Origin of the sequence: Natrialba chahannaoensis JCM 10990 (genome assembly GCF_000337135.1) — an archaeon.
Classification (GTDB): domain Archaea; phylum Halobacteriota; class Halobacteria; order Halobacteriales; family Natrialbaceae; genus Natrialba; species Natrialba chahannaoensis.
In genome coordinates this window covers 1-57,671 of sequence record NZ_AOIN01000098.1, presented here as the reverse complement: position 1 = coordinate 57,671, position 57,671 = coordinate 1, and the positions used below count along the sequence as shown (strand labels likewise).

49 protein-coding genes and 3 pseudogenes are annotated in these 57,671 nt (G+C 60.3%); 27 read left to right on the top strand and 25 right to left on the bottom strand.

What is annotated here, in order from left to right; translation table 11 throughout:
• Nucleotides 1-741 precede the first annotated feature (741 nt).
• The gene (locus C482_RS18690) at nucleotides 742-936 is read left to right on the top strand and encodes a hypothetical protein (RefSeq protein ID WP_006169375.1); all 195 of its coding nucleotides are present in this window, start codon (nucleotides 742-744) and stop codon (nucleotides 934-936) included.
• A gap of 461 nt (nucleotides 937-1,397) precedes the next feature.
• On the opposite strand, the gene C482_RS18680 is transcribed toward C482_RS18690, so the two are convergent.
• The 4 genes from C482_RS18680 to C482_RS18665 form a co-directional block, all read right to left on the bottom strand.
• On the bottom strand, nucleotides 1,398-3,917 hold the full coding sequence (locus C482_RS18680; protein ID WP_006169373.1) for a methyl-accepting chemotaxis protein: 2,520 nt from the start codon (nucleotides 3,915-3,917) through the stop codon (nucleotides 1,398-1,400).
• Nucleotides 3,914-5,188: an ABC transporter substrate-binding protein gene (locus tag C482_RS18675; RefSeq protein ID WP_006169372.1), complete on the bottom strand. Its 1,275-nt coding sequence runs from the start codon at nucleotides 5,186-5,188 to the stop codon at nucleotides 3,914-3,916. The genes C482_RS18680 and C482_RS18675 overlap by 4 nt, the downstream gene beginning before the upstream one ends.
• Before the next feature lie 194 nt (nucleotides 5,189-5,382).
• Nucleotides 5,383-5,769, bottom strand: a complete 387-nt coding sequence (locus tag C482_RS18670; protein WP_006169371.1) for a hypothetical protein — start codon at nucleotides 5,767-5,769, stop codon at nucleotides 5,383-5,385.
• Between the two features lie 23 nt (nucleotides 5,770-5,792).
• The gene (locus tag C482_RS18665; RefSeq protein WP_006169370.1) at nucleotides 5,793-6,662 is read right to left on the bottom strand and encodes a GNAT family N-acetyltransferase; all 870 of its coding nucleotides are present in this window, start codon (nucleotides 6,660-6,662) and stop codon (nucleotides 5,793-5,795) included.
• 248 nt (nucleotides 6,663-6,910) lie between these two features.
• Here C482_RS18665 and C482_RS21395 point away from each other — a divergent pair.
• From C482_RS21395 to C482_RS18635, 7 genes and pseudogenes are all read left to right on the top strand, one after another.
• Nucleotides 6,911-7,015 (top strand): annotated as a pseudogene (locus tag C482_RS21395) (IS1595 family transposase); the annotation flags it as partial.
• A gap of 470 nt (nucleotides 7,016-7,485) precedes the next feature.
• A complete protein-coding gene (locus C482_RS18660; protein ID WP_049896985.1) occupies nucleotides 7,486-8,859 on the top strand; it encodes a diaminobutyrate--2-oxoglutarate transaminase in 1,374 nt (457 codons plus the stop codon).
• Nucleotides 8,856-10,343 (top strand): pyridoxal phosphate-dependent decarboxylase family protein, encoded by a 1,488-nt coding sequence (locus C482_RS18655; RefSeq protein WP_006169368.1) that lies wholly within the window; start codon nucleotides 8,856-8,858, stop codon nucleotides 10,341-10,343. The genes C482_RS18660 and C482_RS18655 overlap by 4 nt, the downstream gene beginning before the upstream one ends.
• Nucleotides 10,344-10,399: 56 nt before the next feature.
• Nucleotides 10,400-12,160, top strand: a complete 1,761-nt coding sequence (locus C482_RS18650; protein WP_049896997.1) for an IucA/IucC family protein — start codon at nucleotides 10,400-10,402, stop codon at nucleotides 12,158-12,160.
• Nucleotides 12,157-12,795 (top strand): GNAT family N-acetyltransferase, encoded by a 639-nt coding sequence (locus tag C482_RS18645; RefSeq protein WP_006169366.1) that lies wholly within the window; start codon nucleotides 12,157-12,159, stop codon nucleotides 12,793-12,795. The genes C482_RS18650 and C482_RS18645 overlap by 4 nt, the downstream gene beginning before the upstream one ends.
• On the top strand, nucleotides 12,788-14,182 hold the full coding sequence (locus C482_RS18640; RefSeq protein ID WP_006169365.1) for a lysine N(6)-hydroxylase/L-ornithine N(5)-oxygenase family protein: 1,395 nt from the start codon (nucleotides 12,788-12,790) through the stop codon (nucleotides 14,180-14,182). Before C482_RS18645 ends, C482_RS18640 begins: the two co-directional genes overlap by 8 nt.
• A gap of 2 nt (nucleotides 14,183-14,184) precedes the next feature.
• The gene (locus tag C482_RS18635) at nucleotides 14,185-16,026 is read left to right on the top strand and encodes an IucA/IucC family protein (protein WP_006169364.1); all 1,842 of its coding nucleotides are present in this window, start codon (nucleotides 14,185-14,187) and stop codon (nucleotides 16,024-16,026) included.
• Between the two features lie 237 nt (nucleotides 16,027-16,263).
• Here the strand turns inward: C482_RS18635 and C482_RS18630 are convergent, their stop codons facing one another.
• From C482_RS18630 to C482_RS18620, 3 genes are all read right to left on the bottom strand, one after another.
• Nucleotides 16,264-17,178: a metallophosphoesterase gene (locus C482_RS18630; RefSeq protein ID WP_006169363.1), complete on the bottom strand. Its 915-nt coding sequence runs from the start codon at nucleotides 17,176-17,178 to the stop codon at nucleotides 16,264-16,266.
• A gap of 325 nt (nucleotides 17,179-17,503) precedes the next feature.
• The gene (locus C482_RS18625; RefSeq protein ID WP_006169362.1) at nucleotides 17,504-17,854 is read right to left on the bottom strand and encodes a DUF1801 domain-containing protein; all 351 of its coding nucleotides are present in this window, start codon (nucleotides 17,852-17,854) and stop codon (nucleotides 17,504-17,506) included.
• Nucleotides 17,851-18,288, bottom strand: a complete 438-nt coding sequence (locus C482_RS18620) for a VOC family protein (RefSeq protein WP_083858651.1) — start codon at nucleotides 18,286-18,288, stop codon at nucleotides 17,851-17,853. The genes C482_RS18625 and C482_RS18620 overlap by 4 nt, the downstream gene beginning before the upstream one ends.
• A 415-nt stretch (nucleotides 18,289-18,703) precedes the next feature.
• Between C482_RS18620 and C482_RS18615 the strand changes: the two genes are divergently transcribed.
• From C482_RS18615 to C482_RS18605, 3 genes are all read left to right on the top strand, one after another.
• Nucleotides 18,704-19,726: a Cdc6/Cdc18 family protein gene (locus C482_RS18615; RefSeq protein ID WP_006169360.1), complete on the top strand. Its 1,023-nt coding sequence runs from the start codon at nucleotides 18,704-18,706 to the stop codon at nucleotides 19,724-19,726.
• A 417-nt stretch (nucleotides 19,727-20,143) separates the two neighbouring features.
• On the top strand, nucleotides 20,144-20,608 hold the full coding sequence (locus tag C482_RS18610) for a response regulator (protein ID WP_049896995.1): 465 nt from the start codon (nucleotides 20,144-20,146) through the stop codon (nucleotides 20,606-20,608).
• Between the two features lie 53 nt (nucleotides 20,609-20,661).
• Nucleotides 20,662-22,458 (top strand): bacterio-opsin activator domain-containing protein, encoded by a 1,797-nt coding sequence (locus C482_RS18605; protein ID WP_241431958.1) that lies wholly within the window; start codon nucleotides 20,662-20,664, stop codon nucleotides 22,456-22,458.
• 1 nt (nucleotide 22,459) lies between these two features.
• On the opposite strand, the pseudogene C482_RS22535 reads toward C482_RS18605, so the two are convergent.
• The 3 genes and pseudogenes from C482_RS22535 to C482_RS18595 form a co-directional block, all read right to left on the bottom strand.
• Nucleotides 22,460-22,571, bottom strand: a pseudogene (locus C482_RS22535) (LLM class flavin-dependent oxidoreductase); the annotation flags it as partial.
• Between the two features lie 174 nt (nucleotides 22,572-22,745).
• A complete protein-coding gene (locus C482_RS18600; RefSeq protein ID WP_049896989.1) occupies nucleotides 22,746-23,345 on the bottom strand; it encodes an HdeD family acid-resistance protein in 600 nt (199 codons plus the stop codon).
• Nucleotides 23,346-23,715: 370 nt separating this feature from the next.
• Nucleotides 23,716-24,012, bottom strand: a complete 297-nt coding sequence (locus tag C482_RS18595) for a hypothetical protein (RefSeq protein ID WP_394295548.1) — start codon at nucleotides 24,010-24,012, stop codon at nucleotides 23,716-23,718.
• Between the two features lie 551 nt (nucleotides 24,013-24,563).
• Here C482_RS18595 and C482_RS18590 point away from each other — a divergent pair.
• Entirely contained in the window at nucleotides 24,564-25,514 is a 951-nt protein-coding gene (locus C482_RS18590; RefSeq protein ID WP_049896983.1) for an IS5/IS1182 family transposase, read from the top strand.
• A gap of 113 nt (nucleotides 25,515-25,627) precedes the next feature.
• Here the strand turns inward: C482_RS18590 and C482_RS18585 are convergent, their stop codons facing one another.
• A complete protein-coding gene (locus C482_RS18585) occupies nucleotides 25,628-26,107 on the bottom strand; it encodes a nuclear transport factor 2 family protein (protein ID WP_006169354.1) in 480 nt (159 codons plus the stop codon).
• A 311-nt stretch (nucleotides 26,108-26,418) separates the two neighbouring features.
• The gene (arcS, locus tag C482_RS18580) at nucleotides 26,419-28,239 is read right to left on the bottom strand and encodes an archaeosine synthase subunit alpha (RefSeq protein WP_006169353.1); all 1,821 of its coding nucleotides are present in this window, start codon (nucleotides 28,237-28,239) and stop codon (nucleotides 26,419-26,421) included.
• A 112-nt stretch (nucleotides 28,240-28,351) separates the two neighbouring features.
• On the opposite strand from arcS, the gene C482_RS18575 reads away from it, so the two are divergent.
• Nucleotides 28,352-29,269 (top strand): DMT family transporter, encoded by a 918-nt coding sequence (locus C482_RS18575; protein WP_006169352.1) that lies wholly within the window; start codon nucleotides 28,352-28,354, stop codon nucleotides 29,267-29,269.
• A gap of 29 nt (nucleotides 29,270-29,298) precedes the next feature.
• Here C482_RS18575 and C482_RS18570 read toward each other — a convergent pair whose 3' ends face one another.
• Entirely contained in the window at nucleotides 29,299-29,655 is a 357-nt protein-coding gene (locus tag C482_RS18570; protein ID WP_006169351.1) for a TRAM domain-containing protein, read from the bottom strand.
• A 224-nt stretch (nucleotides 29,656-29,879) separates the two neighbouring features.
• Here C482_RS18570 and C482_RS18565 point away from each other — a divergent pair, with 224 nt between their 5' ends.
• Nucleotides 29,880-30,503: a nitrous oxide reductase accessory protein NosL gene (locus C482_RS18565; RefSeq protein ID WP_006169350.1), complete on the top strand. Its 624-nt coding sequence runs from the start codon at nucleotides 29,880-29,882 to the stop codon at nucleotides 30,501-30,503.
• A 62-nt stretch (nucleotides 30,504-30,565) separates the two neighbouring features.
• Here C482_RS18565 and C482_RS18560 read toward each other — a convergent pair whose 3' ends face one another.
• From C482_RS18560 to tgtA, 4 genes are all read right to left on the bottom strand, one after another.
• A complete protein-coding gene (locus tag C482_RS18560) occupies nucleotides 30,566-31,540 on the bottom strand; it encodes an ABC transporter permease (protein ID WP_006169349.1) in 975 nt (324 codons plus the stop codon).
• A complete protein-coding gene (locus C482_RS18555) occupies nucleotides 31,537-32,448 on the bottom strand; it encodes an ABC transporter ATP-binding protein (RefSeq protein ID WP_006169348.1) in 912 nt (303 codons plus the stop codon). The genes C482_RS18560 and C482_RS18555 overlap by 4 nt, the downstream gene beginning before the upstream one ends.
• The gene (locus C482_RS18550) at nucleotides 32,441-34,396 is read right to left on the bottom strand and encodes a NosD domain-containing protein (protein ID WP_006169347.1); all 1,956 of its coding nucleotides are present in this window, start codon (nucleotides 34,394-34,396) and stop codon (nucleotides 32,441-32,443) included. The genes C482_RS18555 and C482_RS18550 overlap by 8 nt, the downstream gene beginning before the upstream one ends.
• A gap of 189 nt (nucleotides 34,397-34,585) precedes the next feature.
• Nucleotides 34,586-36,061, bottom strand: a complete 1,476-nt coding sequence (tgtA, locus tag C482_RS18545) for a tRNA guanosine(15) transglycosylase TgtA (RefSeq protein ID WP_006169346.1) — start codon at nucleotides 36,059-36,061, stop codon at nucleotides 34,586-34,588.
• A gap of 293 nt (nucleotides 36,062-36,354) precedes the next feature.
• Between tgtA and C482_RS21585 the strand changes: the two genes are divergently transcribed.
• The 3 genes from C482_RS21585 to C482_RS18530 all read left to right on the top strand — a co-directional run bounded on the left by C482_RS21585 (nucleotide 36,355) and on the right by C482_RS18530 (nucleotide 41,186).
• Nucleotides 36,355-38,418, top strand: coding sequence for a hypothetical protein (locus C482_RS21585; RefSeq protein WP_006169345.1), 2,064 nt, complete (start codon nucleotides 36,355-36,357; stop codon nucleotides 38,416-38,418).
• A gap of 635 nt (nucleotides 38,419-39,053) precedes the next feature.
• Complete coding sequence (locus tag C482_RS18535; RefSeq protein ID WP_006169344.1) at nucleotides 39,054-40,448, top strand: hypothetical protein; 1,395 nt, start codon at nucleotides 39,054-39,056, stop codon at nucleotides 40,446-40,448.
• Between the two features lie 243 nt (nucleotides 40,449-40,691).
• Nucleotides 40,692-41,186, top strand: coding sequence for a hypothetical protein (locus C482_RS18530; RefSeq protein WP_006169343.1), 495 nt, complete (start codon nucleotides 40,692-40,694; stop codon nucleotides 41,184-41,186).
• 164 nt (nucleotides 41,187-41,350) lie between these two features.
• Here C482_RS18530 and C482_RS18525 read toward each other — a convergent pair whose 3' ends face one another.
• Nucleotides 41,351-41,977, bottom strand: a complete 627-nt coding sequence (locus C482_RS18525) for an NUDIX hydrolase (RefSeq protein ID WP_006169342.1) — start codon at nucleotides 41,975-41,977, stop codon at nucleotides 41,351-41,353.
• Between the two features lie 188 nt (nucleotides 41,978-42,165).
• Between C482_RS18525 and C482_RS18520 the strand changes: the two genes are divergently transcribed.
• Both C482_RS18520 and C482_RS18515 read left to right on the top strand, forming a co-directional pair.
• Nucleotides 42,166-42,441 (top strand): PadR family transcriptional regulator, encoded by a 276-nt coding sequence (locus C482_RS18520; RefSeq protein WP_006169341.1) that lies wholly within the window; start codon nucleotides 42,166-42,168, stop codon nucleotides 42,439-42,441.
• A gap of 166 nt (nucleotides 42,442-42,607) precedes the next feature.
• Nucleotides 42,608-43,534, top strand: coding sequence for a hypothetical protein (locus C482_RS18515; RefSeq protein WP_006169340.1), 927 nt, complete (start codon nucleotides 42,608-42,610; stop codon nucleotides 43,532-43,534).
• A 47-nt stretch (nucleotides 43,535-43,581) separates the two neighbouring features.
• Here C482_RS18515 and C482_RS18510 read toward each other — a convergent pair whose 3' ends face one another.
• Entirely contained in the window at nucleotides 43,582-43,890 is a 309-nt protein-coding gene (locus tag C482_RS18510) for a hypothetical protein (RefSeq protein WP_049896980.1), read from the bottom strand.
• Nucleotides 43,891-44,005: 115 nt separating this feature from the next.
• On the opposite strand from C482_RS18510, the gene C482_RS18505 reads away from it, so the two are divergent.
• The 3 genes from C482_RS18505 to C482_RS18495 all read left to right on the top strand — a co-directional run bounded on the left by C482_RS18505 (nucleotide 44,006) and on the right by C482_RS18495 (nucleotide 45,684).
• A complete protein-coding gene (locus C482_RS18505; protein ID WP_006169338.1) occupies nucleotides 44,006-44,293 on the top strand; it encodes a ubiquitin-like small modifier protein 1 in 288 nt (95 codons plus the stop codon).
• 157 nt (nucleotides 44,294-44,450) lie between these two features.
• A complete protein-coding gene (locus tag C482_RS18500) occupies nucleotides 44,451-45,377 on the top strand; it encodes an AzlC family ABC transporter permease (RefSeq protein WP_006169337.1) in 927 nt (308 codons plus the stop codon).
• Nucleotides 45,367-45,684: an AzlD family protein gene (locus tag C482_RS18495; RefSeq protein ID WP_006169336.1), complete on the top strand. Its 318-nt coding sequence runs from the start codon at nucleotides 45,367-45,369 to the stop codon at nucleotides 45,682-45,684. The genes C482_RS18500 and C482_RS18495 overlap by 11 nt, the downstream gene beginning before the upstream one ends.
• 22 nt (nucleotides 45,685-45,706) lie before the next feature.
• On the opposite strand, the gene C482_RS18490 is transcribed toward C482_RS18495, so the two are convergent.
• Together C482_RS18490 and C482_RS18485 are read right to left on the bottom strand one after the other, a co-directional pair.
• Nucleotides 45,707-47,368, bottom strand: coding sequence for an ABC transporter permease (locus C482_RS18490; RefSeq protein WP_006169335.1), 1,662 nt, complete (start codon nucleotides 47,366-47,368; stop codon nucleotides 45,707-45,709).
• A pseudogene (locus tag C482_RS18485) lies at nucleotides 47,369-48,249 on the bottom strand (ABC transporter ATP-binding protein).
• A 133-nt stretch (nucleotides 48,250-48,382) separates the two neighbouring features.
• On the opposite strand from C482_RS18485, the gene C482_RS18480 reads away from it, so the two are divergent.
• The gene (locus tag C482_RS18480) at nucleotides 48,383-48,727 is read left to right on the top strand and encodes a hypothetical protein (RefSeq protein ID WP_006169332.1); all 345 of its coding nucleotides are present in this window, start codon (nucleotides 48,383-48,385) and stop codon (nucleotides 48,725-48,727) included.
• Nucleotides 48,728-49,090: a hypothetical protein gene (locus C482_RS18475; protein WP_006169331.1), complete on the top strand. Its 363-nt coding sequence runs from the start codon at nucleotides 48,728-48,730 to the stop codon at nucleotides 49,088-49,090. It abuts the gene before it with no gap.
• A gap of 132 nt (nucleotides 49,091-49,222) precedes the next feature.
• Here the strand turns inward: C482_RS18475 and C482_RS18470 are convergent, their stop codons facing one another.
• The 4 genes from C482_RS18470 to C482_RS18455 all read right to left on the bottom strand — a co-directional run bounded on the left by C482_RS18470 (nucleotide 49,223) and on the right by C482_RS18455 (nucleotide 52,889).
• Entirely contained in the window at nucleotides 49,223-49,627 is a 405-nt protein-coding gene (locus C482_RS18470) for a carboxymuconolactone decarboxylase family protein (protein WP_049896988.1), read from the bottom strand.
• 148 nt (nucleotides 49,628-49,775) lie between these two features.
• A complete protein-coding gene (locus tag C482_RS18465) occupies nucleotides 49,776-50,426 on the bottom strand; it encodes a metal-dependent hydrolase (RefSeq protein ID WP_049896979.1) in 651 nt (216 codons plus the stop codon).
• Nucleotides 50,427-50,569: 143 nt separating this feature from the next.
• Entirely contained in the window at nucleotides 50,570-52,498 is a 1,929-nt protein-coding gene (locus C482_RS18460; RefSeq protein WP_006169328.1) for an aldehyde ferredoxin oxidoreductase family protein, read from the bottom strand.
• Nucleotides 52,499-52,700: 202 nt separating this feature from the next.
• Nucleotides 52,701-52,889, bottom strand: a complete 189-nt coding sequence (locus tag C482_RS18455) for a DUF1328 family protein (RefSeq protein ID WP_006169327.1) — start codon at nucleotides 52,887-52,889, stop codon at nucleotides 52,701-52,703.
• Nucleotides 52,890-53,167: 278 nt separating this feature from the next.
• Between C482_RS18455 and C482_RS18450 the strand changes: the two genes are divergently transcribed.
• The 3 genes from C482_RS18450 (at nucleotide 53,168) to C482_RS18440 (ending at nucleotide 57,504) form a co-directional block, all read left to right on the top strand.
• The gene (locus tag C482_RS18450; RefSeq protein ID WP_006169326.1) at nucleotides 53,168-53,614 is read left to right on the top strand and encodes an acyl-CoA thioesterase; all 447 of its coding nucleotides are present in this window, start codon (nucleotides 53,168-53,170) and stop codon (nucleotides 53,612-53,614) included.
• A gap of 409 nt (nucleotides 53,615-54,023) precedes the next feature.
• The gene (locus C482_RS18445; protein WP_006169325.1) at nucleotides 54,024-56,474 is read left to right on the top strand and encodes a ribonucleoside-diphosphate reductase subunit alpha; all 2,451 of its coding nucleotides are present in this window, start codon (nucleotides 54,024-54,026) and stop codon (nucleotides 56,472-56,474) included.
• Between the two features lie 37 nt (nucleotides 56,475-56,511).
• The gene (locus C482_RS18440; protein WP_006169324.1) at nucleotides 56,512-57,504 is read left to right on the top strand and encodes a ribonucleotide-diphosphate reductase subunit beta; all 993 of its coding nucleotides are present in this window, start codon (nucleotides 56,512-56,514) and stop codon (nucleotides 57,502-57,504) included.
• Nucleotides 57,505-57,671 lie beyond the last annotated feature (167 nt).

The following is a 57,671-nucleotide window of genomic DNA, read 5'->3' as shown; positions in this document are numbered from 1 at the left end:
AATATTTTGCAATCAGCAGTGTACTCATGGGGCATGAGCCACACTGCTGGCAACTTGACCGAGTTCGTAGCCGATGATCCAGAAGGGCAACGAAGCGGTTCCGCTGGGGGATGCTCCTAACGAGCTGGCCACCGATGTCGAAGTGGACGCTGTCGAAGAGGTCCGTGACGTTCGCGATCAGCTATGATACTCTTTCTCGGTACAGACGTTTCGCATCTTGGATGGTACAGAAGATGTATTTAAGAACCACCAGAGCCGGTAACCATGGCTACAGGCATCAACAGAACGATTAACCCGAACCCCAGTGTTGCAAGGATTCGGCGTTCTTGCTCCCCATATGGATCTGGATCGCTGGTGCTCCAACGAACCGGTTGGTCGGAATCTCGCGGTTGGTTTCGGAGCCGCTGGGTTGCCCAGATGACGTAACTGAACAGCGAGACAACAACGCAAGCCCACGAGCAGATTCCTACAATTACAATGGGGTGAGATAGCGGTAGCTCCACCGTGTCTGACGACTGCGCTACGACTGCGAAGAGTGCGAAAAAACAGAGTAGAAGGAACCCCATCCCTACAGCAGCTATCGCACCAAACACTTGTCCAAGAGTGTCGAGACCGAGACGAGATCTCAATTGCTCACCCTCCTCGTCGGATGATAGTCGTTCGCTCATGCTATGTTGCTAATACCAAACTCCAGATAATCACATCGAATTGTATATTAGACTAAGAAAATTAACGAGACCTATGTCACAAGCACCATCGCTGTTTCAAAACCCGTTCTTTCGCTGGGGAATAGCCGCTTTTGATGCTGCCATCATCGCAGGGATAGGACTGTTCCTCGTCGAAGATGAAACGCTTCAGCTAGGAATATATGCTGTTGCTGTTGCCGCCCTCATAATCACGCCGATAGTATTGAAACGGGCAGCCTCGGTCGAGTAGCCGCACGTTGGTGCGGCATTGATTTGCCCTTTTGACCACCAATCGATTATAGATTCACCTGTTGGGTGTGCACGCGTAGTGAGCGGCTAACTCACCGAGCCCGCTGTGAAACGACCATGTTGTTGTGCTACACGAAGCTTGATCTCCGCGATGTCCTGCTGGGTGATTATCCGTACATCAACTTTCGCCACCGGCCCGATACCGGGACACCGCTGCAGAACAAACTCGGCGGTGAACAGCGGGTCACGCTCACCCGAGGAACCGCCCCACATCGTCCACGAGTACTGCGGAAACCGGTACATGTGTAGACGATCACGACAGACAACCCGCGTCGAAAATCGTAGTATCTGTATCGCCGACTCTCAGAGGTGAAGAGCGTCGAGAGCAAGAGCAGACCAACAACAGGTACCTGGCAAGTCTGCACCCGAGACGTAAACGGATAGGGATGGGGTTGGGAGTGATTAGCGGTGTGTTGACGAACTGGGTGCCCAATCAGTGTCGTCGTCTCTCGTTTCCGGCTCGCTTGGCTCGCCATTGGTCCGGTTCTGCTCAGCAATCTGCGCTCGTTTGGTGCGATCGACAGCCGTCTCGAACCGATCAAGCGTCTGCGACAGCGCAGCGGCCTGGTCTGCAAGCGAGTCGACGCTGTCGGTAACCTCGGTGAGCGACGCTGTCTGTTCCTCTGCTGCAGCCGAGACGTTGCTGGCCTCTGCGGCCGACTCCTCGCTGCTGGTCGCAACCTCGTCGACGGCAGTGACGACCTCCTCGGTCGAGGACGCCTGAGCGTCCGTCGCCGCGGAAATTTCCTTGACGCCATCGTTGGTGTCCTCGGCGAACGTGGCGATTTCGGTGAGTGACTCGACCGCCGGCTGTACCGCTTCGGTACCCTCTTCGACCCGGTCGCTCGTCTCCTCGACGACGCTGACCGATTCGTCGGTTTTTCCGCGGATCTCTTCGATCCGGTCGTCGATCTCGGCGGCTGCTTCCTTTGCGTCCGCAGAGAGCGCCTTGATCTCCTGGGCCACCATATCGAAGCCACCCGCCTCGCCACCCTCACCCGCTCGCGTCGCCTCAATACTTGCGTTCAGCGCGAGCAGGTTCGTCTGATCTGCAACGTCCGAAATGGCGTCGACGAGTTCGGTGATCTCTTCGACCTCGTTCTCGAGCGACCGGATCGTCTCGACGGCGTGATCCGCCTTCGTTTCGACCTCGTTCATCTCCTCGATTGCGGCAGTCGCGGCCTCGCGGCCCTCGCGACTGGACTCGACGGTGCGCTCGGCAACCGTCGCGACCTCCGTCGCCGTAGACGCGATCTCCTCGGTCGTCGCAGAGAGATCGGACATCTCGGCATCAACCGTCTGCAACTGGTTGCTCTGTCGCGCCGAGGCGTCCGAAATCTCCTGGACGGAGTCAGCAACCTGCTCACTCGCGCGCTGGACTTCGGTACTCGAAGCGCTGACCTGCTCGCTCGCCGCGGCGACATCCGTCGCGAACTGCTTGACATCGTCGACGGTCGACTCGAGTTCCTCGAGCATCGCGTTGAACTCGGCACCGATCTCCTGCATCTGTTCGTTGTCGGTGTCGACGTCGGCGCGGACGGTGAGGTCCCCGTCTGCGGCGGCGCGCATCGTCTGGCTGTACTGGTCTGCTGTCCACTGGAGTTCCTCGGTTATCTCGGCCATCCGTTCACGCTCGGCTTCAGCCTCCTCTTGTGCCGCTTCGGCATCGGCTTTCGCCTCCTCAGCCGCTTCCTGTGCGGCTTCTGCGTCTGCTTGTGCGTCGCGGGCTTCGGTGATCCGCGTCTCGAGTGCGGCGCTCATTTCGTCGAACGACTGGTAGAGCTGGCCGACCTCGTCGATGCGGCTCGTCGAGAGGTCGACATCGAGGTCGCCGGCTTCCATGCGTTCGGCGCGGTTGCGGAGATCTTCAAGCGGTGTGACGGTCTGGCGGGCAAGGAAGAAGCCGCCGGCCAGCAGGGACAGAAGTCCGGTGCCAATCACGGAGAGCAGGGTCCAGCCGACTGCATTGCTCGCGGCGAACGCCTGTGCTGCTGGGACGGTGGTAACCGCGACCCAGTCGTTGTCGGCGGTTGCCCCGTAGCCGATGACGAGGCCGGCGTCGTCGTCGCGTTCGAAGGCCGTTCCTTCGCGGACGAGACCGAGCGATTCGACGATTTCCTCGTTTGGATCGCCGGCGAGTTCGTCGCTTGCGAGCACGGTGTCGCCGTCGGTGTTGAGGATCATCGTCTCCTGGTCCTCGTGGAGCTGTCGGAGCCCATCTACGCGGTAGTCGATCGTGCCGACGACGACGGTGATTCGCGCTTCGTCACCCTCGATCGGGCTGGCAAACGCGATCACCTGATCGTCGAGCGACGTAGACTCGTAGGCTGTCGGCGAGTACCAGACGTCGTTCGCAGCCGTCAGGTCGACGCCGGGTTCGATCTCCGTCCACGGCTCGTCGACGGCGGTGAGTGATTCGCCGCGCAGTTCGCCGTTGGTGCTGGTCAACACCGCATCGTCGTTCGTATCGACGATATGGATTGCCCGAACGTCGACCGGGAGTTTTGCCTGCTCTTCAACGACGTACGCCTCGGCGCTCTCTGCGTTACTGCCCACGAGCTCCGACGCTGAAGAGAGCGACCGCGTGTGTGATTCCATCGCGATCGTCCACTCGTTGATCGAGTCTGCGTGCATGTCGACTGTCGCGGTGAGTTGCTGCTCGGCGTCGGATTCGACCGTCCGCTCGGCGTTGACGTAGCCGGTCGCCCCGACGGCGGAGATAATGACGAGGATGAGGAGGATCGAGATGACGAACTTCGCACGGTAGCTCCCTCGAATCATTGTGGGAACCGCTGATCGAATCCGTCGTCTGACGCCGCTGTCTTCGGATATTGAACGTGGCCCGTTGGCGTTGGCCGATCCGTTCTCGTCCGCTGTGCTGTCGCTCGTTGGCGTGTCGTCGCCCGACACGTCGGCCGTCATTGTGCCACCCCCTCAGGCTCGTGCTCTGACAATGACTGGACGCTGTCGTCAGTGAACCTGAAGTACTCGTAGGTGATCGACCCGCCGTCGCCGCTCTCGTCGAACTCGACCTCGCCGGAGGCTCCACGGTACCGAACCGGTTCACCAGCCGCGGCGAGTTCGAGGCCGTCGGTGAGTTCACCGGGGAGGACCTCGGTGCCGTCGCCGGTCGTCACCTCGATCATCTGTGATCGAATCGCCAGGCCGTCGTTCTCGCCAGCGGCGGCGTTCGCGAGCAGGATCGTCGCGGCCGCATCGTAGGAATTCGCCGTGAACACCGCCGGATCGGTTCCGTACTCGTTGTGATACATCTGATCGAACGCGTCCTGTCCAGGTCCAGAAGAGACTGGTGCAGTACCGTAGACATCCGAGATCGTGGCATCGACGCCCTGGGGAATCGAGTCGTCCTGCAGGCCGTCGCTGACGAATACGACTTCGTCGCCGGCAGGGCCGTTGTAGTAGTCCGTCAACAGGTCTACGCCGTTCTCCATGTACCCGACGAGGAACAGGATATCCGGCTCGTCCGAGAGCGCCTCTGCGATCGGCTCGGCAAAGGAGTTACTGTCCCCTGCAAACGACACCTGACGCTGAACCTCACCGTCGAACGACGCCGAAAACGCACCCGAGAGCTGCCGTCCGTAGTCGCCAGCCGTGTACAGCGTCGCCGCAGTTTCTGCGTCGTGCTCCGAGACGGCGAGTTGCGCTGCAACGACTGCCTGCATCGAGTCGTCCGGTGCAGTCCGAAACGAGAACCCACGGTCGTTGAGAATACCAACCGTCGGTGAGGTGCTCGCAGGCGAACACGTGACGACCTCGGCTGGGATCGTCGCTTGCTGGGTCATCTGCAGCGTCACGCCTGACGCCGCCGCACCCACGACCGCCGGATAGCCATCGTCAATCAGGTCCGCCACCGCGTTGACCGCCGCTGTCGGTGTCGTTTCCGAGTCGACACCCTCGTACTCGACTGACACGTCGAGATCCGACTCCTCGAGTTCGGCGATCGGCAACGTCGTCGCGTTCTCGAGTGCCTCCCCAACTGCTCCGAGGCCACCCGAAAACGGCAGGACGCCACCGTAGCGAAGCGTTCGATCTGATAGTGCTGGTCGAGTGTCGTCGCTGTTGTCTCCAATGATTGCATCAGTCAGACAGCCGGCAGTTGCAGCGACAGTGCCACTAGCCACCGTCGACAGTATCTTTCGGCGTCCAATCCCCCGCTGTTTGTTCATCGCCATCCCCTGGGGACACTCGTGTTCTTCCCTCTCATGCCATCCATAACTATATGTCCTACTTTCAGAGTTTCAACGTTGTGGCCATGTCACAAGCCATTGACTTCTTTCCCGTTTGAAACTCTATCCAGGGTTTTCCGTCAAAATACATTATGGGAATATGTAAAATAGCTTTTAACTCATACCGTATCTAACCATGTTTACATATCTTGCAACCGAATGCCGTCGTCAACGAGTCGTGCGTTTCGCTCCCGATCGATGTGGTCCGTGAGGTCGTCGTGTTCGTACAACTGGGCGACGACATCCGCGTACAACGTGCGCCAGACAATCGCGTAGATTGGTGACTGCCCCCAGGCTCGAAGCTCCGGCACTAAATCGTCGTAGGTCTCGCAGCGCGCTTCGAACCGGTCGATCACGTCGAGAATCTGGGCGGCCGCCTCCCGGTCGTCTTCGGCCGAGTCGATAATCTCGTTCACCTGTGCTTCCCAGCCGCCGACGGCTCGCTGCATATCGGCCGCAGCAACGTCATCGTCGGCCGGTAATCGTTCCAGCAACGGTTTCGGAACGCCCAGTTCGATCTTCTCCATACTTCGGTGTCTGTCAGCAACCCTCAAGAAACTGTAGGCCACGCCGCGAATAATACCTCGTCGACGTACTCACCGTCGATCTGGTAGTGCTCCACTCGCTCTCCCTCCCGATCCCACTCCGAGAGGAACGCAACCGCCTCCTCATTCGTCGCCGGCACCCCCTGTACCAGCTTTCGGTAACCCGCCTCCCCTGCCCACTCGAGTCCGTACTCGAGTAACGCCTGACCGATGCCCTGCCGACGGTTGTCGGGGTCGACGCCAACGGTCACCTCGGCTGTGTGCGAGCGGGACTCGAGTGCGGGGGTGTCGAGGTGGAGCCAGCCGACGAGTGATCGATCGTCGTGGCCGTCGGCTTCACCGCTGGTGGTGTCTGCGTCGTCGTCATCGTCGAGCACGGCGACGAAGCAGACCCGGGACGCTGCGCCGTCTTCGGTGCCGTTGACGCGAACCAGTGCTGGAGCGCGTTCGAGTCGCGTCGCGAGGTCGGCAGCGACGACGTAACTGCCGTCGGCCGCGACGGCGCGCATCGTCTCGAGAAGGGCTGTGCGGTCGCGTTCCTGCGCGCGCCGGATTCGAAGTCGTCCCGCGTCGGTCTCGCGTTCTGTCGGCGCTCCGGGGAGTGAGACGTGGAGGGTGCCCTCACGTTCTGTAAGCCATCCCTCGGCTACCAGGGAGTCGAGACACGCCTCCAGCTGGGTCGGCGATAGCGTTGTCTCCTGCGTGTATCGGCCGGACCGCGCTGGCTTCGAGTGGGTCGGTCCCGCGTTGACTCGAACCGATTGCAGCACCTCCGCACGTGTTGCCGTTCCGTGTCGCTCGACGAACTCGTAGACCGCACGCTGGTGGTCGTCGTCGGACTCGCCGTCGAACGACGGAGTCGTGTTCTCGTGCATACCTGCTGACCCATCGAGTGGGCGTATGAGTGTGCGGGTTGCAGACGAAACCCCGCGATCTTGATTCCTGCCATCGTGATGGCAGTGCAGTGTGAGTGGCGATTTCTGATCGCTACGGCTGGTGTTCGTCCAGTGACGGCGGTACCGCTACGTCGGTCGGCCCTCCCCCGAGATCAGCACAGGTACTCGAGACGCCGAGCAGACAGTGTAGGTCCAGATTTTTCGGACGGCCTTCTGTAGGCATTCGACGGCGAATACTCGTCCACGGCGACGGCGAATACGCGGCTGAAGATGTCTACGTCAATACCTGCGAGAGCCACTGATCGCTGCTGCGACCGTGGTTCTCGACATCTTGAGACACCTCAAAGGATAAACTTACACAGTATCTCCAGGCCTTCTATAGTAGCCACTGAAAGTCAGTGCACACCCAATCGCATGAAGGCTATGCGATTGGTGTGTAAACAGTTTCAGTTGTTACTATAGCTTTGACGAGAATTACTGCGGAAACCAGGCAAAGAACCGCTTAAACAGGCTATCAAAGCTCTGCTGTGAGGGAGATAAAATGTGAGAAACGGATTCTTAGTGCGGCATTCGAATGGCTTTCGAGGTGAAAATAAACACATTCCAGAATGATATAATAGTATTCGAAATAAAATTCTATAGATATTGTATAAGTAGAGGGTGATCCCCTTCCTATTCTTTAGGGCAGCCTAAAATCCAGAAGATTTATTTCTTTTAGGCTGGCCTAAATCAATATGCGATCTGTAACCGGCCGAAGACGAACCGTACGTGAGACAATTTCGATCGCCACAGAGGACGCCCTATGAGATATCTAGATCAAGAGAATCAAACGATTCTCACACAGCAGGCTGAGCGGGAATCCAATGCCCGGACGTATCCGCGATACCTCCCTCTTGCCATCCGTGAGGCGAAGGGAGTCACTGTGACCGACATGAGTGGGAACGAGTATTACGACTGCCTTGCGGGTGCTGGCACGCTCGCACTCGGCCACAACCACCCACAGGTGATCGCGGCAATAGAAGACGCTCTTGACGCCGATCGCCCACTCCACACGCTTGATATCTCGACGCCCGCGAAGGAGCGATTCGTGGATTCGCTGTTCGAGAGTCTCCCCGACGAATTCAGTGATCAGGCCAAGATCCAGTTCTGCAGTCCCGCGGGGACGGACGCTGTCGAAGCCGCGCTCAAACTCGTCAAGACTGCCACGGGAAACCGGAGTGTCCTCGCGTTCCAGGGCGGATACCACGGAATGACAAACGGTGCACTCTCGTTGATGGGTGACACCGACGCCAAGGAGTCAATCCCAGGGCTGATGAGCGATGTCCACCACCTCCCGTTTCCCTACGACTATCGATGTCCCTTCGGGGTCGGCGGGACCGAGGGTCATCGAATTGCAAGCGACTACGTCGAGAATCTGCTCACCGACGGCGAGAGCGGCGTCACCGACCCTGCTGGGATGATACTCGAACCCGTCCAGGGCGAAGGCGGTACGATTCCAGCACCTGACGGATGGCTCCAAGAGATACGCCGGATAACTCGCAAGCACGATATCCCACTGATTCTCGACGAGATTCAGGCAGGACTCGGCCGTACCGGCGAACTGTATGCTTTCGAGCACGCGGACATCGTTCCGGATGTTCTCACTCTCTCGAAAGCGATTGGCGGTGGGTTGCCGCTCGCAGCCGTCGTATACGACGAGAACCTCGACGTGTGGGAACCGGGGACACACGCGGGCACTTTCCGCGGAAATCAACTGGCCATGGTTGCTGGCGAGGTGACTATCGACTACATACTCGAACACGACTTGGACGACCACGCGACCGAGGTCGGTTCCCGGCTCCGTGACCACTTGGAGACGACTGCCGAACAGTTCGACGCAGTCGGTGAAGTCCGCGGTCGCGGACTGATGCAGGGTGTCGAGTTCGTTAACTCGGCCGCGGACTGGCAGGGCGCAGGACCACACGCACCAGACGGCGAGTTCGCGGAGGCGGTTCAGGCCGCGTGTTTCGACCGCGGACTGATTATCGAACTCGGAGGCCGCGACAGTGCGACCGCACGGTTCCTCCCGCCGCTCGTCGTCTCAGAGGGGCAGGTCGACGACATCGCGGCGATTTTCCACGAGGCTGTCGCTGCCGTCGCCGGCACGGACACCGACCCCGCCGAGGTGGCTGTATGAGTATCGAGGAGCTGTTCATCGGCTCGGAGGCAGGGAACGCCGCCTACCGGGCAGCGATGGAGCAGGCAACCGACGCTGTCGTCGACAGTGTCACTGACACGGAAACCCCCTACTCTGGGCGTTCACCGACAGAATTGGCCGGACAACTGACCGAACCAGTTATCCCGGAGGAGGGCATGCAGCTCAACGCAACAATTGAGGATGTCGCCAAGACGGTCCTCGCACACTCAGTCAGGACAGCACACCCGCGGTGTGCTGCCCACCTCCAGTGTCCGCCGATCATTCCCGGCCTCGCCGCAGAGGCGATGCTCACCGCGACGAACCAGTCCCTTGACTCCTTCGACCAGGCACCGGCGGCGACGGTCCTCGAACAGCGGGTCGTCGACGCTCTCTGCGACCTGTTTGGCCTCCCGGACGGGGCAGACGGTATCTTCACCAGCGGCGGGACGCAGTCGAATTTCCAAGCACTCCTGCTCGCCCGCGACTGGTACTGCGCACAGGAGTTCGGTCGCGATGTCCAGGCTGAGGGCCTTCCAACCGAGGCGTCGTCGCTACGTATTGTTTGCTCGGAAGCGGCGCACTTCACGGCCACCCAGGCCGTTCACTACCTCGGACTCGGTGAGGACGCGGTTGTCACCGTCCCCACGGACGACGCACACCGGATTGATACGGACGCGCTCGACGCCACGCTTGCGGACCTCGACCGCCGTGACTGCGACCCGTTCGCGCTCGTGGGCACCGCTGGGACAACCGACTTCGGGAGCATCGACCCGCTCACTGATCTCGCCGACCGTGCTTTCGACCACGGCCTCTGGTTGCACGTTGACGCGGCCTACGGCGGCGCGCTCGCGCTCAGTGACGAATACGACGACCGCCTCGTGGGAATCGACCGCGCGGACTCGGTCGCCGTCGACTTCCACAAGCTGTTCTACCAGCCAATCAGCTGTGGCGCGCTCCTGCTACGTGATGAGCAGCAGTTCGGATGGATGGCACGCAACGCCGCCTACCTCAATCCCGAGGACCACGACGACGCCGGGGTACCGAACCTGGTTTCGAAGTCGGTCCAGACAACGCGTCGCTTCGACGCGCTCAAACCGTATCTGACCTTCCGGACGCTAGGTCGGACGGGACTGGCATCGCTGGTCGAATCGACGCTCACCTTGGCAGACGACGCTTCGCAGTTGCTCGCCGATGCTGACGACTTCCGGCTGGTGAACGACCCGACACTCAATGCCGTCGTTTTCCAGTACCGACCCGAGACGAACATGGACGACGACGCGGTAAGCCGACTCAACGCGGCAGTTCGGGAGGAACTACTCGCCGAGGGACGTGCGGTCGTCGCACGGACCGCCGTCGACGGTGTGACCAGTCTGAAGTTCACGCTGTTAAACCCGATGGCGACGCTCGACGACGTGGCGGCGATGCTTGACATCGTCCGTGAGTGTGGGACGGCCGTGCGGACTGAATCTGGGGTGGTCGTGTGAGTGCCGACATCGAGACTGGCGAGGACCGGCGTGCCGACGGCAACGTGAATCCAGTCATGCGGGCCGACGACGCGACAGTCCACGCGTTCCTTAACTGCTACCTCCGTGATGCGGCCGACTATGAGGTACGAACTGACACCGTCGCGGGGGTCGAGCCGGGTCCGGACGGACTGGTCCGGACGACATTGCCGGAACAGGACGTGGAACTACTGGCCCCACTGATCCACTGCTCGCCAACAGAGGGTCATCGGTTCGACACCCCAGTCCGCTACCGACTCCCCGATGGCTCCACCCACTCCGCTGACACTGCTACGCTGGCGTCGCTCGTCATCAAGGACCTCACCCTCTCTCGCGGCGGCGAGGCCGTTCCGGACGATCTACTCGAGTGCGTTCTCCGAAGCAAGGCAAACATTGAGCAGTTTGTCGACGCCAGACGTGGCGATACGAACCGGCTCTACGCTGACAGACTCTCCTTCCGGGACGCGGAGCAGGCGCTCGTGTTCGGCCACCAGCGTCACCCAACGCCGAAGAGTCGCCGGGGAATCGCCTCGCACAACCGGTCGACGTACGCACCCGAACTTAGAGGATCGTTCGCGCTGCACTATTTCCGTGCCCGCCCTGATCTGGTATCTCAGGACTCGGCCCGTTCGGAGAGCGCGGCCACCTGGGTGAAACGCCATCTCCGCGAGGATGATGCGGTCGACGAGTCAGTCGTAGCGACCCACGTCGAGAGCGAAGACGTGCTCCTGCCGGTCCACCCCTGGCAAGCGGACTATCTGCTCGGCCAGGATCATGTCCGGGCACACCTCGGAGACGGACTCAGCTACCTCGGTCCCATCGGTCGGGAGTTCGCGCCGACGACATCGGTTCGCACCCTCTACAGCGAGGACGCGCCGTTCATGGTGAAATCATCATTGAACGTCAAAATCACGAACTCCGTCCGGACGAACAAGCGGCCAGAACTGGAACGCGGGGTCGCGGTCGCGGAACTGCTCGACACGGCTTTTGGCGACGAACTCGCCACGACATTCCCTGACTTCGACATCGTCCGCGATCCGGCGTATCTCGCGCTCGACGTGGGTGAGGAAGAAGAGTCTGGTCTGGAGTCGGTGCTCCGAGCCAACCCATTCCGTGGCGAGACCGCCGCGACGCCACTGGTATCTCTCTGTCAAGATGCTATCAGAGGGAAATCCCGTCTGGGTCGAATTGTGACGGCCATCGCAGATCGCGAGGGGCGGTCAACGGACGAGGTCAGTGAGACGTGGTTCCGGCAGTACCTTGCGGTTAGCATCCGCCCCGTGCTGTGGCTCTATCTCGTTGGCGGCGTCGGTGTCGAAGCCCACCAGCAGAATTCGATTCTCACCCTTGACGACGAGGGGTACCCGGACGAGTTCTACTACCGCGACAACCAGGGGTTCTACTTCCCGGAGTCGCAGTATGACCAGGTCTCCGAGTACCTGCCAAGCGTCGGCGAGCGCGCGGGCACCATCTGTTCGGACGCGGTCGCCGACGAGCGCCTCCGGTACTACGTCGTCCTCAACAATGCACTCGATGTGGTCAACGCGTTCGGCTGCGATGGGCTGGTAGACGAACGCCGGCTGCTCGGCGTCCTCCGGGAGGAACTAGCGTCTATCCACGACCAGTACGACCGGCCCGGCTCCGACCTGCTCGAAGTACTCCTTTCCGAGGAGACCGTCCCGTGCAAGAGCAACCTCCTCACCCGGTTCCGTGGCCTAGACGAACTGGAGAACGACCTCGAAAACCAGTCCGTGTACACGGACATCAGGAACCCTATCGTCACCGAGGTGGACCAATGACCGGCCCGACTGCACACGCCGCCGGCGAATACGAGTACCAAACCCACGACCGAAGTATCGACAGGACAGTCACGCTCCGGCAGGCCTCGATGGAGCGCGACCTCGGGCGTCTCCACCGGTGGCTCGGAAGCGACCACGTGAAGCCGTACTGGCAACTCGATCTGCCGCTGCCAGCCTTTCGCCGTACCATCCGGGAGAAGCAGGCAAGCGATCACCTCACGCCGTATATTGGCTGCCTCGACTTTGTGCCGATGAGTTACTGGGAGTGTTACTGGGCGGCCGAGGACGACATCGCGAATCACTACGACGCCGGGCCGTCGGACCAGGGCGTCCATCTGCTCATCGGTCCCGAGGAGTACTTGGGCCAGGGATACGCATTCTCACTGCTGCGAGCGGTCGTCGCGATGCAGTTTCGTCATCCCGGCACTGAACGAGTGATAGCGGAGCCCGACGCACGCAACGACCGGGCCATCAGTGTCTTCGAGCAGTGTGGATTCGAGCCGCGAGGCGAATTCTACTTTGAGGAAGTCGAGAAGGACGCGCTGCTGTTGGTCTGTGAGCGCGACCGGTTTGAGTCGGAGGTCCTCGACGATGCGACCGCCGCACCGACCCAGGGGGTGGCTGCCGATGACTGATGCCCGAGGACGAGCGAGCGATGACCGCGTGTACGACGTTGTCGGGATCGGTATCGGGCCATTCAACCTTGGTCTCGCAGCGATGCTGGACAATGTCACCGAGGATGTCGACGCCGCTTTCCTCGAACGCGACGCTGCGTTCCAGTGGCATGAGGGAATGCTCCTCGATGGAGCAACGCTGGAAGTGCCGTTTCTCGCGGACCTCGTCACGCTCGCGGACCCAACCAGCGAGTACAGCTATCTCAACTACCTGCGGGAGACTGATCGGCTGTACGAGTTCTACTTCTACGAAACCTTCCAGGTACCCCGCCGCGAGTACAACGCGTACCTCCGGTGGGTTGTCGACCGTCTCAACACGCCGCAGTTCAGCCGGGAGGTGACCACTGTCTGCTGGGACGACGACGCAAACCACTACGTTGTCACCGCCCACCACACCGACACCGGCGCGCAGTTCGACTACCGAACTGAACACGTGGCCCTCGGTATCGGCTCCCGACCACAGATTCCAAAGGCGCTTCAGGGCCACCCCGAAGACGATGTCTTCCATACCGCGCGGTACCGGTACAATCGCGAGCGGGTGTTAGATGCGGATTCGGTGACAGTCGTTGGCTCCGGGCAAAGCGCCGCCGAGGTCTTCCAGGACCTGCTCTCGCGCCAGACGGACCACGACTACCGGCTGGACTGGCTGACCCGCTCGGACGGGTTCTTCCCGATGGAGTACTCGAAACTCGGCCTCCAGCACTTCACGCCGGAGTACGAGCGGTACGTCTATGGCCTCCCACAGGCGGTGAAAGACGACCTCATCCCGAACCAGGAACTGCTCTACAAGGGTATCGACCCCGGGACGAGCGCCGAAATATACGACCTCCTCTACCGACGCTCCATCGGCGATGCCGACCCCGATGTCGGCCTGTTCGCCATGACGGAGGTGCGCGACATCGTCGCGCTCAACGACGCCTATGCGCTCGACTGTCACCAGTGGCAGTCCGAGGAATCGTTCGTCCACGAGAGCGAGGTTGTGATACTGGGGACCGGTTACGAGCGACCGATTCCCGGGTTCCTCGACCCGCTCGAGGACGCCATCAACTGGGACCAGAAGGATCGCTTCGAGGTGACGGCGGACCACCGCCTCGATCTCGACCTATCGGGGGATATCTTCCTCCAGAACGCCGAACTCCACACCCACGGTGTGGGCGTCCCGGACCTTGGGCTTGGCTGTTACCGGAACAGCAAGTTCGTCAACCGAATCGTCGGTCGGACGGCATACCCTGAGGACAGGGACACGGTTTTCCAGGACTTTTCTGTCGACCAGTTCGTCAAGCACGCACCGAACACCTCCCACGACACCGGGGGCGAACCGACATCGACGCCGACGCAAGACGACTGACAATGAACTACAACGACACGACGCTACAGCACGCGCTCGATCCGTCGGTCTGGGAGACCGTCGAACGCCGTCTTCTAACCAAGATGCTCGAAGAGTTTGCGTACGAGGACATCATCACCCCACGACAGGTCGAACCCGGCGACGACCAGGCAGTGTACCGGTTCGATCTGGGAACTGCGGAGTATCGGTTCGAGGCGACCGAGCGGCTGATGGACAGCCTCCACGTCCACGATAAGACAGTCGAACGCCGGTCGGACGAGACCTGGCAGCGACTCACTGATCCATTCACGCTGCTACGCGACCTCGGTTCCGCCACGGACCTCGATGGCCTGACCGAGGGCAACCTCGTCCGGGAGTACAAGCGAACGCTGCTCGCCGACGCCCATATCGAAGCGCGCAAACGCGATCGCGATGGGTTCGACCCCACGGTCCTCGACTACGCCCATCTCGAAGGCGAGATGGAGGGCCACCCCTGGATCACCTACAACAAGGGCCGACTCGGTTGGGGGTACGACGATTACAAACAGTACGCGCCCGAGTGCAAAGAGCCAGTGACGCTCTCGTGGGCTGCCGTTCGCAAGCAGAAGGCAACGTTCGTCGGGGTCGACTCGGTTGACCACGACTCGCTGGTGGAGAGCGAACTCGGAGACCACTTCGGTCGCTTCCGCGATCGGCTAGCCAACAAGGACCTCGACCCCGATGCCTACTATTTCCTCCCGGTCCACGATTGGCAGTGGGAGCAAAGCATCGTTCCGCTGTTCCCCGACCACATCGCGGCCGATGACATCGTCCCACTTGGCGAGGGGCCGGACGCGTACCTCCCCCAGCAGTCGGTCCGAACCTTCGTCAACGTCGACGACAACGAGAAACACCATGTGAAGGTCCCGATGCGAATCCTCAACACGCTCGTCTGGCGAGGGCTTCCTGGCGAACGGACCGAACTCGCGCCGATGGTGACGGAGTACATCAAGGGCATTTACGAACAGGACGAGTTCCTCCAGAACGAGGGGCTCGTTCTGCCCGGTGAAATCGCTGGCATCAACTACGATCACTCGGACTTTACCGACATCGACGGCTCACCGTACCAGTATCACGAGCTGTTGGGTGCGGTCTGGCGCGAGTCTATCTACCACTTCCTCAAGAACGACGAGGAGGCGATTACGCTCTCGTCGCTCATGCACGTCGACGGTGAGGGCGAGCCGTACCTCACACGACTCGTCGACCAGTCGAGACTTACGCTCGACGAGTGGATAGCCGAGTTCTTCGATACTATCCTCCCACCACTGTTACACTTCCTCTACCGCTACGGAACGGTGTTCTCCCCTCATGGCCAGAACACGATTCTCGTGGTCGAGGACGGTGTTCCGTCGCGGCTCGCGATCAAGGACTTCGCCGATGATGTGAACGTAAGTGACCAGCCTCTCCCGGAACTGGAGTCACTCCCCGATGAAATGCACGACGTGCTTCGGAGGGAACCGCCCGAGGGACTCTGTCAGTTCATCTTCTGCGGGCTGTTCGTGTGCGTGCTCCGGTACGTCGCAGACATCCTCGAAACCCACGCAGGCTACGACGAGAAGGAGTTCTGGTTGCACGCTCGGCGAGCGATTCTCGACTACCAGTCGCAGTTCCCCGAACTCGAAGAACGGTTCGGGTTGTTCGATCTCCTTCAGCCGGAGTTCACCAAACTCAGTCTTAACCGAAACCGTCTCTTCGGGTACGGCTACGACGACGCCCCGGGCCGGCCACACGCAACCGAACATGGAACTGTGTCAAACGCACTTCACGAAGTTGCCGACAACTCGATTGACAAGATGCCGAACTCTGGTGTCGTTGATGAATACTAATTGAAAATGGCGCTATTCAGAAACAGATTGTTGGTCGGGGAGCGCTCCGCTGAAATGTGTAGCGAGCAATGGTGACGCGGTAGTACCTCAGACGTGATCTCTGTTGTTGTGAACGACTTCGTCTGTTGTGATTCGGTCCCGGTGATCACTGCCCGGGCGAGCGGTCACCGGTCGTCACAAGCGAAAGTGGAGGATCGTATCGTCACCCCGCTCCCAGTGTCGCATCGTCAGCGACCGTCACTCTTCGAACAGTACCGACGTTCCGTCATCGGACCACTCGAGTACCTGAACGTCACCCGCGTCGATTTGCACGAACGTGTTCTGGGGTCGGTCGGGGTAGTCTGTCACCCCACGCTCGGTCCAGGCACCCGTGTTGACGAAGCGTTCACCGAGTTCTGCATAGTGTGTATGACCGAAGAGGACGAACTCATCGTACGTCTCGAGCAGTCCGTTCGTCACCGTCTCGGCGACCCGCGGACGGGAACTAGCAGCGGTCGGTTCGTGGTCCGTTCCGTCGACCGGCGGCGCTTCCGCTGGGACGACGGCGGCGTCGAGGTCATCGGTCAGTTGCGACCAGTGGTCCTCAGCCGAGCGTGTTCCAAGGTCGTTCCCGGAAACGGCTTCCGAGAAATCGACAATGACCTTCCCGAGACGGTCGCTGCCAGCACAGAGGAGTGAACTAACCCCGTCCTGTTGTTTTGGGTCGGGGCCGTCACCGTGGACCGCAACGAACGACCGGTCGCCGCTTTCGAAGGTGAACGCCTCGTCGATCCGCCACGGTGCATCGAGAGTAGCGGCGTCGTAATCAGCATGTCCGACGTCGACGAGTCGGCGGTCGTGGTTGCCGGCAACCAGTGCGATCTCGGTCCCCGACGAAGCCAGCGCTTCGAACTGGGTCGTAATATGGTTGTACTCGAGTAGCACCGACGACATGCCCCTGTACCAGAACTCGAAGATGTCTCCATTGAGGACGAGCAGATCCGGATCGAGTGCGGGTACCGTCTCGGTGAGAAACTGGACGAACGCATCGGGGTTCGAGTACGGTGAGCCAAAGTGTACGTCGCTCGCTGCGACGACACGATCGTACGTCCCATCAGCAAGGGCGCTATCGGCAGCTGTGCCCAGTGTTACTGTTCCCGCCGCGAGTCCCACGGCGCTTATATAGGTTCGTCGGCTGATGTGATGGTTGACTGTCATCGTGCAAGGTAGTCCAGGTGACTGGACAGAATGTAAAATAATGATAGAAATATTCAACTTTTATATTTCAGATATTTTTACTACTGTAGGTTACTATCCCGATCAGCTCGGACAGATGAGTAAATAGCCGCCGGTATCGCAACGTACCACGAGTTCAGCATGTCTATTTCTATAAACTACTATCTGACTTGTTGTTTCCTTGCAACTAGAACTAGGACAAACGAGAATGATCTAAAAGTAACGTCGGCTTCCAATATTTGAGGCTGTGCGTACCCGCAGGTCAGACAGCTCGTTCGACGTAAAAGGTCGTGTCATTCGCCTCGATGTCGGCCAGTGTTTCGAACTTCAGGTGTCTGCGACGTTCGCCGGTTCCCTCGAGCAGTCCGTTCGGATCCGGAAGCTGGACACCGTCCGTGAACTCGAATGTCACATGTTCGGTGTGGACAAAGACGGCACCGAAGTCGTCCTCGAGTGAGAACATGATCCCGCCGTACATCATCCGCTCATCCACCGCGGGATAGATGTCGAACACGAGATCTCGAAGCGCCTCGAGAACCTCGTACAGTTCCCCATCAGTGGCACAGACATCCTCGATGAATGTCTGGACCTCTGGATCGGCGGACTCGATCATTGCGTCTCCTCGGCGAACCCTAGGATGTATCCGTTGATATCGCGAACGTAGCACTCTGTCATCCCGTACCATGTCGTGTTGAGTTCCGTGACGACCTCGACGTCATCAGCTAGAGATTCATAGAACGCCTCGATATCCTCCACTTCGATGTACAAACAAACCGATCCGCCGACAGCCGAATCAGAAAACGCAGGGACATCACTTCGGAGGCTCTCGGCCTCCTGGAACATGATCTCAACACCGTCGCGTTCGAGGAGCGTGTACACGATCTCCTCGTCCGTCTCGAGATTCGTTCGAATGTTGTCTTCGGACGCAGGGACGGCCATTGTGACCTCAAATCCGAAGTGTGCTTCGTAGAAGGCGACCGTCTCTTTGACGCTGTCGACCATTACGTTCGGTGTCAATGTCTTCATGACAGGCTCTTGGGGAGACATACATCTAAATCACGAAATTGAAATATAATATTTACGTACATGTAGAACCGGTGAGCTTCGACTGGCTCGAAACCGACAGCGTCTACAGGCGGAGCAGGGCGAGTGCCTCGGGGCTTGTCCCCGAGGTACTTCACGTACTGGTTGAGTCGGAAATTCTCTATTGAGAGATCGGCAACCAGTTCCGTTGGACGTTCGGGGTCAGTTTCGAACCAGTCGAACACTCTTCCCTACGGCCACTTGGAGCGTGCCGATCAACGAGTGGGGTGGCTCACAGGCGTTCTTGAAGACGGTGAGATAGACGTTTCCCGAATGCCGCCCAGCGAGGAAAATGTACTCTATATTGCTATACAGAACTCTGTCGGAGACAGTCACATGCACCAACCACTTATTATGATTGGTAAGCAACCCTGCCCGTGTGATCGTCGACGCCCGCGTGCTGCGCGAGGATTTCGTTCCCAGCGAAGTCGTCCACCGCCACGACGAGGTCAATCTCCTCTCCGAATCACTGGAACCGCTACTTGCCGGTCATCGAACCGATCCCGCGTTCCTGTTCGGGCCCACCGGCGTCGGCAAGACCTGTATTGCCCGCTACACGCTCGCCCAACTGCGAGAACAAGATCCCGACGTGCGAATCGCCTACGTCAACTGCTGGCAGGAATACACGCGATTTCGGGTGCTATACAGCCTTCTCGAGTCTATTGACCAGACCGTGTCGATCCACCGATCGACACCGAAGGACGAACTGTTTGGCCGGCTCGACGACGCGGCCGACCAACCACTCGTTGCCGTCCTCGACGAGGTCGACCAACTCGAGGAGACCACTGTTCTCTACGACCTCCACCGACTCCCCCACGTCTCGCTCGTGTTGATCGCCAACCGGGAGGAGGAGCTGTTCGCGAGTTTCGACGACCGGGTTCGCTCCCGACTTCACGCCGGGACCCGCGTCCAGTTCGATCGGTACGGGACGGACGAACTCATTGCAATCTTGCGCGAACGCACAGCACAGGGGTTAGAACCGAACGCGCTCAACACCGAGCAGTTACGGACGATCGCCGAGGCGGCCTCGGGCGACGCCCGCGTCGGCATTGGTATCCTGCGCTCGGCAGCGCGGCGTGCCGAACAGGCTGGCGACGAGCGGGTGACCACCACGGTGATCGAGTCTGCGATTCCGGACGCGCGGACGGCGATCCGGCAGAAGACGGTCGAGGGGCTACTCGAGCACCAGCGCGTTCTGTACGACGTGATCGAAGACGCCGGCGAGATCGAGCCGGGCACCCTCTACGAACAGTACGAACAGCGAGTCGATGAACCGAAGACGACTCGTACGCTTCGAAACCATCTGACGAAGATGGTCCACTACGACCTGATCGAATCGGTCGGGAAACATCGTGGCAGGCGGTATCGTCCGGTCGTCGACGAGTCGAGCGATGCGTCGTAGGGCAGCCGAGTGGCACTAGCCTCAGTCGAATTACTGCTCTGTTTTTGCCCATCTGTGATCGATGGCTGGATAAACTGGTTGATTTTTGGGATACTCACCCTGTGCGAGGTGTGAACACTACATTTATCCCTTCCAGCCGACTTTGCGGTAGTAGGAGATGGCCGCTTTTCAATGGCCGTGGTCGGACGGCACACGCACCCGTATCGGTCACACTTTGGCACTGCCTTCCAATCACCGCTGTCGTTGGGTCGAACGTCGACCCCCAACGACAGCCCGCCATTTTACCACCTGGATCGCGTTGATTGGAGGGCAAGCTCACTGTTTCCCTCTCTCTACTGTTCGCGACTGTCTGGACGCTCGATCGCCAAGCCACCACACGCCCACGCAATGTACGGCCACCAAGACACGCACTCAGCAATGACTTCCAGACGACCATCGACACCAACCACGGCACAGATACTCCTCGTCGAAGACAACCCCGGCGATGTCCGCCTCACCAAGGAAGCGTTCAAACAGGGTCGCATCGAGAACGACCTGCACGTCGTCTCCGACGGCACGGAGGCACTCGAGTTCCTTCATCAGCGCAACGACTACGAAGACGTGCCGCGGCCGGACCTGATCCTCCTCGATCTCAACCTCCCGCGGACGGACGGCGAGGAGGTACTCGAGGAGCTCAAGGGAGATTCGGAGCTGCGTTCGATCCCGGTGATCGTCCTAACGAGTTCGCGGGCAGAAGAGGATGTTGCAAAGTCTTACGAACTGCACGCGAACGCCTACCTGACGAAGCCGGTCGATCCGGACGAGTTCATCGAGACGGTGCGGGCGTTCGAGAAGTTCTGGTTCTCTGTCGTTCGGCTACCGCCGGAAGGTGATCAGCTGTGAACGGTCGGTACAGTGGGAGCGATGGTGATACTGAAGCCGCGGCTGAAACCGACATGGAGGCTGAAACCGGGCAAACAGACACCAAAGCCGAACGAACGGACACCGAAACCGGGCGTGATTTCTGGGGCACCAAACGCACTGACGGCGGGGAATCCTCCGGTACCGGCGTTGCAGAGTCGACGGAAACGGATACCACACCAAGCCTTCGAATCCTTCTCATCGAGGACAACCCCGGTGACGCGCGGCTGATCGAGGAGATGCTTCGCGGTACCGAGGAGCTCGCACAGCGGGTGAGTTCCGACGAGACGGCCGGTCGAACACCCGAAATCACTCGTGCGAAGCGACTCGAGGAAGGACTCGAGTTGTTCGACCAACGCGCGATCGACGTCGTCCTGCTCGATCTGAACCTCCCCGACAGCCAGGGCCTCGAGACACTCGAGAAGGTATCGGGCGCGAGCACCGCAACACCGATCGTCGTTCTGACCGGACTCCGAGACCAGCAGGTCGGCATTCAGGCGATCCAGCAGGGAGCACAGGACTTCCTCGTCAAGGACGAGGTGACCAGCGAACTGCTCGTCAGAACGATTCACCACGCGATCGAACGTGCCCGCCAGGAGTACGAACGTCGCCGTCAGCGCGAACAACTCGAGACGGTCAACCGGTTGAACGATATCGGACATGACATCATCCATTCGGTGATCACGACCGAGACACGCGCCGAACTCGAACAGGAAGTCTGTGATCGCCTTACCGCCTCGGACGGCTACCGGTTTGCCTGGATCGGCGAGGTCAATCCAGGTAGCGACGATGTCGTCCCGAAGGCAGCCGCCGGCGTCGAAAAGGGCTACCTCGAAGACGTCGAGATTAGTGTCAACGAGGCTGTCGCCGCCGGGCAGGGCCCCTCCGGAACCGCGATCCGTACCGGCGAGGTGCAGGTCGCAAACCGAATCGACTCCGACCCCGACTTCGAACCGTGGCGCGAGGAAGCCACTACGCGGGACTATCACTCCTCAGCGGCGGTTCCAATCACCCACGAGGACCTCATCTACGGTGCCCTGCACATCTACTCGAGTTCGACCCGTGCGTTCACCTCGCCGGAAACACAGATTCTCGCACGTATCGGTGACACCATCGCACACGCGATCACCGCACTCGAGCGACGCGACGCACTCGTCAGCGACGCCGTCATCGAACTCGAGTTCAGACTTGAGGAGATGGTGCCCGAACTGGTCGGCCTCTCTGAACGCGAGTCCGGCCACATTTCGATCAATCAGCTCGTCCGCGGCGACGAGACCCTGCTCGCCTACGGATCGGCGACAGACATTCCACAGGAGACGTTCGAAGAGACGGTCGAGCGAATCGGTGGTGTTAGCGATTCCCGGTTCCTCTCGGCGCGGCGAGACGAGTTCGAGTTCGAGTTCGTGATGCCCGCTGCAGCCTCGCTGTTCGAGGCAATCGCAACCCACGGTGGCCGCGTTGAATCAGCGACGATCGCAAACGGCGAGTTCCGATTCGTCGTCGAACTTCCACGCGGTCGGGACACCCGCCAGATGATCGAACTCATCAAAGAGCAGCGACCGGACGCGACCTATCTCGCTCAGCGGACGACCGAGCGGAGCGACCGCAGCGGCTCGAGTCGTGGGTCGACCGCGACGATTGTGCTGGAGGAAGACCTGACCGAGAAACAGCGGGCCGCACTCGAGACGGCCTACTTCGCGGGTTACTTCGAGTGGCCCCGGGAGAGTACTGGTGAGGATATCGCGGATCGGCTGGGGATCGCGCCGGCGACGTTCAACCAACACCTGCGGACGGCAGAGCGGAAGTTTTTCGATTCGGTGATCGGCGAGTAAGCGAGTAGCCGAGTTCCTCGGCCAATTGAGCGGGTTCGACCGTGTTCTCGTACGCTTCGGTTGCGCTTGCGCCGTTTGGGGACGGACACGAGATCGACGATCGAGAGGTTCACGCAGTGTGTTCGGGACCGACAGCCGAATAACGGCTGGCTTTGTGGACGTGCGCGAAGGAGTTGCTGTCTGCTGTTGGTTGGGGTAGGCGACTCCGTGACAGGGCGCTTGCTCATCGGTCGAGTAATAGCGTCGTTAAAAGAGGTCGAAAACGTGGTTGGGAGCGCCTCACGCGCTTACGCGGCTCGTGGTTCGCCGGCGGCAGCCGTTTCTTCCATGTTGCGGCCAGTGATGGCCACGATGCCCATCGAGAGGCCGGTCACGAAGAGGCTGATGCCGACGAGCAGACCGATCGCCCAGGCTGCGTCCGCTGGGAAGCCGATCCAGAGCAGACCGGCCAGGACGAGCGAGAGAACGCCGCTCGCGGCGACGGACATTTGGCCGGGCTGGTCGGCCATCCGCATCGAGAGCCAGAGCTCTGCGACGCCGTCGGCCAGCAGGTAGGCGATCGCGAGCAGCGTGAGCGTCACGAGCCCGACGACGGGGTTCGCGAGCACGAGCACACCCGCAACGACCGAGATGATGCCGAGTGCGAGTTGCCACATCGAGCCGCTCCACCCGCGTGCGGTGAAGGCGTGTGCGCCGTGGACGATCCCGCTCAGGACGAGCAGCGCGCCGATTACGAGGGTAACCGAAATGCCCGTCGCAAGTGGGAACGCAATCGCGAGAAGGCCGATCAGGCCGACGACGGCACCGGCGATTGCCAATGTTCGCCATCCGCGCTTGAGTGAGTAGCCGTGCGATTCATTGTCAGCAGTTGCTGTGTTTGAGGACATAATCGTCTCCACAAAGAGATACGCAGTGTACGGAGATAAAACATTTTTACAAATTGATAGTAGGTCGCGAATACGGACCGGTCCGAAAGCCGGATAAACCTCGATTCTGGCGTCTTAACAGCGTGCTACGGAGTGTCGGGTAGCACAGTACTGTCTGCTGTCGTACGTCTATTCATTGTGTCACGTCGAGCTGACGTGACACCCTTCGTAGACAATTCTGGGGTGTGACCGATCGTCTCTCGGAGCCCGCACGTGCTTTCGGTCACCTCTCTGCTGAACATCTCGGCGCGGCCGACGCCGAACGCCTTCGGTCCCTCGACGACGACCTCGTCGGCGAAGGGGGCCGTCGAACCGACTATCGACTACCGATTCAGTCCGAACCGGTCGACCCCGATCCCGATCCCGATCCCGACCCCGGACCGGCAGCGAACTCGAGTAGCCCGATGGCAGCCACGCAATCGGGACAGCAGGGTCGGCTCGTGGCTTCGTAGTGGGCCGTCGCGTCGGGGCCCGGACGCGTGATGAGGCGAATACAGTGGTTGGTTTCGATGGCGCGGTCACAGCGGTAGCAGCGCGTCTCGGTTCGTGTGTCGAGGTCGACTGGCTCGTGGGAGACCGACTCGAGTGGCGTCGACTCGTCGGCTTGTTCGTCGAACCGTGCAGTCACCGAGACCACCATCGACGATCGGGGAGGAGACGGTCCGGAACGGGTCCGTGCTCAGAGGCGCACGGCTCCGTGTGCTGGTCGTGAGCGCGCTGTTTGTGAACGATACCTGTTCCTGTGCGTCGTGCGAGACCTTTTTGTCTCGGTAGGAGTAACGGAAACATGGCAACCATTGCAGGCCGCAGTGGAAGCCACGCCTTGGGTGTCCTACCACCCGGGGCATTTCGTACGCATGCCCCCGCGTATTCGTTTGGATGTGGCTTCCGTTGTGACAGTTCGGTAAGGAGAGTAATATAACTACTGGAATTTCTATGAAGAAAGAGGGTCACACGCCATCGTGATCCTGTGTGGACCGGATTCATTCGTCAGTTGTAGCGGCTAGTATCGGACACGGAGGTGACAACGCAGCGATTGAGTTTATATTATTATCAAAAACACTGTGCTGAATACAGAGCATCGGCCTTGTTTAGACGCTCAAACGTTAGCAGTGTAGAGTCGATCGAACTCGTATCGCCGTGCTAGTAGCTCGGAGAAAATACCAAATATACTAGGAAGTGAAGCGGGACGGATTCGTTGTGCACACGAAGACCTCCCGCTTCACAGAGAGGGTTGTGTCGCTCGCTCAAAAAGCCGTCGTTGGCCAGCCAGCTCCGGCTTACCGTCCGGGAGAAGAAGGCTACGCTGACTGGGTGATTCTCGCCGTTCAGGGATTGAAAGAGTATCTCGGCCATCCGTACCGGAAGCTGATGGACGTCCTCCGCGAGATGCCGAGAGTGACGAAATCACTCGGATTGACGCCTGAAACGGTCCCACACTTCTCGACGGTGTGTACGCGAAAGCAGGTGATTCCGATGAAGCGGTGGCGAGAGATCCTCGATCAGTCTGTCGAACTGTATGATCTCGGTGATGTGCAGGCAATCGACGCAACCGGTGTTGATCGCGTCCAAGCTAGCCAGCACTACGCAAAACGGACAGACTACACGTTCGAGGCGGTGAAGACGACGCTGCTCATTGATTGTGAAACCAGTGCGATTCTCGACATACACTGTTCTATGAAACAACCGCATGATACACANGAGGCGGTGAAGACGACGCTGCTCATTGATTGTGAAACCAGTGCGATTCTCGACATACACTGTTCTATGAAACAACCGCATGATACACAGGTCGGCTGGCAGGTGTTAGTGCGGAATCTCGACAAGTTGGCGACTGTCGCTGCCGATAAGGGCTACGACTGGGAGGAACTTCGCACGAGATTACGTGCGGAAAGTATCACACCGCTGATCCCGCAGCGAGATCCTGGAATGCGGGGATGGGCGAGAAATTTGCTCATCAAGGATCGAGCATATCACCAGCGTTCGAACGCTGAATCGGTGTTTTTCGGCCTCTGGCGCAGATACGGCGATACGCTCTGGTCGAGGAACTGGTTCGGCCAATTCCGTGAACTTGTCATGAAATCCGCGGTCCGAAACATCGAACGCGCCATCGAGGACTCACACCCGTAAAATCACGCGTTCAAACAAGGCCCAGAGCATCTATTCAGCACGGTGGGAACGTTATATTCATGCAGATCCAACGCTGATTTTGTCATGTAGAGGTCGTCATTCGGCTGGATTAGTTACCAATCGGGTTCAACCGGCATCTCCTCAGGGAAGGGTTGCTCGGCCCATCCCTCGTCGTACGGGGTCACATAGGTCGGATCGAACGTATATTTCGAGAGTTTCCACTCCCCATCGACTCGGCGGAACTCGTGTTCGTACATCCCGAGTATCCATTCTGCTTCACCGTCAGTCGTGAGGATGGGGATCTCACCATACCACTGTCCAGTGGCCTCATCGCCGTCGATCTCGATGAGCCCGTTGTGCAGCATGTGCCGGCTGAATTGAAACTCCGCAAAAATCTCCGCAGTCGTTTCCCGAAAGTCGTCTTTTCCCTCTGCACTCCCAAACGGAGTTTCCGCAATCACGTCGTCGGTAACGAGTTCGAATTCCGCGTCCCAATCGTTTTCATCGGATAGATACACAAATTTGCGGATCAGCTCACTGATTGCTTGCTTGTCCAGTAACTCCTGTACTTCCGTTGGTATTGCTTCGGCCATTGGATGATACCTCATATTCAACTATGTGGCGCAGTCACATGGAACCATCTCCTGCAGAACTTCACCTTCTGCAGCATCCGCATAGTCTGAATCGGAAACGAATCACGATCCGGTCAGTCGGCAGCCGACACGCACCCAATATTCAGCACGCTGCCAGGAACAGTACGTAGATCGAACAGAAATGCCGTTGCTCGAGAAGCACGTGTCGTGCACGACACCTCACAGAGACAACTCCCCAATGAATCGAGTTTCAACAGAACCGTCCGTTCAAGGGACGTGCAGCCCCCAGCCTACCGGAGGAACACCTCGACTTACTTCTCCTCGACGTGGCGAATCTCAGCCGCAATTCCGCGCGTGCTCTCGGCCATCTCGCGGCCGAACATCTCGGCACGACCGACGCCGAACGCCTTCGGCCCCTCGACGACGACCTCGTCTCCCACGCGGATCTCCTCGTCGGCCTCGACCACACCCGGCGCGAGCACGCTGCCGTGGGGAACGAAGCCGTCGATTTCGACGCGCTTGACCGGTGCGTCGCTGTCAACCCAGCGGCGCGCGCCTGCGAGTGTAAACGAGAGCGTGCCGTACTGGGGAACCATCGTCGCCAGTTGCGTATCCTCGCGGTCGCGGACCTGAATCTTTGGGTACCGGCTGGTGGTCTGGATGTCCTCGAAGAGGTCGTCGCCGGCCCCATCGCCGAGCAGGTAGTCCGCGATAGCGCGGACAGTGTTGTGCTCGCGCTCGCGTTTGGAGTACTTGAGTTCGCCCGACAGCGCCTCGCTCAGGTTCGCAAGGGACTCGTCGTCGGTCGGGTGCTCGTTGACGGTGTAGGTGATGTCGAGATCCAGTTCCTCCTCGACGCGGCCGACGATGTCGCGGTACCCCTCGTTGGGGACGTGGGCGATGATCTTCGGGTACTCGTTGCGCTCGAGATACCGCCGGAGCACCTCGCTCACGAACTGCTTTTCGTCCTCGGACCAGCGACCCGTGACCACGGTGTCGTAGTGCTGGGCTGGGTAGGTCGTCTCGAGTTCCTGCGGAACGACGCCGATGGGGCTCGTCATCGAGACGAGGTGGGCGCGCCACTGGATGGCGTCGTGGAACTGGCGGTGGCTCTGGGACTCGCTGTAGGGTTTGGCGGCCGAGCAGGGGACCAGCACGAGCGGGTTCTTGAATCGGTTCTGGTACCGCGTGGTGACCCGGTCGGCGTAGCGCTGGATCTCGACGCGACGGAGGGTGTCCTCGGTCGCGGCGTCGATCTGTGCGTCTCGGAGGATCGGCGTCCGTTCTGCCAGGTATCCCCACTGCGAGTCGAGTTCGCGCATTGCGGCGGTGAGCCACTGATCCTGGCGGGCCTGGCCCTCGACGTAGTCGCGCAGGCGGCCGTCACGAATCCGCCGGCGGACGATACCGAGTTCCGCCTCCAGGGCGTTGACGTTGTGGTCGACGCAGTCCTCGCGGGTGAACGCCTCGCGGGGCTGCTGGCAGGCCGGACAGGAGCATGGCAACTCTTCCAGATCTTCGAGGAAGTAGGCCTCGTCGGTGGTCAGGTATCGGCCCTCAGTTCCCTTCACGATGGCCGCGGTTCGGTCGAACAGGTCGACGCCAGCGTACGCTAACAGGGCGACGTTTCGCGGCGTCGCGACACCCGAAAAGAACAGCGCGGTGTCGGTCGGAATCTCCTCGCGAACGTTCACGACGGCCTCGACGAGTCCCGCACCGTGGCCGGTGAACGACTGCACGTCAGAGACTGCGTAGGCGTCCGTCCCGTGGTCGTCGACATGGTCACTCGAGATGACTGCCACACTGGGAAACTCCACGTCCGGATAGTCGACGGCGAACGAGTCCTGCACCTCGTCGGCCGTCCCGCCCGGGAACGATCGGTGTGGGAGCACCGTCAGTGCGGAGTCGTCACCCTCCGGGAACTCGCGCTCTGCCGACCAGAGTGAGCCCGCGTCCTCGAGTACGTCGTCGACGAGTGCGGGTGTCGTTTGGGGTGGGGTTCGGTCGGGAGCGGAGCCGGGGTTCGAATCGGTGTCCGAATCAGCATCGCCAGCGACGGCCTCGAAATCGAGGCGCAGCTCGCCCACACGCGCGGCCCCGTCGCGCTCGTGGACTTCGAAGTACTCGGTCATACCAGAACTGGGTGGGGGAGCGCGAAAGAGGCTGTCGGTGTGGATCGCAGCGTCCGTGTCGTGTTTACGGTCTGGACAGAGTCATTATCACAGTCCGCTCGAAAGGAGGCTCATGGTACTCGAACTCTCCGAGTCAGCGCTCGGAGTGGCGCTCGCGGTTGCCGGCGCGCTGGCGTTTGCCGGCCAGTTCCTCTGCGTGCGCCTGGGCGTCAACGACGGCGACGTCACCGACGCGGTGCTCGTCGTTTTGCTGTGTAACGTCGTCCTCGTCGGTCTCCCCATGCTTGTTCTCTACCCGCCGCCGTACACGGGGCTGTACACCCCGACCTCGCTCGCGTCGTTCGCTGCGGCCGGCCTCGTCGGGATGTTCGTCGCCCGGCTGCTCATGTTCAAAAGCACGGACGAGATCGGTGCGAGCCTGACCTCGCCGATCGTGGCCTCGAACGTGCTCTTCGCGACGGTGTTCGCCGTCGTGCTACTCGAGGAGCGACTCACGCTGATTCACCTCCTCGGCATCGTGCTGGTCGTCGTCGGACTGGCCGTCGTTTCCTGGGAAACCGCTGCGACGACGGCACGCGAGCGGTCGTTCCGGGAAACCGGTATTACCCTCCTGTTGCCACTCGGAGCCGCGGTCTGTATCGGACTCGAGCCGATCTTCGTCTCCGTCGGCCTGGCCGAGGGGACGGCGATCCTTCCTGGACTGGTCGCGATGGCAGGCGCAGCCACAATCGGATTCGTCGGCTACCAGCTCTGGACGGGATCGCTTCGCCGAATCCCGATTCGCGAACGGGCCACGTTCTGGTACGTCGGGGCCGGCGTCTCGACGACTATCGCTTTCGTCGCCTACTTCGCGGCACTCGAGATCGCTCCTGTCGTTGTGGTCATGCCACTGCTGCAGCTCACGCCGTTGTTCGTGGTCGTGCTCTCTGCCCTCTTCTTGCCGATGCGACTCGAGCACGTCAGCTGGCGGGTCGGTGTGGCTGCGGTGATCGTCGTGTTGGGGGCGTCGTTCGTGTCTATTTCGGGCTAATGGCGAGGTTGCAGGCCAGAGAGGGTCGATCACCGCACGTAGGTTGCCGTCGCAGACGTGTGCCCGCGGTTGAACGAGAGAATAGAGATTCGGATCACGTCCGTCGGTTCGTAGTGACTCGGCACGTCCTCGACGAAGATTACGAAGCCTTCGACCTTGCAGACGGCCTGGCGTTCGCCCGTGTGGTGTTCGGTGAACTCCTGTATTGCAACCTCGTGTTCCTCGCCGACATCGACCGGTGGGTCGCGCCCCTGGGCCTCCTGGTGGCTCTCCAGGGACTCGCGTTGCTCGGCGGAGAGCGGTGAGCCGCGGACACGGCGGATAAGCCACGACGCGAACAGTATCATCACGAATACCCCGAGGACGAGCGACGCTGGTCCGAGCATACTGCCAACTGGCTCGCGCTCGCACCTTTGTTGTTTCTGATGACGATGGTGGTTCTGTTGCTGATTCTGCTGACGATGGTGCGATGGCCACGACATGATGAGATGGCCACGACAGCAGCTACCGCGTGTGGGCTACAACAGCAGCGACTACGTGCAGTGTGGTATGTACGCCCATTCGTGAATTATACCAGACCGGATTTACAGCACTGCTTCTAAGTGCGAATATGAACGGACTGAACCGGTTAGCAGGAACCGAACGGGGGACGACGCGCCGAACGATTCTCGCGGGGGTGACGACCGCCGCAATCGGTCTGGCTGCCGGCTGTCTCAGTGACGACGAGCCGGAACCGGTAGCTGATCCAGTCAGTATCGACAGCGAACAGAGCTGTGACAACTGTAAGATGGCGATCGGGAACCAGCCAGGACCTGTGGGCCAACTCCACTACGAGGACCCCACGACGGTGTTCGATGACGACGACGACCGACCTGCGCAGTTCTGTAGTACACTGTGTACGTACACCTTCGCGTTCGAGAACGAAGAGACCGCAGCGCCCGAGGTGACGTACCTGACTGACTACTCCGCCGTCGACTACGAGGTCAACGAAAGTACCGGCGACGACGGCGAAGGTGACGGCAATTACGTCCTCAGCAGCCACTTCGACGCCGATTCGTTCACACCGGCGACCGCACTCGAGTTGGTCGTCGACAGTGATGTCGAGGGCGCGATGGGTGGGTCGATCGTTGCGTTTGGCGACGGTGACGACGCGACTGTGTTCAGCGACGAGTACGGCGGCGAGCACTACGAGCACGAGGACGTGACCCAAGAGCTCGTAATGTCGTTGATGTGATCCGTTGCCGTAGCAGGATCAACCCAATAGTTCTCAGCGGATTTCAGAGAAGCAACCAGTTCTCAGCGGTTCAGTAGCCAACTCGCAAGCGCAAGCGAGCCGACGGTCCAGCCGACCAGCCCGAACAGACTCGCCAGCGGCGAGGCGACTGTCGGACCGGTGCCGGCCGCGACGACCACCACAGTATCGAAGACCAATCCCCGGAAGGCGCTGAGCGGACTGAGCGCGAGTGAGTGGACGAGCGCGCCGTCACCGATCAGCCCGGACGTAAAGCCGTAGACGAGTAGCAGGTCGAGGCCGACCAGCAACACGACGAGTGCGACGACCGCGAGCGCGAGTGCACCCCGCGTGGCGCTCACTGCCGCCGAAATCGCAATCGCGACGGCGAGCACCGTCATCGCGAACAGCGCCGTCAGCACGACGAACCGGGCGAACAGAAGCGGCGAATCGACGCCCGCGTGGCTGGCGTAGATCAGTATTCGATCCTCCTCGGCCACGGCGACAGCCACCGCGACGAGCACCAGCGGGACGACAATCGCTACGAGGAGTCCGATCAGCCGTCCCACGTAAACGCCGAGGACGATCGACCGGTTCGAGACAGGGTACGTCTCGAGAACGTCGAGTTCACCACGCTGTTCGTCGGCGAGCACGGCACGGTAGCCGAACGCGACGGCGACGACGGGAACAAGTAACTCGAGTGGTGTCAGGAGGTCAACGGCGGTTGGGACGTATCCGGCACGGATTCCGCCGCCGGTCCAGGCGACACCGAGGACGACGGCGGCGATCGCGAGGGCGAGGACGTAGAACGTTCGTGTTCGGGCGACCGTTCGGAGTTCCCGTGCGATGATGGTTTTGAGGATGTGTTTCGTTCGGGGGTGGGTGGTGGTGCTGGTGTTGGTGTTGGTGTTGGTGTTGGTACTGGTATTAGTGCTGCTGGTGCCGGTACTGGTGTTGGTACTGTCGGTGCTGGTACTGGTGGTCTCTCGGCTCTGTGCTTGCGTTTGTGCCTGTGCCTGCGTCCGATTCTCGTCGCTCATGTCGACTCACCTTGGACGGTAACCGTGTCAGTGTCGCCGCCGGTCGCGTTCCGGTAGACATCCCACAACGAGTCTGCGTTCAGGCGACGCTGGAGGTCGACAGTCGAGCCGCGCTGGATAATCTGTCCGTCGTCAAGGAGTAACACCTCGTCGGCGACACGCTCGACCAGTTCGAGGTCGTGTGAACTCAGGAGGACTGCCATCCCGTCTGCGGCGAGCTCCGCTGCGACATCGAATACGTGCATACTCATTCCCGGATCGAGCCCGCTTCCGGGTTCGTCGAGGATGACGACCGGCGGATCACCGATCGTCGCCTGTGCGATGCCGAGCAGGCGCGTCATCCCGCCGGAGAGCGCGTCGACCGGACGCGAGGCCGCGTCGGCGAGGCCGACCCGGTCGAGATGTGCTTGCGCCGTTGGCTCCGGGTTGGGTGCACCGACGAGCGACGCGTAGAACTGGAGCGTCTCGATGACGGTGAATCCGGGCCGGAACGACGGCTGTTGTGGAAGGTAGCCGATCTGCCGTGCCGTGTCAGGGCCGTGGTAGGCGACGGTTCCATCGGTTGGTTCGTGGAGGCCCGCCAGCGCGCGGATCAGCGTCGTTTTCCCCGATCCGTTTGGACCGACCAGCGCCGTGACTGTCTCCGGCTGGAGCGAGACTGAGACATCCTCGAGAACGGAGACCGCTCCGTAGTCGTGGTCGAGTCCAGTCGCCTCGAGGATGGGTGTCTGTGTTGACTCAGGTCCAGAACCCAAACCCGATTCTGGCTCCCGTTCGGTGGTCGATTCGGAGTGGGGTTCTTCCTTTGGGGATGGCTTCGGTTTTGCCTCGGGCACCGGTCCTGCTGGCGATGCCGATGCGTGCGGCGATGATCGCGACGATGTCGATTGCGATGAGTCGTCAGTCATTGGTCGAAGTAGGTGTGTCAGCGCACGACCAGGCGGACTCGGCCCAGTCGGTTCGGTCGAGTAGTTCCGGATTGTTCGGCTCACAGGTTGGTGCCTGATCGACGATGCTTCCAGTCCGCATGCCCGGAACCGACCCCTCGAGTCCGGCGAGTGCCTGCAGTGCCGGTGCTCGGACGAGCGTCTGTGCGCCATCAGTTCGGTGCAGTCGTTCGTCGACTGCATCAGTCGGCGAGTACGAGCGGTCGGCGTGGGTGCCGTCGGCATCGCCCGCGATTGCCGCGCCGCCCTGCCAGTAGTTGCCGCTCTCGCCGTCGCTCCAGATACGAAGCGGCCCGGACGTGGTCGTTGCGTGCTCGTCGTTTTCGACGAAGTCGTTGCCGACGACACGGTTCGTCGGGAGCATCGCCCTCACGTCCGTTCCCACGACGTTGCCGGCGAGAACGTTGCCCTCGTAGAACGAGGTGGTCGTCTCAACGCGCAGGCCGAGTTCGTTGTCGGCGGCGACGTTCGATGCAACGTACGTCTCGCTGCCGCCGATACTGAACCCTGTTTCACTGTTGCGAACGTCGTTTTCGACGATCGCGTTCCGTTCGGGGCCGGTCATCACGTCGACGCCAGAGACAAGATGCCCGCGGAGCTCGTTCCCGTCGATCAGCGTGTCACTCGTGTGCATCAGGTGGACGCCGATTTCGTTGCCGGTGACCTCGTTCGACCGAAGAATCGTGTTCGATGAGCGGTAGAGATAGATACCGTTCTTCCCCCCTTGCACGGCCGAGTCCTCGACGACGCTCGACGACTGAAACAGCAAGATACCAGCGAGGCCATCAGATGGGTCCTCGGGACCCCTGACCGAGACGTTCCGGACGACGGCGTCCGTGCTGTCGTAGCCGATCACCCCGCTCGCCGGTGTCTCGATTTCGACATCATTGACGAGGAGGTTGTCGGCACCGTAGGCACCGATTCCGGCGTCAGTGCCAGCGTAGTACGTCATGAAGGTCGCGTCCCACTCGTCCTCGTCGATGTCAACGGGGAGGTCCTCTCCCCCCTTCGTCTGGTTGCCGACGCCGGTGACCGCGAGGTTCTGGATTCCGACGTCCTCCCCTGTGACGGTGATGACAGTACCGTTGTCGTCACCGCGAATCGTCACCTCACCCTCGCCGACGAGCGTAATCGGCCGGTCGATCTCGAGTGTCTCTTCGTAGGTCCCCGCCGGAACAACAACAGTCGTGTTCGCTGGTGCCTGGTCGATCGCCTCCTGGATCGTCTCCGTCTCCTCGCCGGCGACGATCGACGGCGGCCGTTCGGCGTACGAGTCGACGGCCTCGATTCGGTCGTCAGCCACCTGGTGATGGTCGTCAACACGATCACGAGCAACTGTCGCATCGTCCTGATCGAACGACTGCTCGAGTACCGACTCCCAGTCGGAGACGCTGCCGCCGTGGTCACCAGCGAACGCCTCGGCGTCCTCGCGCTCGCTGAACGGGACGACCGTGTCGCCGGCCGGCGTTTGCGCGTCGCTATCCACGACGAACCACGCCGTCTCGGCGTCGGTCCAACCAGGTTCCTGCTCGGGAATCGGATAGCCTTCAGCACTCAACTCGAGTCCGGTGTCGCTGTAGTCGGAAACGTACACCGTCAGCGGGTGGCCGAACTGCTGTTCGTGGCCGGCCTGCTGGCGTTCGCCGAGAAAGGTCTCGACGCCGTAGTAGCCGACGACGTACTGGTATTGCGAGTAGAACACTTGCGCCTGCGGGAGGGCAACGTCCTCGTCGAGACCGCGCTCGTCCTCGAGTGTAAGTCCGACGGGGACGGTGTCGTCGAACTCGGCGGGTGGGGGTGTCGTCGACCCGGCGTCGACGACGAAGAGGCCGGCGAGGCCGATGATGAGTACAGTCCCAACGATGAGTGCCGCGCCGAGGCACACCGTGTTCCGGGAGCGTTCGCGCACAGCGGACGTTTGTACCTCGATGAAATATACGGTCTGGTCTGGTCGTCGAAGGGGTGTTCAAGACCGTTGAGACTCGGTGGTGAGAAGCGTTGATTCAACTGCCGATTACGTGCCGAGGAGATGCGCCATTACCAGTTCCACTGCCGAGTACACGGCGACGAAATGCACCATCACCGGCTCGACTGCCGATCACTCGGAAGTGAGGTCAACCAGTTCGACCGCCGCGGGCACCGTCTCGAGTACCGCCGTGGGCCAGCCCCGGTGTGCCAGCGTGAACTCGGTGTCCGGATTCGTCTCGACCAGCCGTGTCACTCCCTCTGCAGCGGCCTCGAGTGCCGCACGATCAGTCCGATCCGGCACCTCGGCCGTAAGCGGGTAGCTCTTCGAGAGCGCTCGCGGGAACGGCCCGAACGGCGGCTCGACGCGCCAGGAGTCGTCGAACTCGTCGCCTCGCGGCGAATCACCTTCCGTCAGGAGCAGCGAGTCCGGCACCGAGAGCCGATCGAGTCGCTGGTGATGTCGCAGGACCTCAGGTCGGCGCGCGCTCTCGTGGGACGTGTAGAAGAACGCGCCCTTCGAAACCGGATCCGTCTGCTCGAGTGCCGTCGCGTGATCAAGCAGCGCTCGGTAGCCGTCGAGCATCGTCGGGTGGGCGCGAGCGCGCTGCTCGACGAGTTCGAGCAGGTTGCCGGCGCGGATTGCCTGCTTGATCCGGCGGATTTCGGCGAACGTGACGTGGAGGTTGTGAGCGGCGAGTTCTTTTTCACGCTCCTTGTCCGGGAGTTCGCGGATGTCGGCTGGCGAGTTGGCGGCACAGACAGGACAGGAACACGGGAAGTACTCCAGCTCATCGAGATTCCGGGTGCCGCGAACGGTGAGGTAGCGGTCATCGCGCGCGTAGAGAGCGTAGGCTGCAGAGTCAAAGAGATCACAGCCCATCGCGGCGGCGAGTGCGAACATCATGGGGTGGCCGGCACCGAAGAGGTGGACCGGTGCGTCGGCACCCAGGCCGCGCTTTGCGGCGGCGACGGCGTCGACCACGTCGTCGTAGCGGTAGTCGTTCATCAGCGGGACGACCGCGCCGACGGGGAAGACATCCAGCTCGGTCGCGTTGGCGTGACGGCCCGCTTCCTCTCGGAGGTCCGGGTAGGTCGAGCCCTGGACGGGTGCGGTGACGAGCATCTCACCCGTGTCAACGTCTTCGGCGGCGTCGAGGCGTTCCTGCGTCGTCGCAAGTTCCTCCTCGGCCCGCTCGCGAGGGACGTCCGGCGGTGTCGGAATGTCGACCGGCGTGCCGATATCCGAGCCGGTCGCGTGCTGGAATTCCAGGATTTCCTCCGTGGTGACATCGATATCGCCGTACTCGGCGAGCTGGAACGAGCCCGAGTCGGTCATGATCGCGCCCGGGAACTCAAGCAGTTCGTGGAGCCCCTTCTCGAGTGCCTCCTCGCGGACATCGTCGGTACCGTGGATGATGTAGGAGTTCGTGATGAGAATTTCAGCGCCGAACTCGTCGGCGAGCCGACGGGGGCTGATCGTGTCCAGATTCGGGTTGATCACTGGCAGTAGGGCGGGCGTTTCGACGGTGGTGTCGGCTCGCGGAACGGTCAGTTCGCCGAGCCGGCCGCCAGCGTCGGTCTCCCGGATTTCGAAGCACTCACGCATCGACAGTGTGTTGACGAGCGAACCAGTAAACGTTCCGTTCTCCGGGCGTTTGCTGCCAGCGGGTCGGCCGGGATCGCTCTGGCGGCTGGTGTGTGTCCAGCTTTGATGGGCGTGTTCTCGCGTACGGGCCGACTCGTCTCAGGCGACGATCTTCGCAGCTGATGACAGTCACACGACCGCTAATGAAATGGGTCATTAGCGACGATTGCACGGCTTCTAACTGGCATTTCCGTCCTGACATGACTGAAACAGTCAGCTTGTTTTAGCCGCTCGCATGGGGAAGCCCCGGGCGCATGGTTTCACGATCACAGCAACTCGGTGTCGTTTTCGTGGCGCTCTTGGTCGCGCTGTCGGGGGGTCCTGCCCTCGCTGGCGGATCGGGACCAGCCGCAGACGACACTGAGGACGGAGACATGGGCGCGACGGTCGAGAACGCACAGGTAGGCACACTCGAGTTAGACGAAGTCACAATCGAAGAGGCGACGATCGAGGAGTTGACTGTCGAACAACTCGATGTTGACGACGAGCAGCTTCATGCGTTACTCGGCGATGAGCACGTAGAGGCTGATGGGCCCGGTGTAGACGATGAGAACGGTATCGACGACGTTGACGACAACGGTGTCGACGATGCCGATGACGAGTACGAGGACGATGGCCTCGATGAGAATGGTGTCGAGGATAACGGTGTCGAAGACGACGACCTCGACGAGAACGGCGTTGACGAGAACGGTATCGATGACGCCGACGAGATGGATCACGTCACCATCTCCGACATCCAGATCGACCAGCTCGTTCTGACCGACGTCTCCATCGAGGATGTCGAGTTTGAACACGAGGACGAGATGATGGATGAAGATGTCGCCGAGGAGGCAGATGAGGACGTCGTTATCGACGAGGATGAGGCCGTCGACGATGACGGTCTCGAGGACGACGCCCTCGACGAGAACGGCGTTGACGACAATGGTGTCGACGACGCTGATGACGAGTATGACGACAACGGTGTCGATGAGAATGGCCTCGACGATGACGGCCTCGACGAGAACGGCGTTGACGACAACGGCGTCGAGGATGACGAGTACAACGACCACGACCTCTTTGATGAGGACGTTGGCGAACTCGTCGTTCAGGACCTCACCATCGAGTCAATGAGCGTCTCGCAGCTCACGATCAACGATCTCGCCGTCGAAGACGAAATGGTTGATGACGAGCTCGACGACGAGCTCGATGTTGACGAGGAAGAGGACGTTGAAACTGACGACGACCTAGTGGATGATGAGGACGACGAGCTGGTAGACGAGGATGATGAGATGGTCGATGATGACGAGGTGACCGACGACGAGGACCACACCGGTGCCTGCTGCGGTGCAGCGGATGACGACGCGGAGAACGGTGTTGACGAGAACGGCCTCGATGACACCGACGATGCATACGATAACAACGGCGTCGAGGACAATGGCGTCGATGACGACGAGTACGATGACAACGGTGTCGACGACACCGACGACCTCGACGACACCGATGTCCACGAAATCGATCAGCTCACGATCGAACAGTTCACCGTCGACGAACTCACCATCGAATCGATGACCGTCAGCGCTATCGACGACACGGTGGACGACGGCGTCGACACCGACGACCTCGACGAGCCAGAGGAAGAAGCCGCACCTGACGAAACCGACGACGAGTACGAGACTGACGAGAACGGCGTCGCTGACGACGGTGTGGACGACGAAAACGAGGTTGTTGTCGACAACGGTAACGATGAGGCAGTGACCGAGTGCAATGTCGATGATGCAGCGACTGACGACGACGCAGCACACGACGACACGAAGGCAGACTACGATGACCACGATGACCACGACGACATGGATGCCCACGATGACGAGTACGACGACAAACATGACGATGCGCACGATGACAAGCACGACGAGAACAACGCGGTAGATGACGGACACGACGAGAAACACGACGACAAGCACGCAGACGATGACCACACCAACGGTCACGACGACCACGCAGAGAACGGAGACTACGCAGACGACAACGACTACGAGGAGAACGGCGTCGATGACAACGGACTCGACGACAACGGACTCGAGGACGACGGCATTGACGACAATGGTGTCGACGACACCGACGACCTCGATGAGACCGACGACGTAACCATCGCGTCACTCTACGCATCATCGATCACCGTTGGCGATGCCACCGCCGACAGCGTCACAGTCGGAGACGCAACCGGAATCGACGACGAACCTGTCGACGACGAACTTGATGACGAGCTCGACGATAACGAGTACGATGACGATGACGACGAGTACAACGACAACGACGAAGAGTACGCACTCGCCGTCTAACGAACACAAAAACCAATAGTCGGACACCCAGACAGTCGACCGACACAGCAGGGCAGTGCAGGGGCGATCACCCGGTCGGCCGCCGCTATTTTTAACTACGACATGTGGCGACAGACGACAGACCTCGATACAGCTCTCGACACAGGCCTGACTCCAGCAGTATCTTCTGGCTAGTTCCTACTCGAGTACCGTGTCACGTTCTGGTGTACTTTCCAGTTGATGTGGAGTCTGATTTGTGAGGTCTGGCTCTGGTGGCTGCTGCTTGTTACCCGTCGTTTGTTGCTTGTTGGCCTGTCACCTTTCCTGTCGCCCGAACCCAACCACACCTGTTGCTACTCGAGTTGTCGGCAGTCTGTGTTCTACCCGTAACGGTCACGGTTTGACGACGGTTGTCCGATCAGACATGCGTTTGCCGGGAGTAAATGAGTGGTTCCAATAATCCAGTGGCAGCCGCAGGCACAAACACAATTCGTCCCGAATCGGTTGGTGCGATTGTCACCGAAATTCTTCTCTGTCGGTGACATGATGAACGAGTGATTAGCGACGATTGCAGCGGTTCTAACTGGACTTTTCGCTCTGATAAGCCTGTAACAGTCGGCTCGTTTTAGCCGACAGTAGGCGGTACGTCAGTTCGCATGGTTTCACGACCACAACAACTCGGAGTCGTCTTCGTCGCACTGCTAGTCGCACTGTCGGGGGGTCCTGCCCTCGCCGGGGCGACAGCACCCGCGCAGGACGACACCGGAGACATGAGCGCAACACTCGAGAACGTACAGGTTGGCACACTCGACCTCGATAACGTTACGGTCGAGGATGCCACCATCGAGGAGCTAAACGTCGATCAGTTCGACGCTGACGCTGAAGAACTCGAAGAGGAACTGGACGAGAACGACGAAGCAGATGATGCGGATAACGGCGTCGATGACAACGACAACGACGCCGCTGACGACGAAAATGCCGTTGACGACAACGACGAGAACGGCGTTGACGACGAAGAAGTTGAAGAAGACGCTGAGTCTGTCATGATCTCTGACATCGAGATCGAACACCTCGAACTCGAGGATGTCTCAATCGATGATCTCGAACTCGATGAAGATGAGATGGAAGACGAGATGGACGATGAGGAACTGGATGAGGATGACGACGCTGACGTCGACGACAACGACGACACCAACGCGGACGATGAGGACAACGGTGTCGACGATGAGGACAACGGCGTTGATGACAACGACGACGCCGCTGACGACGAGTTCGACCTCTTCGATGAGGATGCCGACGAGCTGACCGTCAACGAACTCACCATCGAAACCATGGATGTCGATCAGATGACGATCGACAACCTGGAAATCGAGGATGACGACGGTATCCTCGACCAGATCGGTGACTTCTTCGACGGCATCTTCAACGATGATGACGAGAACGACGAGGTAGATGACGAGGACAACGGCGTCGATGACAACGACGACGTCGCTGATGACAACGGCGTCGCTGACGACGAAGACGACGCAAACGGTGAGGAACTCGAGCACCTGACCATCGAACAGTTCGATGTTGACGATGTCACCATCGACTCGATGACGGTCGAGTCACTCGAGGAGGCCGACGAGGATGACACCGACGACACCGAAGCAGATGACGAAGACAACGGTGTCGACGATGAGGACAACGGTGTCGATGACGACGAGAACGACGAGAACGACGAGAACGACGAGAACGACGAGAACGACGAGAACGACGAGAACGACGAGAACGACGAGAACGACGAGAACGACGAGAACGACGAGAACGACGAGAACGACGTAACCGACGAGGAAACCGTCTCACACGCGAGCGCATCCTCGATCTCGATCAGTGACGCAACGGCGGAGACCGTCACGCTCGGTGACGCTTCCGATCTCGAAGACGTGACCGCTGAAGAGGACGAGATTGACGATGACGATGAGATGGATGATGATGATGACGACACCGACGAGAACAACGGTCTCGACGATGACAACGACGACCAGAACTCCATCGCGATCCTGGGCTAAGCTGGCTCTGGATCGATAGCACGCGCGCAGTATGAACCACGAACCCGGATGCGAATCGCGTCCGGATGCGATCTGTTTTTTGCGGTGTACAAGGATGACCAGTTCGAGAACCGCTCGTCACTAAGCGTCGGACTGACGGATTCAGCTCGTTCCATCAGTTCGACCGGTCCGACAGATCAGAAGACAACACGATCCACACAGGAATACATATTTGTCACGTCAACGAAAATAACCGCCTAGGCTATGCGCCGACGCAGCTTTCTCGCAGTGCTCGCTGCTAGCATTGTCGGTATTGGTGGCGGATACGCGGCAAGTAAGCGAGTTGCACCTGCGGGTCGTATCACGCGCCGGACCGTTACCGGAGTGACAACCGACGACAGCGGAACACAGCGTCAGGAGGATATCCTCACTGAGCAAATTTCGGAGATGGATCCCACCACGGTCGAAATCCGAATCCATCAGGACTTCCACGATACATTGTCTCCCGATCGGTCAAATACCATCGACACGACGCTGCACGAGCGGTTTTCGGACCGATACGACGATGTCTGGTACCACGCACGGCATTATTGTGACCCGGATTCCAACGGCAACTCTCCCTGTAGTTCGCCTCGACTCTCGCGGCCAGATTTCAACGACGCTGTGATTGATGCCGAGGTCCGGATGGTGTACCGTGATCACCCGTGGGCGTCCGTCGTCTGGGTATCGTCGCAGCCCGGCGACTATACGGTAGACTGAGTACGCTTCCCGGCCCCGCACCCACGGCGGTTCACCCGTCCCTCTCCGTCCAAAACGAGAACCCGGCCAGAACAAGAGGTGCGACCTGGATACGGATCCGTAGTCGTATGCGTTGGCCTCTACTGTGTGCCACACCAAGTATCGCCCCGCTACTCCTGTTCTCTCTATCTGTCTCTTTTTTCCTCTCTCGATCTTGTCGCATCGTCGTCGCCACCCATATTCACACCACCGGCAAACATCTCGTCCGTCCGCGACAACAAATAGTACGACACCGCCAGAACCAGCCGCCCATCACGGATCTCACCAGCTCGGAGCGACTCAAGTACCGTCTCGAAGGCAACCGGTTCGACGCGAATGCTCTCGTTGTGGTCGAGTTCCTGTTCGGCGGTCGGCTGACAGTCCTCGGCGACAAAGACGTGCAGGACGGAGTCGGCGATTCCATTGGCGGGTTCGACGGTGACGAGCGGTTCCATGCGGTCGGCTTCGTAGCCGGTTTCCTCGCGGAGTTCGCGACGGGCGGCGGCTTCGAGGTCGGTGTCGTCTGGTTCGGTACCGCCGACGGGGAGGCCACGATTGACGCGGGAGACGGCCTGTCGCCACTCGTCGATACAGACGACGTTGCCGTCGGCTGTGAACGGGAGGATACAGACGCTCGACGGTTCAGAAAGATAGTCGAACTCGGTTTCGGTGCCGTCGGGGAGCCGAACGGACTCGTTAACGATATCGAAGCCCGGGCAGGTGTACGCTACCTCTCGGTCGGTAGTTTCCCAGGCGAGCGGATCAGTTGGCATACCGTCCGGTACGGCGCAGTCTGGCAAAAACGCGGCGTCACGATGACAAACGACATCTACCCTGAATCTATCGCCGGCTAAATCAACGGGTGGACGGGCTATGCAGTCCGTTCTGCCCACCTCAGCAGCCGTACTGGCTCTATAACAAAGCCACGAATGGATGAAGGTTGCAATTCAGAGGATGATCCATGGATCAGTTAACCGGATTTCAGCGTGATTTGCTGTACGTAATCGCAGGGAAGGATCGACCGTCCGGCCAAGAGATTCTCGACGATATCAATCGGTATATCGACCAGCCGGTCACTCACGGACGGCTGTATCCGAATCTCGATACACTCGTCGAGAAAGAGCTCGCCGAGAAGGGGCAACTCGACCGCCGGACGAACTACTACGCACTGACACCGAAAGGACGACGGATCTTACAACGCCGTCAGGAGTGGGTCAACCAGTACGTCGACGTCTGAACGCACTCCTGACGAGTTTCAACCACTTCTCACGCACGGACACTGCTGTCACTGGTGGGACTACTGCTGTCACTGTTTGGACACACCACTGTCTAGCTCTCCGAACCTGTAACTCTCGGTCCTCCCGTACCTACTTGTGCGTCTGGCCCACTCGTTAGACCGCTTAATGACGGAACAGAGCCGTAACGCGCTCACTCGCTGGGTGCACCTGAGAGGGAACCGAATGCTGGTCGCCGTGCTCGCGCTGGCCTGCCTCTCGATACTGGCCGGCGTTGCCGGATTTGGACCCGTCCGCGAGAACCACTCGCCGCTGTACTACCTGCTCGGCAGCCTCGTTGCCGGCAACATTACACTCATCACCGTCGTCGTCTCGATCAACCAGCTCGTCATCTCGCGTGACTTCGGCACACCGGGCGAACTCCAGCGCGAGATCCAAGAAACGCTTGCATTCCATCACAGCGCGACCAACGGCTCGGCCGCCTCACTCACACCTGCCGGTTTCCTCCGAGCCGCGATCGCCGACCTCGATAGGACGACTGCGGAACTCGGTGTCGACGCCTCTGACGAGACACCGCTTCAGGAGTCATTACTCGCCGTTCGGGAACGCCTACAGGCACACACCGACCGTGTTTCAGCATGTCTCGGCTCCGATGACGACAGTCTCCGCACCGTCGTCCTCGCTATCTACCCCGTGCGCTATCTCGACTATGTACAGGACCTCTACTCGATTCAGGCGGCCCATACTGCAACCAGTTCCGCTCACACCGACGACCGCCTCGCCCGAACTGTGGTTGCACTCGAGTCCCTCGACATCGCGCGGTACTATTTCCTCTCGATGTACATCCAGCAGGAACTCTCGCGGCTGTCGCGGCTGCTCGTCTATACGGGGCTACCGGCGATCGCGCTGGCTAGCGGATCGCTAGTGCATCTCGGCGGGTACGACGGCGGTGCGACGCTGTCGCCGCTGTCGACTACGATTGTAACGGGCACGATTCTATTCGGTCTGTTTCCGATCACGTTGCTCGCGGCTGCCGTGCTTCGAATCTCGACGATCGCACAGTCGATATCGATTACGCCGTTCGATCCGAACTGAAAAGCTGGCAGCCGTGGGCTGTGGTGAACGACGGGAATTGGTGTTGCTCAGTTCTCGTTTTCGTCTTCGTCCTCGTCCTCGCTGTTCGCATCTGCTCCATTTTCGTTGTCTGTCACACCTGTTCCCGCGTCACCCTCCTCCTCCCCGTTCTCCTCTTCGTCTTCGTCTTCGTCTTCATCTTCATCTTCGTCTTCGTCTTCGATATCTTGCCCATTCCCGGTCCCCTCTTCGGCTTCTGGTTCGCCATCCTCATCTTCCGGTGCGGTATCCCCACACCCCGCGATGAGCAGCGCCGAAACCGTCACGCCAGCCATTCCGAGTACCCGTCGTCGCGTTTGGCCATGTTCGCCCGTCATACTCGCTTTTCCCTACGGGCGCGAATAAACGCTGAGCCGACACCTGCGTGCCCGCTCACGGTCCCGTGTCGTCACAGACGCCCGAACTTATGTCGAATCCGCTCAATTAGCGTATATGGAACTCACACTCCGCTTCTTTGCGACGTACCGCGAGGCAGTCGGCGAGAAGGAACGCACCCGAACCGCCGCCGCCGACGCAACCGTCGGCGATGTCCTCGCCGACCTCGAGTCACAGTACGACGGCCTCGACGGGCAGCTACTCGAGTCCGGTGTGATTCGCCCGCAGTTGAGCGTCCTCAAGAACGGGCGGGACGTGACACACATGGCGGGTGCGGAGACGGACCTAGAAGATGGCGACGTGGTGTCGGTGTTCCCGCCGGTCGCGGGCGGTGGACGGCCGTAGCTGTGAGCAGCCCCAAGCTGTATTGCTGGCGGTGAGTGAGTCGTCCACAGCAATTTCATGGAGTCTGTTTTCAACGTCCAATGGATCCGGCCGCTCCTGCCGGCTTTCGAGACTGCTTTACGCGTCGGTCCGCCGAGAGAAAGCGAAGAGTGATCGAATGGAGAGGAACCCAGAGAACGACGTGTATCCCACGCAGGAGCGATCTGACCGAGAAACCGAGGATGCGACAGCGGGTGCGGACGAGTCGGAGACCGTAACTAGAACGGAGTCGACGGCTGTGTCTAGTGTCGGTCCCGATTCTGGTCCTGGCCCTGATCCTGGCCCTGATCCCGCTCCCAATTCAACGCCAGGCTCCGGTTCCGTCGCCAGTGCGGAGACGGATCTGGACCCAGACCCCGAAACCGTCACGTTCGGCTGGGAAGGCGTTCGAACCGGCTTTCTCACCTGTCTCCCTGTCGCACTCGGCGTTGGCGGCTACGGCATCGCCTTCGGCGTGCTCGCCAATCAGGCTGGCCTGAGCGTTGCCGAGGCCGTGCTAATGAGCGCGACCGTCGTTGCCGGGGCCTCACAGATCGTCGCCATCGAACTCTGGGGAGATCCGATTCCGATCGCTGCGGTGCTCGTCACGACGTTCGCGATCAACCTCCGATACTCGTTGATGGGCGCAGCGCTCCAGCCGTGGTTCAAACACCTCTCGGCGTCAAAGGTCTACGGGAGTCTCTTCGTGATGGCCGACGAGAACTGGGCGTTGACGATGCGAAACCTCCGATCAGGAGACGGTTACGGCGCGTTCCTTCTCGGAAGCGGGTTCGCCGTCTGGCTCTTCTGGGTCGGTGCAACCGTCGTCGGTGCCGTCGCTGGCGGTGTCGTCGGCGACCCGACCGAGTACGGCTTCGACTTTATCCTCGCGGCCGTCTTCCTCGCACTCGCCGCCGAACTCTGGGAGGGAAAATCCTCGCTCGTCCCGTGGACTGTCGCACTCGCAGCCGCCATCGTCGCCGCGGAACTCGTCCCGGGTCGGTGGTACATCCTGCTCGGCGGGCTCGCAGCGGCCGCCGTCGAGGTGATCCGCTATGATCAGTGACGCGCTGTCGCTCGACCCGCTCGTCGTCGGTGTCATCCTTGGGATGGCTGCCGTCACGGTTCTCACCAAGGTCGGCGGCATCTGGATCGTCCGCCGCTTCGAACTCAGCGATCGACTCGAGGCCGGGCTAAACGTCCTTCCGGGTGCGATCGTGATCGCCGTTCTCGGCCCGGAACTCGTGAACGGTGGGCCGGCGGAGTGGGGTGCCGCGGTCGTCGTTCTGGTCGTCATGTGGCGTACCGAGAGCATTCTGCTCGCGCTGTGTGCCGGCGTGCTCTCGGTCGTAGGCTTCAGAGCACTTCTTTGATGGCCCAGACTGGTTGCTTCGGCTACGTTTGACGCCACCGATACCCGAGCGCAATGGTGAGCGCGACCAGTCCGATGGCACCGAATAGTAGCGGCGTTACAGTTCCGACTGTTTCGGTGGTTGCACCAGCGAAGTCGAGCGGTGGGACACCGTTAACGAGGCCGATGTACCAGAGTAAGAGGTAGCCAAGTTCGAACACTCGCCGCGTGTGGCTCCAGAGACCGAGCGCTTGCGCGACCGAGGGAACGAAGACAATCGCGCCAACCAACACGACGATTCCGTCGAGTCCTGTCTCCAGAATCATCGGCCAGAGTGTCACACCGAAGAAGGCGGCCGCCACGAGCGCACCGGCAGCCCACTCTGCGAGGAGCTGGCGGTACGGTTGTTTCGAAGCGACGATGAAGGGCGTGATACGGTGCCGGGCCGTTCGATATCCCATCCCTGACCAGACGAACAACGGCCAGATTGCCGCAATCGGGACGAGTACCTCGGGTGGTGCAGAACCACTGAGCCCAACGGCAGCGATGAGGACAGTGCCGGCATACCACCATCGGGGGTAGCCCCGGGTTAGCAACTTCAGTTCCTGAGCGAACAGTCGACCGAAGCCACCAGCAGATCGATCCGTGACTGGTGTCAGCGAGACATCTGTTGGGTTGACCACCCTTGGTGTGCTTGCGTTTTCGCTGGCACGGAACGGGTTGCGAAAGCGCGAGAAAATCGATGGCGTAAACCGAGCAAATCGATTACCCAGCGTCCAACTCATCGATCCTTCGCTCGAGTTGTACCGCTCGTATGGAAGCGTCGCGACGAGTACCAATCCAAGCCCAATCACCGCCAGTCCGAGACGATTCGCATAGAACCAGCCAGGCCACGAACTGCCGTCCCATTCGAAGGTGATGACCTCGCTACCGGTTGCCCCAGCCCCGTAGTTTGCCACCGGCGGCCCATCGTATTCAGGTGCAACCGAGAGAAGCGCCTCGAACGTCAGTTCACCTGCTACAACGAGGCCGACTAAGTCGACAGCCCGAATCCAAGACGGAATCGATCCTGTTCCTCCATCATCTGCCGTGAACGCCGCTGCGACGAGTGACAACAGCATGGCCGCGCCGAAGAAGTACACTACGTTTCCGACCGTCCCGCGTAGCCGCGTGGTAGACTGAAAGACGAGCGTCACGCCGGCAACGAAACACCCCATTGGGAAGCCAATGAGGAAGACTGAACCAACAATCCAGACGGGGTCAGTCGTCCCGTCGCCGTGAAGTGCATGATTGGTGAGTGCAGCGACGGCCAGCGTCAATAACAGGACACTGACGACTCCGACGTGGCTAAGCCACTTGCCGAGCAGGTACGAACAGTTTGAAACCGGTGTACTCGCGAGCAATTCATCGAACCCGGTCGTTCGATCTCGCCTGAGCGAACTCGCAAGGATATAGTAGCCGAAAAACAGCACGAACGTCGCCCCGGTCAACCCCGTCGTGAGTCCAACGTACGGTGCGGTTGGTTCGCCGCGGTAGTCAACCGTCTCGCCGGCGACGGTATCCTGATACAGAAGTTCGAACGTCCCAACGTTCAGCTGATAGCCGACGTACGCAACGATCGCCACGACGATCAACAACCGACGAGAGTGTGCGCGCTGTCGGAGATCTGCCCGTGCAACGGCGGTCGCAACCGAAACAGTTCGCATTCACGACACCCCTATTGTCCGCGGCCCAATATGATCGAGATACGCGTCTTCGAGCGTCGGAGTGACGCATTCAGCGTCCGGTGTTGGTCGCTCCTCGGCAATGAGCCTGACCTGAACACTGTCAGCCTGCTGCACGGTACTCGAGACGAGGTAGCGTTCACGAAGCGTCTCGACATCTTTGCGCGGGGCGTGACACTCGTAGACGTTGCCGTCGGTATCGCTGATGAGGGATTCGGGATCGGTATGGGCACGGAGTTCACCGCCGTCCAAGAGCGCAACACGGCTCGCTGTCGCCTCAATGTCGGGGACGATATGCGTCGAAAGGAGGACCACGCGATCACTCGCGGCCGACGAGAGCACGTTCCGAATCTGCACACGTTTTTCGGGATCGAGCCCGACGGTCGGTTCGTCGACGATCAGCAACTCGGGATCGTTAAGCAATGCTTGCGCGATACCGACACTCTGGCGCATCCCACCGGAGAACGTGCGAAGTTTCTTGTCTGCCGCCTGCTCCATACCCGTCAGTGCGAGCAGTTCGCTGGTGCGAGCACTGGCCGTCTCTCGATCCAGCCCACGCAATGCGGCGATGTACTCGAGAAACTCCCTGGCAGTCAGGTCAGGATAGACGCCAAACTCTTGCGGAAGGTAGCCAAGGATGTCTCGAACAGCGTCGGGTGAGTCAGAGACGTTGGTTCCGTTCCAGTCGATGGTCCCCGTCGTTGGCTCCGACACAGTCGTGATGAGCCGCATCAGCTCGATTTCCCGGCACCGTTGGGACCAAGCAAGCCATGGATTCCCGTGTCCAGTTCGAGGTCGACATCGCGGACGCCCCACACATCCGCGCTGTAGCGCTTTCCGACGCCGTTCAGCTGGAGAGCCATTGTCAGCTCTGATGAATACCTCGCCCAAAAATGTTTTGATGGATACATTTATCTCGGCCAGCGACAGCCATCCAACGCGATCACGGCGGGGGTCGGCATGCGACTTTATTCGTCTAGGCTGCGAACCGACGCTATGACACGGCGGATTGAGCGTTCCTTTCGCGGCATCTCTGAGCGACTTGCCATCCGCTATCTGACGAACCTCGGCGGTACGCAGGTCGAGAGTACTGATGACACGGTAGTCAAAGGGGACTGGTGGCGGGCAGCCATTTCGTCCGAATCCGTCAGTATTGGCCCCACCCTAACGCTGACAGAGGTAACAGTCGTTTTCGAGAGCGACGGAAAGGGACACGAGACTGACGACGACGGTGATCGATCTGAGACCAACGCGAACACAGCGACAACAACGACCACAACTGACCCTCTCGAGGCACTCGTTGAGGACTTCGCCCAGAAAGCCATGCGTGCAGGTGGCTAGATGACCGAACCCGGCGATCCAATAGACGGCCAAATCCTCCTGCTCACGGCCGCCAAAGCGAGTGTCCCACCGGAGCAACTGCCCACCCTCGTCGACCGAGCACAAACACTCCTTGCGCCCCGACGCGAGCGCTACCGCCACGAATTCGAGTGCATCCACACTGATGCCGACCGCGAGGCCTTCCTCGTCGGGTGGGGCCACTGGGACAATCTCGGCGAGGAACTCGAGTTGACCGAGCGAGAGACGGCAGCGGTACGGCGAGCACACGAGGAGCAAATACGCCGAATCGGCCGCCGACAGGACCGCGAGGAGGAGTTCGAGACGGCGTTCGAGATTCGGGAGCCGGTGCTTATCGCGCAGTAACTGGCTCTGGCAGGCACTGGCTGGCTTTGGTGGCTTTCACTCCGAAGAATCTGCTGACGGCAGCCCTCTCGTGCAGCCGCCAGTTACGTCGAGGCGTACGCGAGTCGCTTCGCTCACGATCACTGTCTGGACTCAGTCGTCACCGGCCGCCGCTGCCTCTTGCTCCTTGAGGTGGTCGACGATTTCAGCCGTCTCGGCGGTAAACTCGTCCATATCCATCTCGTTGCCGTGCAGGGTCGCCGAGAAGTAGCGGGTCGTGCTAGCGAGTGAGACCGCCTCCTCCAGTTCGGCCTCGCTCACGTCGGCCAGCCGTGCCTCCTCGCGGTGGAAGTGCGTGCAGTACGGACACGAGATGGCTGCGGCGACACCGACACCGATGAGTGCCTTCTCACGTGGGGAGAGTTCTGTCTCACCGAGGCTAAGATCTCGGAAGAGTCCCCAGCTGTGGTCGTCTGCGGGGGCTGCGATGTGTTCCATCCAGCTCGGTACCTGGCCGAGTGTCTGTTCGATTTCTTCCTGGGTATCTGGTGTTGTCATGGTCGGGGCCTCCATTGGTGCCTACAGGCTGCTGTCGTAGATAGGCATTCGTTAGAAGTGATGCAGTAACTGCCCGGCGTGCACGGCGTGCACTCGAGTCGGTGGGTGGGTTCGATTCACTGTCTGCGACTCGGTGGGTGCGTCGTAGCTACTGTTTCCGTCGTTGCTGGTCTGACCGTCGCTGCTCGCCGGCCGATGCGATCCACTCCGGCACCACTGCGACGACGGGTGCTGGGAGTCGCTCTAGCAGCCACTCACCCAGTCGAGCCAGCGGGTGTCTGAGCGCGGCGTACCCGATCGAAACCAGGAGCAACACCACGACTGCCCACTCGATCGTCGCGTTCGCGTCGAACACAAACAGCGCGGGAAACGCGAGCACCGCCGCCAGCGCGAGATCCGACGGCGCACCGTCGTAGCGAATCCAGCGCCGCGGCGCGAGCCACCGGCCGTGGTAGTGGCTGTAGACCGCCCGATCTGAGGTGCCGAGCCAGGGTTTGAACTCGAGTCCGCAGCCAAACAGATCCATGACGGAGTGCAGGCCGGCGGCAACGAGGAAGACGGCGAGCGCGACGGTGAGGTCGCTCGGCGCGAGAACGGCGACGAGCGACGCGGGCGCGGCGAGTACCCAGTAGTAGACGGGAAAGTGAAGCGTGCGACGATGGCCCGCCGCGAGGTCAACATCGGGAAAGAGGCCGCCAAGGATCGCGGCGACGGCGGCGACGGTGCCGAACGCGGGAGAGATAGTCGCGATGGTGGCGGCGAACGCGAGCCCGGCGAGGGCGTGGGTCGTGGCCATCATCCTGCGTCTATTCGTGGTTGGGGCGGGGCTGGTATAGCAGCATCGGGTTCTGTGTTTGTGGCCGAATCCCTCTGGCTGTCACAGTGCTCCAGACAGGACACAGCACCACAATCGCGCTGGGATGGAAAAACCGCAGGAGGTGATCAGTCGTCTGCCGGTGCCGGCGAATCGCCCGCGGAGACACCCGTCCCCGGCCCAATATCGATCTCGAGGGCTGCGAGTTTCTCGTCGGGCACGACGCCGTCGACCCAGCCGCGGTGGTCGTAATACTCCTCCTTCATCTCCTCGAGTTCGCAGAACTCGCCCTCGCTCGCGCCCTGACCAGGGATACCGTCCTCTCCCTCGAGGAAGCGCGCCGGGAGCGAGTCGTCAGCGCCGTCGAAGCCGACGAGGTTGTTGTAGTAGCGCTCTAAGTTGTAGATGCGTTCGCCGGCTTCGAGCAGTTCCTCCTCGGTGACGTCGAGGCCGGTCATGCCGTTGTACTGGAGCACGTACTCCTCGATGCCTTCTGCGAAGGCGTTGAACTTGCAGATGTCGAACGAATCGCTGATGGCGTGCAGATCCTGGAAGGCGGCGGTGAGTTCGCCCTTCCCCTCGTACTCGTAGGGGTCGACCTTCTCAGGGATGCCCAGAATCTCTGCGGCGGGTGTGTATCCACGCAGGTGGCAGGCCCCACGGTTCGAGGTGGCGTAGCCGATACCCATCCCCTTCATGCAGCGCGGGTCGTAGGCCGCGATGGTCTGGCCCTTCACCGCGAGGGAGTTGTCGTGAGCCTCCTTGCGATCCGCGACGCGGCGTGGCCCCTCTGCGAGCAGGTCGGCGAGGTCGTCCTCGCGACGGGCGATCCGCTCGATCAGGTCGATCATGGTCTCCGTGTCGCCCCACTCGAGTTCGCCCTCTTCGTCGAGTTTTCCTTCGTCGGTCATCTCCATGGCCATCGCCATCATATTGCCCGTGTCGATGGTGTCGACACCCATGTCGTTACAGCGGTCGAGCATGAGCGCGACGGCGTCACGGTCGGTGTGGCCGGAGTTCGGGCCGAGCGCGTAGGCGGATTCGTACTCGTAGGATTCGGTGCGGACGTTCATCTCCTCGCCCTTGTGCATCGCTTGCACTTCGACTTCCTTCTTGCAGGCGACTGGGCAGGAGTGGCAGGTGGGTTCATCGACGAGGATGTTCTCGCGGACGTTCTCTCCGGAGACGCGTTCGGCGTCGATGTCGACGCCTTCCGCATCGCGCATGGCTTCAGTCGAGGTGTAGCGGCCGTTTTTCGTCGGCAGGCCGTCCATCTCCTCGCCGATGTTCATCAGGACGTTCGTGCCGTACATCGAGAGGCCGCCCTCGTTCGGCGCGGTGACTTCGGATTCCGTGATCGCCTGCATCGCCTGCTGGTGGCCCTCGCGGAACGTCTCCTGATCGGCTGGCTGGGGCATCTTCGTCGTCGACTTGATGACGATCGCTTTGAGGTTCTTCGACCCCATGACACAGCCCGTGCCGCCGCGGCCCGAGGCCCGGTCGTCCTCGTTGATGATACAGGCGTATTTGACCTCGTTCTCGCCGCCGGGGCCGATCGCCATCAACGAGAGGTTCTTGCCGTAGCTGCCGTCGATCTCCTCCTCGAGTTGGTCGCGCGTCTCGTGGACGCCCTTGCCCCAGAGATGGCTGGCGTCCCGGAGTTCGACCTCACCGTCCTCGACGTAGGCGTAGACGGGGTCGTCGGCCTCACCTTCGACCAGTAGGCCGTCGAAGCCGGCCCACTTCAGGCGTGCGCCGGACCAACCGCCATGGTGGCTGTCGGTGACGGTGCCGGTCAGTGGTGACTTCGTACAGACGGCGATCCGGCCGCTCATCGTCACCTGTGTTCCCGAGAGCGGACCGTTCATGAACGCGAGCAAGTTGTCCGGCCCAAGCGGGTCGACGTCTGGCCCCTGTTCGAATACGTGCTTTACACCAAGTCCGCGTGCACCGATGTACTTCCGTGCGTCCTCCTCGTCGATTGACTTGTAGTCAACCGAGCCATCGGACAGATTGATGCGCGCGAGCCGATCCTGAAAACCACCGAGTTCGGTCATAGTAATCGCTCTCCATTTAATAGGTGGTCAAGACTGTTAGTTGTTCACACCCGTACGTAATGGATTTTGGTTACGGCGATAGTTGTGACCGTCGGACCCACCGGTCTCATGGCCCGGCTAGCAGTCCATAGCAACGCCGCTGCCGGGTTGTTACGTGTACTCGACCAACCGTGGGCACGTCACGAAAGCACTGTGAGGCGAGTTATAACAGGAGTGCGATGACCGCCAACACGATGAACACCAGTACGAAGATCCGTGCGATCTCCATCGAGATTCCGGCGACACCTCTGGCACCGACCGCGGCCGCGATGATTGCGAGGACGAAGAAGACGATTGCCCAGTACAGGAACCCATCACCGGCGAGCTGGAGCGGTGGCGCGAACTCGTACATGGAGCCGGCTATCACCCCGTCCTACATAAACGCCGAGGACTGTCAATCAGAGTTTGCGGTGCTAGCGTTGGACTACAGCCCAGTAAGGTCTTGTTCTCTGCTCTCACAGTCTCCGTGAACCTACGTCCGCCGTAGCAGTAGCGACACCTGCTCTAAAACAAATAAGCTTTCACTAGAGAAAACTAGGTAGTATTTTGTAAGTGGGTTGCCGACGACAGTGTATGTCCACTACTCAATCCGTGAATTCGACGGCTACCCTGCAACGCTCATACACAGAGATGAGCGAGATTCTGATGCCGAACGATACGAACAACCTCGGTCGGGCACTCGGCGGGTCGGTGCTCCACTGGATGGACATCTGTGGTGCAATCGCTGCGCGGCGGTTCTCCCGTCGGCAGGTCGTCACAGCAGCGATGGATCACGTGGATTTCATCGCCGCAATCGAGCTTGGTGATATCGTCACCACGACCGCCTATGTGTTCGAGACTGGCCGCACGAGTATGGACGTGAAAGTCGATGTCTACACAGAACGACCGGATCGAGGAGAGCGAAATGAAGCGGCAACGTCGTTTTTCAGCTTCGTCGCGCTTGATGAATCCGAGACTCCTGCGTCTGTGCCTGCACTTCGCTGTCCAACGGAGTCACAGACCGAACTCCGAGCGATTGCGCTGGAACAACGACAGGCTCGACGACGTGAGCTCGCTGAGCGGACGACGGAGCCATAGCCACTATAGTAACAACTGCAACTAGTTACACACTAATCGTACAGCCGTCGATTGATCAGGTGTGCATTGACTTGCAGTGGCTACTATAGTAACTGCTGACTGCTGTTTCCAACCTCCCCGTTTTGACACAGATCACGACAGGAATGGATAGACCCATCCGTCCAAAAACAATCTAATTTGTTCTTGTGAAAGTAGGGTTGGAAAGCTTTATGTGGCAGTCGACAACACCAGCTATTGCAGTCGAAGCCTCTCTCATCCCCTCTCTGAAGGGGACCAGCGGCACCGCGTAGTGACAACGATGTGTAGTACCAACGATCAACGTGGGACCCTCATCAGGTACCGATACGTCCCTACCGGTTTGGGCCGCTGAAACGGCGACTTGCAGCGACGGACCACTAACGACGAATCTATGACCCACCACTCATCACCCACACAGACCCTCGATATCGACGCAGTACTAGATCGCGCTCTGTCGGACCAGCCGTCCGTCCTCTCATCGGCAGATCGAGCGCAGTTGGTTACCGAAATCGAACACAGCCTCTACGACGAGGCATCCCTCGATGAGTGCTACCAGGCCATCCTTCAGGCCCTCACCGCACGCATCGAGCGCGAGCCAGCGTACAAACAGATCGCTGCTGCGGTCTTTCGGCAACGATACTATCGCAATCTTCTCGGTGAGGATCTTACCGGTGCCGCGCTCGATCATGCCTACCGCGAAACGTTCGTCACCAACATCGAACGAGCCGTCGAACTCGACCTGCTCGACGAGCGGCTTCTCACCCGCTTCGACCTCGAGGAGCTGGCGACGGCTCTCGAGATCGAACGCGACGAACACTTCGAGTATATGGCGATGGAGACACTGTCTCAGCGGTACTTCCTCAAGACTGAGGAGCACGGTGAGCACCTCGAACTCCCGCAAGCGTTCTGGATGCGGATTGCCATGGGCCTTGCACTCGAGGAGGACGACCCACAACAGCGAGCGATCGAGTTCTATGACGTGCTCTCGTCACTCGAGTTCACGCCGTCGACGCCGACGCTGTTTCACAGTGGATCGCCCCATCCACAGCTGTCGTCGTGCTACCTGACAACCGTACAGGATAGCCTCGAGAACATTTTCGACTCGTACAAACACCACGCACAGCTCTCGAAGTGGAGCGGTGGGCTCGGAAACGACTGGACGAATCTTCGGTCCGCGGGCTCGCTGATCGAGAGTACGGGCGTCGAGTCGACCGGTGTGGTGCCGTTCCTCCGGATCAGCAACGACGTGACCTCGGCGATCAATCGGTCGGGGAAACGTCGCGGCGCAGCGTGTGCCTACCTCGCCTGCTGGCATCTGGACTTTCCTGCGTTCACTGATCTGAAGCGAAATACCGGTGACGAGCGCCGACGGACGCCGGACATGAACACTGCCGCATGGATTCCGGACCTCTTCATGAAACGCGTCGACGCGGACGAGGAGTGGACGCTGTTCAGCCCAGACGAAGTGCCGGATCTTCACGACCTGTCAGGTGAAGCGTTCGAAGAGCGCTACCGCGAGTACGAACGACAGGCAGAGAACGGCGATCTCAGGCAGTACGAGCGCATCGACGCGGCCGAACTTTGGCGGACGATGCTCACGCGACTGTTCGAGACCGGCCATCCGTGGCTGACGTTCAAAGACCCCTGTAACGTCCGCTCGCCGCAGGACCACGTCGGCACGGTCCACTCCTCGAACCTCTGTACGGAGATCACGCTCAATACGAGCGCGGACGAACACGCCGTCTGTAACCTCGGCAGCGTAAATCTCGCGACACACGTCTCCGACGGTGAACTCGACCGCGAGCACCTCGCTGACACCATCGAGACGGCGATGCGGATGCTCGACAACGTCGTCGACCTCTGTTTCTACCCAACCGAGGAGGCGGAACGGTCGAACATGCGCCACCGGCCGATCGGACTCGGCACGATGGGATTCCACGACGCGCTGATGGAACTTGGCATTCCAATGCACTCAGCTGACGCGGTCGAGGCCGCCAACCGCTGGCAGGAGTTCGTCTCTTACCACGCCATCCTGAATTCGTCGAAGCTCGCCAGCGAGCGCGGGGCCTACCCCTCCTACGAGGGCTCGAAATGGGACCAGGGCCTGCTCCCACAGGATACCGTCGACCTGCTCGAAGCCGAACGCGGCCGCGAGATTCCGACCGACCGCGAGGAATCACTCGAGTGGGATGTCGTCCGCGAGCACGTCGCCGAACACGGAATGCGCAACTCGAACACGATGGCGATCGCACCGACGGCAACAGTCTCCACGATCAACGGGACGACGCCGTCCATCGAGCCGATCTACTCGAATCTGTACGTGAAGTCGAACATGTCGGGCGATTTCACGGTTATCAACGACAAGCTTGTCTCGGACCTGAAGGCACGTGATCGCTGGGACGACGAGATGGTGGACCGACTCAAATTCCACGACGGGTCCGTGCAGGAGATCGATAGCATCCCAGACGACCTCCAGGAGTTGTATCGTGGTGCGTTCGAGATCGATCCTCGTCACCAGCTTCGACTCACCGCACACCGACAGACGTGGATCGATCAGTCGGTCTCGCACAACGTCTTTTTCCCGTCGACCGACGGCTCGCTCCTCGACGATGTTTACCGGACCGCCTGGGAACTGGGGCTGAAGACGACGTACTATCTCCGCACGCTCGGTGCCTCCCAGATCGAGAAATCGACCCTGGATATGGCCGAGTACGGGAAGACCCAGCACCGGGACGACGACTCGACTGGCACACTCGACGACGATAATTCGGAGACTGACGACGCTGACAGCAGCGATGAGCTCTGTCGCGTCGACGATCCAACCTGTGAGGCCTGTCAGTAACGCACCATCTCGAACTCATTGCTACATACAACCACAGATGCCACTCATTAACACCGACGCCGAACACGACCCGAACAAGATCCTCCCGATCGACTACGACTGGGCGCGCGAGTACTACGAAGCGGGAGTGAACAACAACTGGGTTCCCGAAGAAATCCCGATGCAAGACGACGTCTCCCAGTGGAACGGTGACGCCCTCACCGACGCCGAGCGCCAGCTCGTCGAATGGAACCTCGGCTTCTTCTCGACCGCCGAATCGCTCACCGCGAACAACATCGTGCTCGCGGTGTACGACCACGTCACCGCCCCGGAGTGTCGCCAGTACCTCCTTCGACAGGCCTACGAAGAGGCGATCCATACGGACACGTTCATCTACTGCTGTGACTCGCTCGGATTCGAACCGGACTACATGTACGGCATGTACGACCGCATTCCATCCATCGCAGAGAAAGACGAGTTCGTCATCGACCTTACTCGAGTAATCAACCAGAACGGGTTCGTCATCGAGACTGACGAAGACCTTCGGGACTTCCTTCGTGATCTCGTGGGGTTCTACGTCATCATGGAGGGTATCTTCTTTTACGCCGGCTTCGCCATGATGCTCGGGCTCAAACGCCAGAACAAGATGGTCGGGATCGGCCAGCAGTTCGAGTACATCATGCGCGACGAGTCCCTCCACGTTGGGTTCGGCGTCGATCTCATCGACCAGATCCGAACGGAGAACCCGGGTGTCTGGACCGATGCGTTCGGTGACGAGGTGGTCGACCTTATCACCGAGGCCGTCGAGCTAGAGAAGATCTACGCCTACGAGGCGTGCCCGGACGAAATACTCGGGATGAGTGCCGACCAGTTCGCCGAGTACGTCGAGCATATCGCCGACCGCAGACTGGGCCAACTCAACCTCCCGACGCAGTACGGCACTGACAACCCGTTCCCGTGGCTCTCCGAGCAGGTCGACCTCAACAAGGAGAAGAATTTCTTCGAGACACAGGTGACCGAATACCAGAGCGGTGGCAGTCTCGACTGGTAGCGCTACTTCAGGCTGTCTTCTCCCCGTTCAGTGTTCCCACGATTCTCGGACCTCCCCATCTGAAACGACTAGTTGAGGGGCAGTGTCTAGTTAGGCCAGTTTGAGAAGTGAGCAGGTCGTAGAGTTAGTTTGGAACAATGCTCGTAGACCTGCTCAGCGAGAGCTAC

Excerpts from the sequence above, each read along its gene's own strand:
- C482_RS18640 (WP_006169365.1), top strand. The coding sequence starts at position 12,788 with ATGACTGATGCCCGAGGACGAGCGAGCGATGACCGCGTGTACGACGTT.
- C482_RS18625 (WP_006169362.1), bottom strand. The coding sequence starts at position 17,854 with ATGATCGAGTCCGCCGATCCAGAGGTCCAGACATTCATCGAGGATGTC.
- C482_RS18465 (WP_049896979.1), bottom strand. The coding sequence starts at position 50,426 with ATGATGGCCACGACCCACGCCCTCGCCGGGCTCGCGTTCGCCGCCACC.
- C482_RS18530 (WP_006169343.1), top strand. The coding sequence starts at position 40,692 with ATGCGCCGACGCAGCTTTCTCGCAGTGCTCGCTGCTAGCATTGTCGGT.
- C482_RS18665 (WP_006169370.1), bottom strand. The coding sequence starts at position 6,662 with ATGCACGAGAACACGACTCCGTCGTTCGACGGCGAGTCCGACGACGAC.
- C482_RS18535 (WP_006169344.1), top strand. The coding sequence starts at position 39,054 with ATGGTTTCACGACCACAACAACTCGGAGTCGTCTTCGTCGCACTGCTA.
- C482_RS18490 (WP_006169335.1), bottom strand. The coding sequence starts at position 47,368 with ATGCGAACTGTTTCGGTTGCGACCGCCGTTGCACGGGCAGATCTCCGA.
- C482_RS18445 (WP_006169325.1), top strand. The coding sequence starts at position 54,024 with ATGACCCACCACTCATCACCCACACAGACCCTCGATATCGACGCAGTA.
- C482_RS18560 (WP_006169349.1), bottom strand. The coding sequence starts at position 31,540 with ATGAGCGACGAGAATCGGACGCAGGCACAGGCACAAACGCAAGCACAG.
- C482_RS18675 (WP_006169372.1), bottom strand. The coding sequence starts at position 5,188 with ATGGCGATGAACAAACAGCGGGGGATTGGACGCCGAAAGATACTGTCG.
- C482_RS18670 (WP_006169371.1), bottom strand. The coding sequence starts at position 5,769 with ATGGAGAAGATCGAACTGGGCGTTCCGAAACCGTTGCTGGAACGATTA.
- C482_RS18480 (WP_006169332.1), top strand. The coding sequence starts at position 48,383 with ATGACACGGCGGATTGAGCGTTCCTTTCGCGGCATCTCTGAGCGACTT.
- C482_RS18520 (WP_006169341.1), top strand. The coding sequence starts at position 42,166 with ATGGATCAGTTAACCGGATTTCAGCGTGATTTGCTGTACGTAATCGCA.
- C482_RS18525 (WP_006169342.1), bottom strand. The coding sequence starts at position 41,977 with ATGCCAACTGATCCGCTCGCCTGGGAAACTACCGACCGAGAGGTAGCG.
- C482_RS18510 (WP_049896980.1), bottom strand. The coding sequence starts at position 43,890 with ATGACGGGCGAACATGGCCAAACGCGACGACGGGTACTCGGAATGGCT.
- C482_RS18440 (WP_006169324.1), top strand. The coding sequence starts at position 56,512 with ATGCCACTCATTAACACCGACGCCGAACACGACCCGAACAAGATCCTC.
- C482_RS18605 (WP_241431958.1), top strand. The coding sequence starts at position 20,662 with ATGGAGGCTGAAACCGGGCAAACAGACACCAAAGCCGAACGAACGGAC.
- C482_RS18660 (WP_049896985.1), top strand. The coding sequence starts at position 7,486 with ATGAGATATCTAGATCAAGAGAATCAAACGATTCTCACACAGCAGGCT.
- C482_RS18505 (WP_006169338.1), top strand. The coding sequence starts at position 44,006 with ATGGAACTCACACTCCGCTTCTTTGCGACGTACCGCGAGGCAGTCGGC.
- C482_RS18495 (WP_006169336.1), top strand. The coding sequence starts at position 45,367 with ATGATCAGTGACGCGCTGTCGCTCGACCCGCTCGTCGTCGGTGTCATC.
- C482_RS18570 (WP_006169351.1), bottom strand. The coding sequence starts at position 29,655 with ATGCTCGGACCAGCGTCGCTCGTCCTCGGGGTATTCGTGATGATACTG.
- C482_RS18500 (WP_006169337.1), top strand. The coding sequence starts at position 44,451 with ATGGAGAGGAACCCAGAGAACGACGTGTATCCCACGCAGGAGCGATCT.
- C482_RS18650 (WP_049896997.1), top strand. The coding sequence starts at position 10,400 with ATGCGGGCCGACGACGCGACAGTCCACGCGTTCCTTAACTGCTACCTC.
- C482_RS18455 (WP_006169327.1), bottom strand. The coding sequence starts at position 52,889 with ATGTACGAGTTCGCGCCACCGCTCCAGCTCGCCGGTGATGGGTTCCTG.
- C482_RS18575 (WP_006169352.1), top strand. The coding sequence starts at position 28,352 with ATGGTACTCGAACTCTCCGAGTCAGCGCTCGGAGTGGCGCTCGCGGTT.
- C482_RS18555 (WP_006169348.1), bottom strand. The coding sequence starts at position 32,448 with ATGACTGACGACTCATCGCAATCGACATCGTCGCGATCATCGCCGCAC.
- C482_RS18515 (WP_006169340.1), top strand. The coding sequence starts at position 42,608 with ATGACGGAACAGAGCCGTAACGCGCTCACTCGCTGGGTGCACCTGAGA.
- tgtA (WP_006169346.1), bottom strand. The coding sequence starts at position 36,061 with ATGCGTGAGTGCTTCGAAATCCGGGAGACCGACGCTGGCGGCCGGCTC.
- C482_RS18565 (WP_006169350.1), top strand. The coding sequence starts at position 29,880 with ATGAACGGACTGAACCGGTTAGCAGGAACCGAACGGGGGACGACGCGC.
- C482_RS18470 (WP_049896988.1), bottom strand. The coding sequence starts at position 49,627 with ATGACAACACCAGATACCCAGGAAGAAATCGAACAGACACTCGGCCAG.
- C482_RS18655 (WP_006169368.1), top strand. The coding sequence starts at position 8,856 with ATGAGTATCGAGGAGCTGTTCATCGGCTCGGAGGCAGGGAACGCCGCC.
- C482_RS18635 (WP_006169364.1), top strand. The coding sequence starts at position 14,185 with ATGAACTACAACGACACGACGCTACAGCACGCGCTCGATCCGTCGGTC.
- C482_RS18450 (WP_006169326.1), top strand. The coding sequence starts at position 53,168 with ATGAGCGAGATTCTGATGCCGAACGATACGAACAACCTCGGTCGGGCA.
- C482_RS18460 (WP_006169328.1), bottom strand. The coding sequence starts at position 52,498 with ATGACCGAACTCGGTGGTTTTCAGGATCGGCTCGCGCGCATCAATCTG.
- C482_RS21585 (WP_006169345.1), top strand. The coding sequence starts at position 36,355 with ATGGTTTCACGATCACAGCAACTCGGTGTCGTTTTCGTGGCGCTCTTG.
- arcS (WP_006169353.1), bottom strand. The coding sequence starts at position 28,239 with ATGACCGAGTACTTCGAAGTCCACGAGCGCGACGGGGCCGCGCGTGTG.
- C482_RS18610 (WP_049896995.1), top strand. The coding sequence starts at position 20,144 with ATGACTTCCAGACGACCATCGACACCAACCACGGCACAGATACTCCTC.
- C482_RS18600 (WP_049896989.1), bottom strand. The coding sequence starts at position 23,345 with ATGTCCTCAAACACAGCAACTGCTGACAATGAATCGCACGGCTACTCA.
- C482_RS18585 (WP_006169354.1), bottom strand. The coding sequence starts at position 26,107 with ATGGCCGAAGCAATACCAACGGAAGTACAGGAGTTACTGGACAAGCAA.
- C482_RS18680 (WP_006169373.1), bottom strand. The coding sequence starts at position 3,917 with ATGACGGCCGACGTGTCGGGCGACGACACGCCAACGAGCGACAGCACA.
- C482_RS18690 (WP_006169375.1), top strand. The coding sequence starts at position 742 with ATGTCACAAGCACCATCGCTGTTTCAAAACCCGTTCTTTCGCTGGGGA.
- C482_RS18475 (WP_006169331.1), top strand. The coding sequence starts at position 48,728 with ATGACCGAACCCGGCGATCCAATAGACGGCCAAATCCTCCTGCTCACG.
- C482_RS18620 (WP_083858651.1), bottom strand. The coding sequence starts at position 18,288 with ATGTCTCCCCAAGAGCCTGTCATGAAGACATTGACACCGAACGTAATG.
- C482_RS18645 (WP_006169366.1), top strand. The coding sequence starts at position 12,157 with ATGACCGGCCCGACTGCACACGCCGCCGGCGAATACGAGTACCAAACC.